This is a genomic window from Streptomyces sp. SAS_272 (assembly GCF_052543235.1).
Genome location: NZ_JBMNDR010000017.1, coordinates 1 through 57,671, shown reverse-complemented (window position 1 = coordinate 57,671; position 57,671 = coordinate 1). Strand labels below are relative to the sequence as shown.

The window sequence follows — 57,671 nt, the reverse complement described above, 5'->3', positions numbered from 1 at the left end:
TGCATCGCGGCCTCCTCCGCCGACGCGGCCGCCCCGTCGATGCCCACGTCCGTGGCGACCAGCGCGCTCTCCTCGTCCTCGTGGGCTCCTTCGTCGGGCGCCACGAGCCGGCCGGAGCGTGCGGCTCCGACCTCGTTGTCGAGGAGTTCCCCGTCGGTGCCGTCGCAGTCCCCCAGACCGTCCCCGTCGGGTACGCCGAGGTCGGGGCGCTCCTCCGCGAGCCGCTGGTCCAGAGTCTCGCCCCGGCGGCGCTCCGCGGCGGTCACCCCGTCGTGCTCCACAGCCCAGGGGCGGTCCGGTGGGGACCAGCCGCGGTCGAGCGGGTCGTCGACACCGTCGTCTTCCAGGGTGTCCTCCGCGTCGAGCAGCCCCGCGTCGTCCTGGATGTCGGAGGAGTCGGGCTGGTAGACATCGTCTCCCCATCCGTCGGCGCTGGTCACGGCTACCTCCAGGGGGTGACGGGCCCGTTCTCACCGCGGTCGGCGACGGGCTGCCGCCGCACGGGGCACCGGCCGGTCTCGTCGTGTCTTTCCGGATGGATCCCGACGGTCGCCCGCGCGGGTGCCGGTATCCAGCGTTCCACCCCTGATCGGTTCCCCGCAACGCCAGAGCGCTCGCCGCGCCACCGTTCCCGTGGCGACACGGCGGGCGCGCCGGGCCCGCGATCAGCGAGTGCTCGCGCGAAGCCCGGCGCCTTCGATGAGGGCGCAACCGCTGCCTGCGCCCGCCGCGCCGCGGGTACCACGGGCGCCCGCCGGTCCCCGTACCGCGGCGGCAGTGGTCACCCGGGCGGGACGCGTTTCGCCCTCACCCGTGCGCTCTCCCGTATGCCCTCACCCGTGCCACGAACGCCACAGGGCCGCGTAGGCCCCGTCCGCCGCGACGAGCTCCGTATGGCTGCCGAGCTCGCTGATCCGGCCGTTCTCGACGACGGCGATGACGTCGGCGTCGTGCGCGGTGTGCAGACGGTGGGCGATGGCGACCACCGTGCGGCCCTCCAGGACGCGGGCCAGGGACCGCTCGAGGTGGCGTGCGGCGCGGGGGTCGAGCAGCGAGGTCGCCTCGTCCAGGACCAGCGTGTGCGGGTCCGCCAGCACCAGCCGGGCCAGCGCGATCTGCTGGGCCTGCGCCGGTGTGAGCAGGACGCCGCCGGAGCCGACCTCGGTGTCGAGACCGTCGTCCAGGGCCCGCGCCCAGCCGTCCGCGTCGACGGCGCCCAGGGCCGTCCACAGTTCGGCGTCCTCGGCGCCGGTGCGGGCGAGCCGGAGGTTGTCGCGCAGGGAGCCGACGAAGACGTGGTGCTCCTGGTTCACGAGCGCCACATGCGAGCGGACGCGTTCGGCGGTCATCTGCGACAGCTCGGCGCCCCCCAGCGTGATCCGGCCGTCGCGGGGCGCGTAGATCCCGGCGAGCAGCCGGCCCAGGGTGGACTTGCCCGCGCCGGACGGGCCGACCAGGGCCAGCCGGGTGCCGGGGGACACCTCGAGGGACACCTTGCGCAGCACGTCGACGCCCTCCCGGTAGCCGAAGTGGACCTGGTGGGCGAGCACGTCGCGCCCGTCCGGCGTCACCTCGGTGTCCCCGGCGTCCGGCTCGATGTCGCGGACGCCGACGAGGCGCGCCAGCGACACCTGGGCCACCTGGAGCTCGTCGTACCAGCGCAGGATGAGGTTCACGGGGTCGACGAGCATCTGCGCGAGCAGCGCGCCTGTCGTCAACTGACCGACATCGATCCAGCCCTGCAGCACGAACGCCCCGCCGAGCATGAGCACCGAGCCGAGCACGGTGACGTGCACCATGTTGATCACCGGGAAGAGCACGGACCGCAGCCACAGCGTGTAGCGCTCCCAGGCGGTCCACTGTTGGATGCGCTGCTCCGAGAGAGCGATGCGGCGCTCGCCGAGACGGTGCGCCTCGACGGTGCGGCCCGCGTCCACGGTCTCGGCGAGGGCGGCGGCCACCGACGCGTACCCGGCGGCCTCGGAGCGGTAGCCCGCCGGCGCCCGCTTGAAGTACCAGCGGCATCCGGCGACCAGCAGCGGCACCGCGATCAGCACCGCCGGCGCCAGCGGCGGCGAGGTGACCACGAGCCCGCCGAGCAGCAGCAAGGCCCACATCACGCCGATCGTCAGCTGGGGCACGGCCTCCCGCATCGCGTTGGCCAGCCGGTCGATGTCCGTGGTGATGCGGGACAGCAGGTCGCCCGTCCCGGCCCGCTCCAGCACGCCGGGCGGCAGCCGGACCGACCGGACGAGGAAGTCCTCGCGCAGGTCGGCCAGCATCCGTTCGCCGAGCATCGCGCCGCGCAGCCGTACCTGCCGTACGAAGGCGGCCTGGACGGCCAGGGCGAGCACGAACAGCGTTGCGGTGAGCCCGAGGTGCAGTTCTCGTGCTCCGTCCGACAGTCGCTCCACGGTGTCGCCGAGCAGCCAGGGGCCGACCATGGAGGCGACCGTGGCGACCGTGTTGACGAGCAGGAGGAGCAGGAAGGCGCGCCGGTGCCGGCGCAGGAGTTCGGCCACGTAGGCGCGTACGGTCGCGCGGGCCCCGACGGGCAGGGTGTTCGCCGTCGTCGGTGCTGCCGGGTCGTAGGCGGGCGGCGCCACGCCGATCATGCCGTCTCCTCGATCTCTTCGAGCTCGTCGCATGCGAGCTCGTCGGCTTCCAGGTCCTTCAACACATCGCTCAGGGCGGCCTTCTCCGTGTTCGGAGCTCCGCCTGCCACGGAGACGGGGCCCGGTTCCCCGGCCGCCTCCTCGTCGGTCTCCCGGGTCACCACGGCCCGGTACCGGGGCTCGGAGAGCAGCAGTTCGCGGTGCGCACCGATCGCGACGGCCTCGCCCTCGTGCACGAGAACGACCCGGTCGGCCCGGTCCAGCAGCAGCGGAGAAGAGGTGAATACGACGGTCGTGCGGCCCTCCCGCAGGTCGCGCATGCTCTCGGCGATCCGGGCCTCGGTGTGCGAGTCGACGGCGGAGGTCGGCTCGTCGAGGACGAGGACCTCGGGGTCCGTGTACAACGAGCGGGCCAGCGCGAGGCGTTGGCGCTGCCCGCCGGACAGCGACCGGCCGCGTTCGGTGATGCGGGCGTCCATCGGGTCGTCGGCGTCGAACGAGCCCTGGACGAGCGCCTCGAGGACGTCGCCGCACTGGGCGGCGGCCAGTGCGGCCTGCGTGTCGACCGCGCCGGAGGCGGGCACGTCGAGCAGGTTGCGCAGCGAACCGGAGAGCAGCACGGGGTCCTTGTCCTGGACGAGGACTGCGCAACGCGCGGAGCCCAACGGCAGTTCGTCCAGCGGGACACCGCCGAGCAGGACCGACGGGCCGTCCTGCGGGGGGTGTCCGCCGAGGCGTTCCGCCAGTCGTCCGGCCGCGTCCGGGTCGCCGCACACCACGGCGGTCAGCTGTGAGGCCGGGGCGAGGAGACCGGTGGCCGGGTCGTACAGATCACCAGTAGGTGCCTCGTCCGGCCGCGAACCGTCGATGTCCTTGGCCCGCTCCAGGGACAGCACGCCCGCGGCCCGGGTCGCCGACGGACGGGAGAACGAGTAGGCCATCGCGATCTCCTCGAAGTGCCTGAGCGGGTAGGCCAGGACCATCACGGAGCTGTAGACGGTGACGAGTTCGCCGACGGAGATGCGGCCCTCGCGGGCCAGGTGGACGCCGTAGCAGACGACCGCGATCAGCAGCAGGCCCGGCATCAGCACCTGGATGGCGCTGATCAGCGACCACATGCGAGCGCTGCGCACAGCCGCGTGCCGGACCTCCTGCGAGGCGCTGCGGTAGCGGTCGAGGAACAGTTCCTCGCCGCCGATGCCACGCAGCACCCGCAGGCCGGCGACGGTGTCCGAGGCGAGTTCGGTGGCCCGTCCGGCCTTCTCGCGCTGGAAGTCCGCCCGTTGCGTCGCCCTGGGCAGCAGGGGCAGGGCCGCCAGGGCCAGAGCGGGCAGGCCCACGGCGACCACGATGCCGAGCGCCGGCTGGTAGACGACCAGGGCGACGCAGACCAGAAGCACCGTGATCGCCGCCGCGGTGAAGCGGGACACGGCCTCCACGAACCAGCCGATCTTCTCGACGTCGCCCGTGGAGACCGCCACGACCTCGCCGGCCGCGACGCGCCGGGTCAGCGCGGAGCCGAGGTGGGAGGCCTTGTGGGCGAGCAGCTGCTGGACCCGTGCGGCGGCGGTGATCCAGTTGGTGACGGCGGCGCGGTGCAGGAAGGTGTCGCCGATCGCGGTGGCGGCGCCGCACAGGGCCATCACCCCGCCGGTGAGGGCCAGTCGGGTTCCGGAGCGGTCGACGACGGCCTCGACGGCGAAGCCGACGCAGAACGGCTGCGCGGAGACGGCGACGAAGTGCAGCAGGCCCCAGGCCAGGGCCTTGAGCTGGCCGCCCAGTTGGTTGCGGCCGAGCCACCACAGGAAGCGGGGGCCCGAGCGCACGTCCGGCACACCTGGGTCGGGATACGGAAGGTCTTGGATCTGCATGACGTCCCAGTGGCTCGAGTCAGAGGGGGAAAGGGAGGGAGGGGCGGGGGGAGGGGGGAGGGGGAACCGGAGAAGGCGACGGACGGGTTTGCGGGGAGCGGCAGCAAACCGTGCAAGGTTGACGGCGCGCGGTGGTCAGAATCAACCGGTTTTCCGTGGCGGCGGCAGAATCCGGCAGCCGTCCGATGGAGTCACGATGTCCGTAACCTTCCAGGAAAGTCCGGAAAGTGATGCGAGCATGGCCCGATGCGACATGGCGAAGTGCGGCGCACGGGAACCGTCTCGGCGGTCTGCGCTCTCCTGCTCGCGGCGCTGGCCGCGTGCGGCGATCCGACCGGTGGCGGCCCGACCGGTGGGAACGGGGGCGACGGGAGCGGCGGCGGTGGTGACGTCCCGCCGAAGGTGATCGCCGCATCCCGGATCCCGGGCGTCGGGAGCCGGTTGCGGGGGCGGATTCCCACAGGTACGCGTCAGGTCGTGGCGGTCTACGGCGACGGGAGGGACTCCGCCGACTCCACCGTCGTCCTCTATGCCGAGCATGGCCCGAACTGGGTGCGCGTCCGAAGCTGGCCGGGGCACAACGGCAAGAAGGGGTGGACCCTGCGGCACCGGGCCGGCGACAACCGCAGCCCGGTCGGCGTGTTCACCCTCACCGACGCGGGCGGCGTCCTGGCCGACCCGGGGAGCGGACTCCCGTACACGCGTTCCGCAGCTTTCGCGGCGCCGCGCTGGTGGGCGCGTTCGCACTGGCACGACTTCGACTACGTCATCGCCATCGACTACAACCGCGTCAAGGGTGCCCCGCCGAACGATCCGAAGCGGCCCGAGGGTGAGGAGAAGGGCGGCGGCATCTGGCTGCACATGGACCACGGAAGCGGAACGTCGGCCTGCGTCAGCCTGTCCAGGGCCGCCATGGAGTACCTGTTGCGCACGCTCGACCCGGACCGGCGTCCCGTGGTGGTCATGGGGGACAGGGCCGCGTTGGAGGCGTAGCGCCCCTGAGGGCGGGCTGCCGTAGGGCTCCACGAGCTGCCACGACATTCGAACGGCGGCGCGGCAGGGGGTGTTGACGGGGATCGCCGGGGCTCCTGAACGCCGGGCATGCGATGCGTCACGGGCGACCAGATTTACAGATCGGCAACACGGTGGTCTTGTGCGCTGCCGGCATGGCCTCCAGAGTAATCGCTACGGAATCCGCTTTCCGTATCGCAGAAGTCTCCGTCCCCGCTTCTGTGTGCCGTCGCGCCCTTAGGAGTGCCCGTGCCGCCGCCCGTCCCGTCCCCGTCGCGACGCGTCGCACGCATACTGCGTACCTCTCTCTTCGCGCAGGTCGCCTGCGCACTCGTGCTCGGCGTCGTCGTCGGAAAACTCTGGCCCGGTGTGGCCACGGACCTGCAGCCGCTCGGCGACGGTTTCACGCGGCTGATCAAGACGATCATCTCGCCCCTGGTGTTCTGCGTGGTCGTCGTCGGCATCGCCAAAGCCGGTGACCTGAAGGCGTTCGGCCGTATCGGGCTCAAGGCCCTGATCTGGTTCGAGGTCGCGAGCACGCTCGCGCTGCTGATCGGGCTGCTGGCCGCCAACGTCGTCCGGCCGGGCTCGGGGATGAACGTCGACCCGGCGACACTCGACGCCTCGGCGGTGGACGCCAAGACGGGCGGCGGCTCGCTGCCGACGACCACCGAGTTCATCGTGCACTCGCTGCCCACCAGCTTCGTCGGCGCCTTCGCGGAGAACTCCCTGCTCCAAGTGCTCGTCCTGGCCTGTCTGGTGGGCGCCGCGCTGCTCCACCTCGGCCACACCAAGGTGCCCAAGGTGCTGCCGGCCATCGAGCAGGCGCAGGAGATCATCTTCGCGATCGTCGGCTTCGTCATGCGGCTCGCGCCGATCGCCGTGTTCGGCGCGATGGCCGTCCTGATCGGCAACTACGGCCTCGGTGTGATCGAGACCTACGGCAAGCTGATCATCCTGTGCTACGCGGCCGCGGCGCTGTTCGTGACGCTGCTGGCGGTCGCCCTGCGCCTGGTCACGGGGCTGAGCCTGTGGAAGTTCCTGCGCTACATCCGCGAGGAGCTGCTGCTCGCGCTCGGCACGGCCTCCACCGAGTCCGTCATGCCGCGCGTGATGCAGAAGCTGCGTAAGGCGGGCGCCCGCGAGGACGCCGTGGGCCTGGTACTGCCGACGGGGTACTCCTTCAACCTCGACGGCGCGTCGCTGTACCTGTCCATCGGCACGCTGTTCATCGCGCAGGCCGTCGGCGTGGACCTCAGTCTGAGCCAGCAGATCACCGTGATCCTGGTCCTGATGCTCACCAGCAAGGGCATGGCCGGCATCCCGGGGTCGGCCTTCCTCGCCCTGTCCGCGACCGCCTCCTCGCTGGGGGCCATCCCCGCCGGCGCCGTGGCCCTGCTGCTGGGGGTCGACCGCATCATGGACTCGATGCGTGTCGTGACCAACCTCCTCGGCAACTGTGTGGCGGTCTTCGCCGTCTCCCGTTGGGAGGGCGCGCTCGACGTGGAGCTGGCGAGGAAGGTCCTGGACGGCGAGGTCGTCGCCGAGGCCGAAGAGGAGCCGGCGGATCCGGAGGCGAGTGAGGGCGTCGCGAGCCCGGCAGGCTCGGTGAGCCCGGCGTTGTCGGTGAGTCGGGCGGGTTCCGTGAGTCCGGCGGCGTCCGGCGGCGTCCCGGTCGTGGCCGCTGCGCCGCTGCTCGGCAAGGAGCCCGCCTCCGAGAACAGTTGACGCACGGCGGCTCAGCCACGGGCCGCGGCCGTTCCTCCGAGACTGACGGAGGGACGGCCGCGGCCCGTTCGGGCGTCGTTCAGCAGGTCCGACCCGGGGTTCGCCCCGTATGGGGTGCCCCGTGCCCGGGTTCCGCGGGATCGCCCGCGCCCACCAGAGCGTCCAGCAGTCCGCTCAGGACTTGGCGCTCGAGGTCCGTCAGCGGATCCAGGATCTCCTCCGCGGCGGACCTCTTCGCGCCTTGCAGCTCCCGCAGGGCCGTGCGGCCGTCGTCGGTGAGCTCGATCCTGATGACCCGGCGGTTGGTGGGGTCGGGCGCCCGCCGCACCTTGCCGCTCGCCTCCAGCCCGTCGACCAGTGTCGTGACGGCCCGGGGCACCACCTCCAGTCGCGCGGCGAGGTCGGCCATGCGCGGTGGTGCGTCGCAGTGCGCCAGGGTGCGCAGCAACCGGGACTGGGCCGGGGTGACGCCGAGCCCGCTCTGCTGCAGATGGCGCTTTTGGATGCGGTGCACCCGACGCGTGAGCCGCAGCAGCTGCTCGGCGAGCAGGCCGTCGGAATCGGGGGTGGTCATGAGGGAACAATATCAGGACGCCGTTCATTGTGAGTATAGGTAACAATGAGCTATGCTCCGTCAGTCCTCACCGTCTCACCCTCCGTAGGAGCCATGCCCCGCGACCACATCGACTGGACCCCCTCGCCCGGCGCCGCGCCCGATCAGCCCCGGCAGGTGCGCCGCATCCTCAGACTCTTCAAGCCCTACCGTGCCCGCCTCGCGGTGGTCGGCCTCCTGGTCGCCGCCTCGTCGCTGGTGGCCGTGGCCACCCCGTTCCTGCTGAAGGAGACGCTCGACGTCGCCATCCCCGAGGGGCGCACCGGTCTGCTGAGCCTGCTCGCCCTCGGCATGATCTTCAGCGCCCTCCTCAGCGGAGTCTTCGGCGTCCTGCAGACGCTGATCTCCACGACGGTGGGTCAGCGCGTCATGCACGACCTGCGCACGGCCGTCTACGGGCGCCTGCAGCGCATGTCCCTCGCCTTCTTCACGCGCACGCGTACCGGCGAGGTGCAGTCCCGCATCGCCAACGACATCGGCGGTATGCAGGCCACCGTCACCTCGACCGCCACGTCCCTGGTCTCCAACTTCACCAGCGTGGTCGCCACGATCATCGCGATGATCGCGCTGGACTGGCGGTTGACGGTCGTCTCGCTGGTCCTGCTGCCCGTCTTCGTGTGGATCAGCCGCCGCGTCGGCAACGAACGCAAGAAGATCACCACCCAGCGTCAGAAGCAGATGGCCGCGATGGCCGCCACGGTCACCGAGTCGCTGTCGGTCAGCGGCATCCTGCTGGGCCGCACCATGGGCCGCGCGGACTCGCTCACCCGGTCCTTCGCGGCGGAGTCGGAGCAGCTCGTCGATCTCGAGGTGCGGTCGAACATGGCCGGCCGCTGGCGCATGGCCGTGATCGGTATCGTCATGTCCGCCATGCCGGCCGTCATCTACTGGTCGGCGGGCGTGACGCTCCAGGTCGGCGGCCCCGACGTGTCGCTGGGCACCGTCGTCGCCTTCGTCTCCCTCCAGCAGGGCCTGTTCCGGCCCGCGGTCAGCCTGCTGTCGACCGGCGTGCAGATCCAGACCTCCCTGGCGCTCTTCCAGCGCATCTTCGAGTACCTCGACCTGCCCGTGGACATCACCGAGCGCGAGGAGCCGGTCCACCTCGACCACGTCAAGGGCGAGATCCGCTTCGAGAACGTCACTTTCCGGTACGAGGGCAAGGGCGAGCCCGTCCTCGACGGCGTCGACGTCACCGTCCCGGCCGGCGGAAGCCTCGCCGTCGTCGGTCCGACGGGCGCCGGCAAGTCCACGCTCGGCTATCTGGTGCCGCGTCTGTACGACGTGACCGGAGGCCGGGTAACCCTCGACGGCGTCGACGTGCGCGACCTCGACTTCGACACGCTCGCCCGCGCGGTCGGCGTCGTCTCGCAGGAGACGTACCTCTTCCACGCGACGGTCGGCGACAACCTGCGCTTCGCCAAGCCGGACGCCACCGACGAGGAGCTGTACGCGGCGGCGCGAGCGGCGCAGATCCACGACCACATCGCGGCACTGCCCGACGGGTACGACACGGTCGTCGGCGAACGCGGTCACCGGTTCTCCGGAGGCGAGAAGCAGCGCCTGGCGATCGCCCGCACGATTCTGCGCGATCCGCCGGTGCTGATCCTGGACGAGGCGACCAGCGCTCTGGACACCCGCACGGAGCACGCGGTCCAGAAGGCCATCGACGCGCTCTCGGCCAACCGCACCACGCTCACCATCGCCCACCGCCTGTCCACCGTTCGGGGCGCCGACCAGATCGTCGTCCTCGACTCCGGTCAGGTGGCCGAACGGGGCACGCACGAGGAGCTGTCGGCGCTGGACGGCCGGTACGCGGCCCTGCTGCGCCGAGACACCCGACTGGAGCCGACAAGATGAAAATATGCCCGGTTATGCGAAGTTTGTGACGCTATCGGGGTTACCGTGCCCGCATGCAGATGAACACTCCGCCACGGAGCACGATTCGACTGACGCGCCGGGGCCGTCTCGTCCTCATCGCGACCGGAGCCGTCGTGGCCGGCGCCGCCGTGGCGGTGCCGCTGCTGAGCGTCGAGACGCCGCAGGAGAAGGCGGCCAAGGCGCCGCCGACCCTGGTGATCCCCGAGGGCTGGCGGGCGAGCCAGGTCTACGAGGCCGTGGACAAGGCGCTCGCCCTGCCCCCCGGCACCACCGGCAGGGCGCTGCCGGGGGCCGGTCTGAAGCTGCCGAACGACGCCGCGGGCAACCCCGAGGGCTACCTCTTCCCGGCGACCTATCCGCTGGACGGGAAGTCGACGCCGCGGACGCTGCTCACGTACATGGTCGACACCGCGAACAAGAGGTTCAACGGAGCGCCCGTCGCGGCCGGCGCCCAGCGCAACGCGCTGAACGTCTATCAGGCGGTCACCGTCGCGAGCCTCGTCCAGGCCGAGGCCGCCACCAAGGCGGACATGGGCAAGGTGGCGCGGGTCGTGTACAACCGCCTCGAGCGCGGGATGCCGTTGCAGATGGACTCGACGATCAACTACGCGCTGAACCGTTCCACCCTGAAGACGACCGAGAGCGACACCCGCATCGAGAGCCCCTACAACTCCTACCAGCGCATGGGTCTGCCGCCCACTCCGATCGACAACCCCGGCGAGGAGGCGATGCGTGCCGCCGTCAGCCCGACCCCGGGTGACTGGTTGTACTTCGTCACGGTCAGGCCCGGCGACACGCGCTTCACGTCCAGCTTCGCGGAGCACCAGCGCAACGTCGCCGAGTTCAACCGCCTGCAGAGCCCTCGGGCGACTCCGCAGACGAGCCCTGCGAAGACCCCGAGCAGCACTTCGGCGGCTGCGGGATGAGGGACGAGGGATGAGCTGACCGGAGCCGCTGCCGGGCGCCCGGCGGGCCGTCAGGCGGCGACCGGCTCGCGCGCCAGCAGCCGCCGGACGTCCCGTACGGCGGCGCGTCCGGCCCGGTTGGCGCCGATGGTGCTGGCCGACGGTCCGTAGCCGACGAGGTGGACGCGTGGATCGGCGACCGCGCGCGTGCCCTCGACACGGATCCCGCCGCCCGGCTCCCGCAGCCGCAACGGCGCGAGATGGTCGACCGCCGCCCGGAAGCCGGTCGCCCACAGGATCACGTCGGCGGCGACCCGCCGGCCGTCGTCCCACTCCACGCCGTCCGGGGTGATCCGGTCGAAGATGGGCAGCCGGTCCAGCACCCCGTCGGCCAGCCCCTGCCGGATCGCGTCGTTCAGCGGCAGCCCGGTCACCGAGACCACACTCTTCGGGGGCAGCCCCTGCCGCACCCGCTCCTCCACGAGCGCGACGGCGGCACGGCCCGCGCCCTCGTCGAACGGTCCCTCGCGGAAGACCGGAGGCCGGCGTGTCACCCACGTGGTGGCGGCCGCGTACGGTGCGATCTCCAACAGGTGCTGCGTGCCGGACGCGCCGCCGCCCACCACGACGACCCGCTGTCCGGCGAACGCCTCGGGACCCGGGTACCGAGCGGTGTGGAGCTGCCGTCCGCGGAAGGTCTCCTGAGCCGGATAGCGCGGCCAGAACGGCCGGTCCCAGGTGCCGGTAGCGTTGATCAGCGCCCGCGTGGACCAGGTGCCGTCGGAGGTCTCGACCAGCAGCCGTCCGTCGACGCCTTCCCGTACGGCCTTCACGTCCACGGGCCGCCGCACACGCAGGTCGAAGCCGCGCTCATAGGCGTCGAAGTACTCGGCTACCACCTCGGAAGACGGCCGGGACGGATCCGCGCCCGTCAGTTCCATGCCCGGCAGTGCGTGCATCCCGTGCACCTTGCCGTAGGTCAGCGACGGCCAGCGGAACTGCCAGGCGCCTCCCGGCGCGGGGGCGTGGTCGAGCACCACGAAGTCGCGCTCCGGCTCGAAACCGCTGCGCCGCAGGTGATAGGCCCCGGCCAGACCGGCCTGACCCGCCCCGATGACGACCACCTCGACCTCACGCACATCGTTCACGCTTCTACCAACGGCGCGGCAGGCGTGGATCTTCCCGGAGCGCCGGCGACCTCCGTCAGGCGCGTGCGCATCCTGCTCATGCGTCAGGATGGAGGGCATGTCAGACGCGTTCACCACCCGAGTCCTCCATGTGTCCTCCGGCTCCCGGGAGAGTGTCGTCGACCTCACCGGAGACTGCGAGGCGTTCCTGCGCGAGGCGGCCGACGGCCGCGACGGCCTCCTGAACGTCTTCGTGCCGCACGCCACGGCCGGCGTCGCGATCATGGAGACGGGCGCCGGCAGCGACGACGACCTGCTGACCGCCCTGCACACGCTCCTGCCGGCCGACGACCGCTGGCAGCACCGGCACGGAAGTCCCGGCCACGGCCGCGACCACGTGCTGCCGGCCCTGGTCCCGCCGCACGCGACCCTGCCGGTCGTGGACGGGAGGCTGGAACTCGGCACCTGGCAGTCCGTGTGCCTGGTGGACACGAACCGCGACCACGCGGACCGCCAGGTGCGTCTGAGCTTCCTCGGGCACTGAGCCGCCCCGGACGGCCTCCCGAGCCGAGGGGCCCCCGGCGCTGATGGGCCGCAGCTCCCATGGGGGCTCGTACGGCCCCTTTGATCCGTGCGGCCCTTGTGATCCGTGCAGCCTCTGCAATTCGTGCGGCCCCTGCGCAGCCCCTGCGGTCAATGGGTCCCTGCGGTCAACGGGGCAGGCGCGGCACGCGCGACGCGCGGTGAAAGGTAGTGCGTTTGTACAGGCCGTGGTAGTCTGGACCTAGTTGCAGTTGTGGTTCCCGAATCTTCAAGTGCCTCTACGGCCGTAGCCGTGGGGCGTTTTTTGTATCTCCGGTGCTTATCCGGACGGGGTTCATTTGTGGCAACACAAGAGGTTCACACGGTGTGGGCCTCTGGGCACTGCCCCGAAGGAGATGTGACATGGCTACTGGCACCGTCAAGTGGTTCAACTCGGAAAAGGGCTTCGGCTTCATCGAGCAGGACGGCGGCGGCCCCGACGTTTTCGCCCACTACTCGAACATCGCCACCCAGGGCTTCCGTGAGCTCCAGGAAGGCCAGAAGGTGAACTTCGACGTCACGCAGGGCCAGAAGGGCCCGCAGGCGGAGAACATCACCCCCGCCTGATGCCGAAGCGCGCGCGATAGCTGGGGTCCCACCGTTCGGTGGGGCCCCAGCTTCCTGCTTTCTGCGTTCCGTCTCGGAACGCTGTCATTCTTGTATTCGGCTCGTACTTGCAATTCATCCGGCTCATGCCTGTCGGGAATTCCTCGATGCGTGCCCCTCGAGGAAGGTTCTCCGTGAGCCGTTCAGCTCGCACGAACGACCGTTTCCGGCCGCAGGGCCGGGGTCGCCCCGGCGCCGCTCCGGGCGGCGGACGTCGCCCCGCCGCACCGCAGGGGGAGTTCGCGCCGCCGGACACCATCACCCCGGCCCTTCCCGCCGTCGCGACCTTCGGCGAACTGGACCTGCCCGCCGAACTGCTGAACACGCTCACCGAGCTCGGTGTGCACGAGCCGTTCCCGATCCAGGCCGCCACCTTGCCGAACTCCCTCGCGGGCCGCGACGTCCTCGGCCGTGGGCGGACCGGGTCCGGCAAGACGCTCGCCTTCGGCCTGGCGCTTCTGGTGCGCACGGCGGGACAGCGTGCCGAGGCGCGCAAGCCGCTGGCCCTGATCCTCGTCCCCACACGCGAACTGGCCCAGCAGGTCACCGACGCGCTCACCCCGTACGCCCGGTTGCTGAAGCTGAGGCTCGCCACGGTGGTCGGCGGGATGTCGATCGGCCGGCAGGCCGGTGCGCTGCGCGCCGGGGCCGAGGTCGTCGTCGCGACGCCCGGCCGCCTCGCGGACCTTGTCGAGCGCAAGGACTGCCGTCTGGACCGGGTGAAGATCACCGTCCTCGACGAGGCCGACCAGATGGCCGACATGGGGTTCATGCCCCAGGTCACCGAACTCCTGGACCAGGTGCGCCCCGACGGCCAGCGCCTGCTGTTCTCGGCCACCCTGGACCGCAACATCGACCTCCTGGTCCGTCAGTACCTCCATGACCCGGTCGTGCACTCGGTCGACCCCTCGGCGGGCGCGGTCACCACGATGGAGCACCACGTGCTGCACGTGCACGGCGCCGACAAGTACGCCGCCGCCACCGAGATCGCCGCGCGTGACGGACGTGTGCTGATGTTCCTGGACACCAAGCACGCGGTGGACCAGTTCACCAGGCACCTGCTGGGGAGCGGCGTGAAGGCCGCCGCACTGCACGGCGGCAAGTCCCAGCCCCAGCGCACCCGCACCCTGGCCCAGTTCAAGACCGGTCATGTGACCGTGCTGGTGGCCACCAACGTCGCGGCCCGGGGCATCCACATCGACGACCTCGACCTCGTCGTCAACGTGGACCCGCCCGCCGACCACAAGGACTACCTGCACCGCGGCGGACGTACCGCCCGCGCAGGCGAGTCGGGCAGCGTGGTCACTCTGGTGATGCCCAACCAGCGCCGGGACATGGCCCGCCTCATGTCCGACGCGGGCATCAGGCCGCAGATCACGCAGATCCGTTCCGGCGAGGCCGAGCTGAGCCGCATCACCGGCGCCCAGGCTCCCTCCGGTGTCCCGCTCCCCGGCAGCGGAACCTCCACCGAGCGTCCGAAGCGCGGTGGGGCCCCCTTCCGCGGCATGGGCGCCCGCCCCGGGAGGGTCGGCGGGGACTCCCGCAGGTCCGCCGAGGCGCGGCAGATCGCCGAGGCCCGCAAGGCGGCCCGGATCCGTCGCGGCGCCTAGCCCCTGCACACCCGTGGCGGCCCGGCCCGGCCGCCTTCGGCCCTCTCGCCGACGCGGAAGTCCGGCCGGACCGCTCTTCGCGGAGGCGGGGACCTGCGCGGCCCGCTCCTCGCGGACTCGGAAGTCAGGTCGGCCCGTCGTTCACCCGACGGGCCGGCCCACGGTCGTCAGCGGCGCGGACGCTCCAGGGTGAGGAGCAGGCCCTCGACCGCGCCGGGCCCGATGCGGCCCTTGACGTCGGCGGAGGTGATCGCCTTCAGGGCCCAGCCGTCCTCGGCGTGCTTGTTGAGGACCTTCTCCAGCTTGTCGCTGTCCAGTGCGTCGCCGATCAGCGACTCCCGGAAGGTGACGACCTTGTACTCGAGTGCGTGCGGATTGCTCATGGCGGGGGCCTTCCTGCGGATGGACTGGCTGCCGGAACGGGACCAGCCAATCACCGGTCGGCGTCACCGGCCACGGCGGGGTGCGGCTCCGGTCGAGGCGACCGGGTGACAGGCGGCGACCGGCGACCGCGGGCGGGTGACCGCGGGCCGGTGACTGCGGGCCGGGGCCGGTGACTGCGGGCCGGTGACAAGGCCGCCGTCGGACCCTGCGTTGTTGTGAGCACTCCCCGACAGGGCGCTCTCCGCCGCCCTACGGTCCGCCCATGAAGTCCATGAAGTCCACGACGTTCCTGAAGCCCATGACGTCGATGAAGCGCATGACGTCCATGACGTCGCCGAAGCCCGTGAGGACGCGTCCCGGCAGAGGCAGAACATGGCGCGGTGCCGCACTTGCGGCGCTCCTGACCGCCGGGGCCCTCACCGGAGCCGTCCCGAACGCCCAGGGGGCCGGCACGCGCGTCGAGACGCCAGTGGCGTCGACGCACCCGGCCGACGGCGTGACCGAGTCGACGGTGCGGGTGAAGGCGCCGTTGCCGCCGGCCTTCGGCAGACGTCCGGCGGCCTGCGACTGGCTGTCCTATCTGCGCTACCGCTCCGCGGACGGTCCGGGCGCGTCGGCGGACGCCGACCGGATCCTCGTGGCCCAGCCGGGCATCCTGGAGGGCGCCGGAGCATTCGACAGCGTCGCCCGCGGCACCGTCGCCAAGGCCGCCGCGCAGGGGCGGCACATCGAGTTCTGGGCGCTGGACCGGCGCTCCAACTGTCTGGAGGACCGCACCGGCATCGCCTCCGGCGACCAGCACGCGGCCGTCGACTACTACTACCGCGGCCGGGAGGTCGGCGGCCGGACCTTCGACGGGTTCGCCGGCAACGCCGACCTCGGATGGCTGGCGAAGCTCGGCATCGAGCAGACCGTGCGGGACCAGTACGACCTGCTCGTCGCCGAGTTGCCCGACCGCGGCCTGCGCAGGAGCAAGGTGCTGTGCGGCGGGCACTCGCTCGGCGGCGTGATCACCGGGTACTTCGCCGCCGCGGACTTCGACGGCAACCCCGCGACCACGGCCGACGCCGGACAGAACCAGTGCGCCGGCTACTTCGCCCTGGACACGACGGTCTCCACCTCCCTGGACGACCTGAGCGGCAGCATCCCCGACGACGCCGGTCTGCCGGACGTCGGGCTCGGCTATACGGCGGTGCAGGCGGGACTCGACAGCGGAGTGCTCCCGCGCTCGCTGTCCGCGCCGGTCCTGCTCAACCCGGAGACCATGACCCTGCTCGCCATCGCCGGCCTGGGAACCGTGCACGATCCCGACGCCGAGGCGGACCTGCCCGCCTACCTGCCCTCCGGCCTCAACATCGAGGCCACCAACCGGTTCCTGTTCTCGAAGGACGCCGCGGCCTTCCTCACCGGCTCCCCGGCCGTGAAGGACTTCCGGCTCACCAACGCCGCCGTACTCGGGGCGCTGATGGACGATCAGTCCGTGCCGCTGGCGTTCCTGCAGAGCAGCGTGGGCTTCTTCGACGGCGGTCCGATCGTGGACAAGGACTTCCCCGCCGCCAACGGCAGCGATCAGCCGACGCAGCTGTTCGGCGTCGAGTACAAGGCCATCCCCGCGCGCCCGCACGGGCCGCTGTACACCTGGCGGAACTACGACCGCGTCGGCGACGCCGACGACCCCGGGTACCGGTCGGCCGACGGCACACCGTTCACCGGAGCGGGCAAGGAGGTGACCGACATCCGGGAACTGGCCCGCAGTCTGGCGGAGCAGCCGTTGGACTTCACCGAGCAGTACTTCCCGACCAAGCTGGTCTCCGACATCCAGTTGGCCACCTCACCCCAGGTGAAGAGGCTTGTCGTCCATCCCGGCGGGCTGACGGCCAACCCGACGCTCACGGTGCTCGCGGGCGACGGACTGCTCGCCGGTCGCATCCCGGCCGACCTGCATCCCGTCGTGGCGACCGGCTACCAGCATCTCGACGTGCTGACCGCGGCGCCGGTGCAGAACGACGGCCGTCCCGAGCCGGTGTCCGGCAGCCTCGCCGCGTTCGCCCGCGCTCCGCGGTAGCGGTCGGTCGGCGGGGTTGCAGGTGGCTGACGCCGGCGCCGGTCGGGCCATGGCGTCGGCCGCCGTCCTCCGTACGCACGACGGGTCCGGGCGTCGGCCGCCGTCCTCCGTACGCATGACGGGGTCCGGGCGTCGGCCGCCGTCTCCCGCACGGTCGGCGGGCCCGGACGGCAGTCACCGTCCGTCGCACACGACGGGCCCGGGAGGAGAACCTCCCGGGCCCGTCCGTGCGTCCGCGTTCCGGCGGTTCAGACCCTGCTCGCGGCGAAGGCGGCCGCCGCGCCGGCGTCGGAGGTGTAGCCGAGGTGCGCCAGCACGTCGTCCCCGCCGTTCTCGCAGATGGGGTCGCCGTCGGCGCAGAAGTCGATGGTGCGGCTCTGGTAGACGCCGGTGACGCTCTTGCCGAGCGCCCGGATCGGGTTGCCGAACAGCAGGACGGCGGCGACCTTCGGCTCGACGGTCGCGGGGAGGGTCGCCACGATGGGGCTGCCCACCACCGCGCCGGCGCTGCTGATGCCGAGGGAGTTGTCGACCACGTTGGCGCCCTGCGAATAGCCGACCAGCAGGAAGCGCTGGGCGGGACAGGCCGCGGCCTGTGCTTTGACGTGGTTCACGAGATCGGCGTTTCCCCGCGCGGCGGAGGTGAGGGAAAGGTCGGCGGGATAGTTCACCGCATAGCTGGAGAGCTTCTTTCCTGTCAGTTTCTTCTGCAGGGCCGAATAGACCGGGTCGCCGACGATCAGTCCGAGCGTGCCTGGCTCGAAGGTGCCGCGAGCTGCCACGACGTCGATGTCGGAGCAGGCGGCGGCGGATGCCGAGGGTGTCGAGACGGCGGTCAGTCCGACCCCGCCGACGAGAGAGAGTGCGGCGAGGCAGAGGCGAATACGCATGGGGATCCTTTGAGGGTGCGGCGCGTTGCGCGCCTACGGAAAAGGACAGTCCCGAAGGTATTCGCGTTTCCCGGACGGGTGTTATGGACGGGAATTCAGAAATCCCGCGTTTTATTGTTCCGAAGTTAGTGTCCGGCCTGTGCCGTCGTGCGCCGCCGTGGAGCGCAGGGCGAGGATCAGGTCCAGCCTGGCGCCGGGGTCGTGCAGGGAGTCGCCGAACAGCTTCTCCAGTTGACGCAGCCGGTAGCGGACCGTCTGCGGGTGGATGTGCAGCCGGGCGGCCACGTCGGGCACGTTGCTGCCGGTCAGCAGCCAGGCCAGCAGCGTCTCGGCCAGCCTGGCCCGCTGCCCCTCGGAGACGGCGTCGAGGGGAGCGAGAGCGCGCGCCGCAAGGTGGCCGAGGAGCGGCTCGTCGCTGTGCAGAAGGAGCGTCGACAGATGGTCGGCGCAGCGCACGACACCCTGCCGGGGCAGGACGCCGCGGCCCATCAGCCCCAGCGCCCGCGTCGCCCAGTGCAGCGAGTGCGCGGCCTCGGCGACCGGGACAGTCGGACCGATCGCCGCCGGTCGTCCCCGCAGACCGAGGACGAACGACCGGCCGCCGAACCGGCCCGCGCCCTCCGGGTCCGGGACCAGCACCCGCGGCGGCCGGGACTCCATGTCGACCAGCGCTCCGGGCGCCGCCGGCGGCGGGTCCTGTGCGTACTGGTCGGCGCTCGTCGCGAGCACGACGACCGCGACCTGGGAGGGCATCTGCCAGCGTGCGGCGTGCGCCAGCTCCTGGATGGTCTCGGGGGGCACCGGTCCCTCGCTCAGCAGCTGGTCGAGCAGGCGCCGGCGCCGTCGCTCCAGCTCGTCGGCGCTGCGGGACCTGGCCTCGGCGTATCCGGCGGCGGCCGCCTCCGCGACCTCGTGCACGGTCCTGAACGCCAGTTCGCCGAGGGCGGCCACCGCCGTCGAGTCCAGCCCGACCTCCTCGGCCGTGCGGCTCAGCCGCCGCCAGGCGTGCAGTCCGCCCACGCGCAACGCGGACTGCAGCGTGTCCAGACTGCGTCCCTCGATCGCTTCACCGCGGCCGAGTTCGTAGTACGTCGCGGCGATGGCGGCGTCCTGGCCCCGCGGGTCTGCGATGTGGTCGACGAACAGGGTGAGCGCCTGGACCACGCCGGACCTGATCTGGCGACCTTGGACCCCGGCGGCCGGCCCCGAGTACTCGGGAACCTGTCTGCGGACCTCTTCCTCCACTTCGTCGGCCACGTTCTCGAGATCGGCGCGCAGCAGCTCGGCGAGGTCCGGCGGGACCGGAGCGGTTCGCGGTTCGACGGGTTCGCCGCGCGGAGCGGGGACAGCCACGACGGACGCTCCTTTCACCCGGAGACGGCTCGCCCACGCACCGGTGCCCGTGGGACGAGTGGGCCGTCCCGTGTTGGACGGACGACCTCTGCGCTCCGTTCCGTGCCCCGGCGGCACCGACATCACTCCGGCACCCCCAGCGCACGGGCGAGCATCGGCCAGGAGGCGGTGAACTCCCGCCGCCAGTAGGTCCAGCTGTGTCCTCCTCCCGCGTAGAAGTGGGTGGTGACGGCGATGCCGAGGAGTGCGAGCGCGCCGGTGAAGCCGTGCGCCGAGGGCCACAGCGTGCTCTCCAGCGCCTCGGGCAGCCAGTCGCCGGAGCCGCCGACCACCCCACTGCCGCTCGACACGTACAGGGGCGTGCCCCGCAGCCCGGCAGCGCGCGCCCGCGGATTGAAGTCGCGCCAGGTCGGTGCGTTGAGGATCGGGTTGCCCCACAGGGACGGCGGGAGCAGGTTCTCGCGGGCCACGATGGCGTCCATGAGGGTGGGCACGCCGGGGGCCGTGGTGTCGAGGATGCCGCTGTAGGAGGCCGCGGCGGCGAACGCGCCCGGGTGGCGTGCCGCGTGCGCCATCGCCCCGTAGCCCCCGGTGGAGACCCCGGCGACGACCCGCACGCCGGAGGCCCGGTAGTCGCGGGCGAGCAGCGCCGGGACCTCCCGCACCTGGAACGTCTCGTAGTCGGGGCCGCCGCGCCACGCGGACGGGATGCCGGTGGGACCCGCGTCGGGCATGGCCACGATCAGGTCGCGGCCCTCGGTGAAGGCCTCGATGTCCGTCTCCCGGGTCCAGGACGTGTAGTCGTCGTGGGCGCCGTGCAGCAGATACAGCACGGGGTAGGTCCGCTCGGGCCGGGCGTCGAAGCCGGTGGGCAGGATCAGCCGCAGCGGCGCGCGGCGGCCCAGCGCGGGGGAGGAGACGGAGACGTCGACGGTGCGTGGCCCCGGCAGGGCCGCGGCCCCGCCCGTCGCGGTGGCGGTGGCGCGGGCCGCGGCGGTGGCGTGGGCCGTCGCCGCGGCGTGGGCGCCGAACAGGGCGGCCAGTCCTGTGGCCGCGGCGGCTTTGGCGAAGGCGCGTCGGGACGTTCCGGCGGTGCGGTGCGGCATGGCGGCTCCTCAGTGCGGTTCGGCGGTTCCGCCCGGTGCGGCGAGCAGCTGCCCCAGGTGGGCGGCGATCTCGTCGACGTGCGGGGGGTCGAGCAGCGACAGGTGGTGCCCCGGGACCGGCACCACTGTCAGATCCGGGCACACGGCGTCCCAGCCGAGAGCCTCGTCGTCGCGTTCGTAGGCCGGGTCGCGCACGGTGTGCGGAGCCGGCTCGGTGGCCCGGTACAGCACCACGCGACCGGCATAACGGCTCGGGCGGTGGGCCTCGCCGATCCTCAGGTCCAGATAGGAGGCCCGCTGGTGCTCGAGCGCGGCGGACGGCACGTCGGCTGCGGCGCGCAGGGCCCGTAGGACGAGGTCGATGCGCTCGCGGTCGTCGTCCGTGGCCGCCAGCTCGTCGTAGGGCAACCGAAGACGGACCCCGTAGACGTCTGCGGCATGCCGGGCGAACCCCGAGAAGTGCGCGCGGACGCGGTCGGCCCGCGCGGGACCGGGAGGGGGGAGCAGCGGGCGCACCGAGTCGATGAGCACGACCAGCGGCACGGCCCGTCCGGCGTCCGTGAGCAGCCGTGCCGTCTCCTGGGCGAGGAAGCCGCCGAAGGACCAGCCGCCCAGCAGGAGGGGCCCGGTGGGGTGGGCGGCGGCGATCGCGGCGGCATAGCGGCGCGCCTTCTCCGGCACGGTGCCGGCCTCCTCCAGCCGGTTCACGCCCAGCACCGGACGGACGTCCCCCAGCCGGCGGGCGAGCGCCTGGTAGACGTCGGCACTGCCCCCGGCGGCGTGGAACAGGAACAGCGGCGGGCGTGGGCCGCCGGGGCGCAAGGACTGCAAGGGGTGCGGGAGGCGTGGGAGGCGCTGCGGCGAGGAGCCGTCCTCGGACGGGGGCGGGGGCTGCCCGTCCTGCGGCGCGGGGACGGCCTGCCGGACGTGTTCGGCCGCCTCGGCGACCGTGGCGGAGCCGAGCAGGTCGCGCAGCGGCAGCGTGATCCCGAACTCGCGCTCCACCGCGGTGCGGATGCGGACCGCCATCAGGGAGTCCAGACCGAGGTCGGCCAGTACGGTGGCGGGCGTGATCCGGGCCGCCGGATGCCCCGTGACGTCCGCGATGTGACGTCCGAGACGGGCGGCGACCGAGGCGGCGCCACCGGCCCCCGCGACCCGTGCCGCCTCCCCGACCGGAGCCGCGTGCCCGGCCGGTCCGGTCTCCCCGGCAGCGCCAGCGGATGCGAGAGGGGCAGCGGACGCGAGAGGGGCAGCGGCAGGTGCGGCTGCGGCATGCGCCGGAGGGTCGTTCCACCCGACGGGAGCGGCTCGCCCGGAGACCGTGGGCGCGTGGGCCGGCCCGGTGTGCCCCGCCGGGCGGCTCGCCGCCTGCTCCGAGGCGCGGGGCCGGCCGTCCGTCCACCAGTGCCGGGTGTGCCGCCAGCGCGGCGCGGGCACGTCGACGACGCGACCGTCCGGCGGCGGCAGGGGCAGCCCCGCGGTGTACAGCGAGCCCACCTGCGTGAGGAACGCGGCCCCGCCGTCGGCGCCGCGACGCAGGGAGCCCACGGCGAGGGCGCCGGGCACGGTGTCGGCGATGGGCCCCGTCAGGACCGGATGCGGTGAGATCTCCACGAACGCGGTGTGGCCGTCGGCCGCCGCCGCCGCGAGAGCGCGGTCCAGACGCACGGGCCGGCGCAGGTTGGCGGCCCAGTGAGCGGCGTCGAACGCGCAGTCGCCGCGCGGGTCGTCGAGGACGGTGGAGTAGACCGGCACCCGTGGAGGCCGCCCCCGGACCTCGGCCAGGGCGTCGGTCAGCTCCGGCAGCAGCGGATCGACCCGGGACGAGTGCCCGGCGCCGGTCACCCGCATGACCCGTGCGACGCGTCCCTCGTCCTCCAGCCGGCGAACCAGTCCGGCGACCGCCGGCTCGTCCCCGGTGACCACCTTCTGCCGGGGCGAGGAGTGGACGGCGATCTGAACGCCGGGGAATTCCCCCTGCAGGACGGCGAGTTCGGCGTCGTCCACCTCGACCACGGCCATCGCGCCGCCCCGCAGCCCGCTCAGCAGCCGGGCCCGCACGGCGATGACCCGGGCGGCCTCCGGCACTTCCAGCGCGCCCGCGCAGACGGCGGCGGCCACCTCGCCCATCGAGTGGCCGACCACCGCGGCCGGTTCCACCCCGTACGAGCGCCACAAGTCGGCGAGCGCCACCTGCACCCCGAACAGCACCGGCTGCGCGATCTCCAGGCAGTCCAGGGGGTCTTCGGAGGTCAGCCGGTCGTGGAGGGAGAATCCGCAGGCGCCGGCGAGCTGCGCGTCGAGCTTCTCCACGGCGGCGGCGAACACCGGTTCCTCGGCCAGCAGTCGGCGTCCCATGCCGGGCCACTGACTGCCGTGACCGGAGAACACCCACACCGGGCCGCGTCCGACGAGATCACGGTCACCGGTCATCGTGTGCGGGTGTGGGCGGCGGTGTGCCAACGCGTCCATGGCGTCGGCCAGTTCGCCCGCGTCATGGGCGACCACCGCGGCGCGCACGGGTCCGCGGCCGGTGCGTCCGGCGAGCGTACGCGCCACGTCAGCCGGGCGGACCGCCCGCCCCCCGGGCGTGCGGAGCCAGTCGGCCAGCCGGCCCGCGGTGTCCCGGACCCGCTCGGCGTCGACGTCGGACAGCAGATGCAGCCGGGCGGCCGGCTCCCGGGCCGGCCGCGGGAGGGCGTCGGCCCGCCATTCCTCCAGCACCGCGTGGGCGTTGGCGCCGCTGAAGCCGAAACCCGAGACGCCGGCGATGGCCGTGCCGCCGTAGCGGGGCCACGGCTCGGGCTCGGTCACCACCCGCAGCCGCGCCTCGCCCACGGCGCTTGCGCGCGCGCAGTGCAGGGAGGGCGGGATGAGGTCGTGGTGGAGGGCGAGAACCGTCTTCACCAGACCGGCGAGGCCCGCCGCGGCCTCCAGATGGCCGAGGTTGCCCTTGACCGAGCCGAGCAGCAGCGGCTGTTCGGGATCGCGCCCCGGACCCAGCACCGCGTCCAGGGCGCCCGCCTCGATCGGGTCGCCGAGCGGAGTGCCCGTGCCGTGCGCCTCGACATAGTCGACGTGTCCCGCGACCAGCCCGGCCCGCCGGTATGCGGTCGCCAACAGCGCTTGCTGCGCGGCGGGGTTGGGGGCCAGCAGTCCGTTGGAGCGTCCGTCGGAGTTGACGGCGGTGGCCCGCACGACGGCGAGGACGCGATCGCCGTCCCGCTCGGCGTCGGAGAGTCGCTTCAGGAGTACGGCGGCGCAGCCCTCGCCGCGGCCGATGCCGTCGGCCGCCGCGGAGAACGGCTTGCAGCGGCCGTCCGGCGCGAGGGCGCCCGCCTGCCCGAACGCGACGCCGACGACCGGCGACAGGAGAAGGTTGACCCCGGCGGCGATGGCCGTGTCGCTCTCGCCGGTGCGCAGGCTCACGCAGGCGTGGTGCAGGGCGACCAGAGAGGACGAGCAGGCCGTGTCGACCGCCATGCTCGGCCCGCGGGTGTCGAGCGCGTAGGCCAGCCGTCCCGCCGTCACACTGAGTGCCGCCCCGGCCGGCGCCCGGGGATCGACGTCCGCCGCGTCGGCGCCGGTCAGTTGTCCGTACTCGGCGGCGCTGACGCCGACGAAGACTCCGGTGGACGTGCCGGCCAGGGCGGCGGCCGGCATCGCGGCGTGGTCGAGCGTCTCGCGGACCACCTCCAGAAGGATCCGCTGCTGCGGGTCCATCACCGCGGCCTCGCGCGGAGTGATGCGGAAGAAGTCGGCGTCGAAGCCGGCCACGTCGTCGAGGTAGCCGCCGTGCGCCGGTGCGTCCTTCGGCGGGAACGCCGTGAAGTCACGCCAGCGGTCCGCCGGGACCCGCCCGATCGCGTCGACGCCGTCGCACAGCAGCCGCCAGTAGTCGGCCGGCCCGCGCACTCCGCCCGGCAGCCGGCACCCCACGCCGATGACCGCGAGGGGTTCGCCGAGCCCCGTCGGGGCAGCGGGCGCGGGGGCCACGGGAGCATGCCCCGCGGCGGTGTCCCGCCCCGCCGTGTGCTGCGCGGCCGTGGCGCACAGGTGCGTCACCAGCGCCTGGGCGGTGGGCGCCTCCCAGAGCAGCGTCGCCGGCAGTTCACGGCCCGTCAGCCGGGACAGCTCCCCGGCGAGCACGACCGCGTCCCGCGACGACATCCCGAGGTCGGCCAGCGGCACGTCCAGGGGTACGTCCCTCGGCGCGTCCGCCGTCACCTTCGCCTGTGCGTCCGTCGGCACGGTGTCCGCGGAGCCGCCCTGCCAGGCGGTCACCCGGTCCGTGATCAGCCGGCGCAGCGCCTCCTCGTCGGCGGCCCTCATTCCGCGCTCCGCGGCGCGTAGGCGCCCTCCAGGTAGCGGGTCCGGGTCAGCGCCCGCGACACCTTGCCGCTGGACGTGCGGGGCACGGCGCCCGGGGCGACGAGGACGACGTCGGCGAGGCGCAGCCCGTGCCGGGCGGAGACGGCCGCGCGCACGGCCCGCGTCAGAGCCGGCACGTCGATCTCGTCGAGGTGCGAGGTCCGCGCGTGCTCGGCGACGACCACCACCCGCTCGCCCTCGCTGCGCCGGACGCCCGGGACGCCGAAGGCGGCGAGCCGGTCACGCCGCACGGCCGGGTGCGCGTCCTGGGCGGTGCCCTCCACGTCCTGCGGGTAGTGGTTGCGCCCGTCGACGACGATGAGGTCCTTCAGCCGTCCGGTGACCGTCAACTGTCCCTCCAGCAGCGTCCCCAGGTCGCCGGTGCGCAGCCAGCGGCCCGGGACGCCGGCGAGCACGGCCCCGAAGACCCGCCGGCTCTGCGGCTCGTTGTTCCAGTAGCCGCGCCCCACGTTGGAGCCCTGTACCCAGATCTCCCCGACCTCCCCGTCCGACAGGGCCGTGCGGGAGACGGGATCGACGATGCGGACCTGCTGGTCCACCGGAGCGCCGCAGCCGGCCAGCAGCACGGCGTCGGCGTCGTCCGGCCGGGCAGGCAGGGCCTTCCCGGCGGCGAGGGCGTCCCGGTCGAGGGCGAACCGGCGCAGCGGCTCGCCGGGGGCGGACGCGCTGACGAAGACGGTGGCCTCGGCGAGCCCGTACGACGGGCAGTGGACGTCGGGGGCGAGCCCCTGGGAGGCGAACGCGGCGTGGAAGCGGTCGACGGTGCCGGGCCGCACCGGTTCGCTTCCGTTGACCAGCGCGGCGACGCCGTCCAGCCGGAGCTCCGCCTTCTGCGCGTCGGTGACGGCGGTCGCGCAGTACTCGTAGGCGAAGTTCGGCGCGGCGCTCACCGTGCGCGGATGCGCGGCGAGCAGCCGCAGCCAGCGGGCCGGTTCGTGCAGGAACGCTGCCGGGTCCATGAGCACCGACAGATGACCTCCGACGACCGGCGCCGCGACGCTCAGCACGAGCCCCATGTCGTGATAGAGCGGCAGCCAGCCCACGCACGTCACCGGGTGTGTGTCGGCGCCGTAGGCGGTGAGCGCCTGACGGGCGTTGGCGACCACGTTGGCGTGGGTGATCTCCACGCCCGCCGGCGCGCGGGTGGAGCCGGAGGTGTACTGCAGATAGGCCGTCGCCCCCGCGTCCCGCGCCTCGGGCGGTGCAGTGCCGGTGGAGGCGTCGGCCACCGGGTCCGCGGCGATCACCGGCGCCCGCGACGGCCCGCAGAAGGCCTCCACCTCTGCCAGGACACGGCCCGAGGTCACCACGACTTCGGGCCGCGCGTCGGCCAGGACGCCTGCGAGCCGGTCCGCGTGCCCGGCCAGGCCGGGCGGATACAGCGGTACGGCGACCATCTGCGCGCTCAGCGCCGCGAGGAACGCGGTGACGTAGTCCGTTCCCTGCGGGCACAGCAGCGCCACCCGGGACCCCGGCTCGGCCCGGTCGGCCAGCCGGGCCGCGAGCGCGCGCACCCGACGGTCCAGACCCTGCCAGGTCAGGGTGCGGTGTACGCCGCGCGAGCGGGCGGAGGGGTGGTCGACGAAGGTGAACGCCCGGCGGTCGGGGACGGTTTCGGCCCAGTGCCGCACGTACTCGGGCAGGGTCCGGTAAGCGGGTACGAGCGGGGGGCGGCGGCTCTCCATCGGGAGTGGCTCCTCACGTCACGGTTCGGCCGGCGGGTCGGGCGGGTCAGAGCGGGATGTTCCCGTGCCGGCGCTCCGGCATCGGGGCGCGTTTGCCGCGCAGCGCACGCAGCGCGCGGCACAGCTGCGCACGCGTGTCCCGGGGGGCGATGACGGCGTCGACGTATCCGCGCTCGGCGGCGGGGTACGGGGTGCCGTGGACGGACTCGTACGCGGCGACGAGACGGGCCCGCAGCGCCTCGGGGTCGTCGGCGGCGGCCAGTTCACGCCGGTGCAGCACGCCGACGGCGCCCTCCGCGCCCATGACGGCGATACGCGCCGTGGGCCAGGCCAGGTTGAGATCGGCGCCCAGGTGCTTGGAGCCCATCACCGCGTATCCGCCGCCGTACGCCTTGCGCACGACCACCGTGACCTTCGGCACCGTCGCCTCGGCGTACGCGTACAGCAGTTTGGCGCCGCGCCGGATGATGCCCGCCCGTTCCTGCTGGACGCCGGAGAGATAGCCGGGGACGTCGGCGAAGGTCACCAGCGGGATGCCGAACGCGTCGCAGAACCGTACGAACCGGGCCGCTTTCTCGGAGGCGTCGATGTCGAGGACGCCGGCGGAGTGCAGCGGCTGGTTGGCGACGACGCCGACGCTGGCGCCCTCGAGCCGCGCCAGCGCGCAGACGATGTTCGGCGCGAACAGCTCCTGCACCTCGAGCAGTTCACCGTCGTCGACGACGGCCCGCAGGATGTCGCGCATGTCGTAGGCCTGCCCTGTCCGGTCGGGCACCGCCTCGTCGAGCCCCGCCCCGCCGGGGGCGGGCGCGGGGGCGTACTCCGGGGGCCGCGCGAGGTTGTTGGACGGCAGATACGACAGCAGGTCGCGCACGATGTCGAGGGCGTCCTCGTCGTCGGCGGCGAGGAAGTGGGCGTTGCCGTTGACGGAGTTGCTGGCCCGGGCGCCGCCCAGCTCCTCCGCGGTGGTGCGCTCGCCGGTGACCGCCTCGATGACGTCGGGCCCGGTGACGAACATGTGCGAGACGCGGTCCACCATCACGGTGAAGTCGGTGATCGCCGGCGAGTACGCGGCCCCGCCCGCGCAGGGCCCCAGCACGACGGAGATCTGCGGGACGACCCCCGACGCCTTCACGTTGCGGCGCACCAGTTCGGCGTAGAGGGCGAGCGAGGCGACGCCCTCCTGGATGCGGGCGCCGCCGGAGTCGTTGAGCCCGACGACCGGACAACCGGTCTTCAGCGCGAGATCCATCAGCGCCACCGTCTTCTCGCCGAAGGCCTCGCCCATGCTGCCGCCGAAGACGGTGGAGTCCTGCGCGAACACACAGACGGGGCGTCCGTCGACCGTGCCGTACCCGGTGACCACGCCGTCGCCGTCCGGCCGGCGGGAGCCGTCCCCCGTCGACCGGGCCCGGACGAACAGGCCGGTCTCGGTGAAGGAGCCCCGGTCCACGAGCCGTTCGATCCTCTCCCGCGCGCCGAGCGCCCCGCGTCTGCGCGGCGGGACCGCCGCCGCCGCGCGCTCCTGACGGTGCGCCAGGTCCGCGATGCGTGCTGCGGTGCCGTCCGCCGAACCGGTCATGGTCGCCTGGGGCGTTGTCGCCTCTCGCGTCACAGCCACCTCCGAAATCGGATCCCGAATATGGCAGCGACGCCGCGGTGGTCCCCAGCGATCGCCGTTCCGTTTGCGTGAGATGAGTCCCGGCGGACGCGGATTCGTCCTGCCGTGACAAGCAATCGCCGACCGGCCCCCTCCCGTCACCCGTCGGCCGTGCGCTCCCCGCCGTGCGTTCCGGCCGCGCCCCGGCCGTTCCCCGGGGCCGGGGCCTGGGATAGGGTCCCTCCGGTTCCGGCTGCCGATCGACGACGCGCCGGCATGGGGAGTGTCAAGGGGGCGGCAGATCAGTGGAATCGCAGGTGGACGACGGCGGATCCGTGGACCTCGACGGCGCGCGGTTGGAGACGATGACTCTCGAACCGCTTCTGACCCGGGACTACGAGACGCGTCCCTCCCTCGTGTACGAGCGGCTGCGCCAACGCCACGGCGCGGTCGCGCCGGTCGACCTGCTCGGCGTGCCCGCCTGGCTGGTCCTCGGCTACCGCGAGTCGCTCGAGGTGCTCCAGGACGACGCCGCGTGGCCGAAGGGGCTGGAGAACTGGCGGGCCCGCTCGGAGGGCAGGGTGCCGGCCGACTGGCCGCTCGGACCGTCCCTCGAGGTCAACCACGTGCTGATCCAGGGCGGCCCCGGCTACCCGGCGCTGCGCACGGCGTGGGACGCGGCGCTCAAGCCGTTCCAGGACCCGCGGCACCCCCAGGCCAAGCGCCTGAAGACGGCCGTCACCGCCTACGCCGACGAGCTGATCGGTCTGGTGGGCCAGGCCGGCGGCACGGGCCTGGCGGATCTGTCCGCCCAGTTCGCCCGTCCGCTGCCGCTGATGGTCGCGAGCCGTCTGCTCGGGTTCCCCGGATCCCAGGGCGACGACGCGCTGATGGACATGTGGCGGGTGCTGGACGCGGGCCCGGACGCCGAACCGGCGCTGGACCGCCTGTTGGCGGCGCTCGCCGAGCTGGCGGCGGTGAAGCTGAAGACGCCGGGGGAGGACTTCCCCTCGTACCTGCTGGCGGCGCACCCCGGCCTGTCGCTCGACGAGCTCGCCCGTGAGCTGTTCATGCTGCTGGGGATGACCTCCGACCACGTCGGCATCCTCATCTCCAACACCGTGGTCGAGGTCATCTCCGGCGAGGGCGGCGGCGCGCGGGCCAGCCTGTCGGCGGGAATGGTCCGGGAGAGCATGAACCGGGTGGTCATGCGCAAGCCGCCACTGGTCAACTTCGTGCCGCGCTTCGCGGCCGAGGACACTCCCCTGGGAAACCACGTCATCCGGGCCGGCGACCCGGTGTGGGTCTCCTCCGCGGCGGCGCACGCCGACCCGCTGTTCGCCGGTCATGTGGAGCCCGGCACCACGGTCAGCACGCGGGCGCATCTCGCCTGGGGCGCCGGCCGCCGCCAGTGCCCGGCGCGCGAACTCGCCTCGACGGTCGCGGCGGTCGGCGTGGGCCGGCTCTTCGAGCGGTTCTCCCACCTGGAGCTCGCCCTTCCGGTCGACCAACTGCCGTGGCGTTCCTCGCCGTTCATGCGGGGCCTGCGCTCGCTGCCGGTACGGTACGAACTCGCCTCGACGCCGGGAGGGCAGTCGAGCCCGGTCGCGGGCACCGAGCCGTCCAAGCCGACGGCGGACTCCGTGCTGCCGGACCCGACGCTGGGGGACCCGGCCGTCCGGCAACGCTCCTCGCTCTGGCGCTACTTGACGGGCCTCATCGGCGTGGGCCGCTGAGCCGGCGGCGGTGGCGGGCACCGCGCGGCGGGGCCGGCGGGCACCGCGCGGCGGGGGCGGCGCTTCAGCCGTCCCGCCCGCGCGGGGAGCCGTCCCGCCCTCCCCCCGCGGCCCGACGAGCCCAGGCCGATGAGGACGGCCGGCCTCAGCCCATGCTCTTCGCCCCGTCGATGGCCTCGCGGATGATGTCCGCGTGCCCGGCGTGCTGGGCGGTCTCGGCGACGATGTGCAGCAGGACGCGGCGGGCCGTCTGCCGCGCGCCCGGCTCGAACCAGGGAGCCGGCGGCAGCGGCTGCTCCGCGTCCAGGTCGGGCAGGGTCGCGACCAGTTCGTCCGTGCGGTAGGCCGCCTCGGCGTACTCCTTCAGCACGCCGGACAGCGTCTCGCCGGGCAGCATGCGGAACTCGGCGGCTCGCGCGGCCCAGTCGTCCTTCGTCATCTTGGTGAAGTCGGGCATCGCCGACGGGCCTTCGAGGATGAAGCCGACCCAGTTCCGCTCGACGGCAGCGAGGTGTTTGATCAGGCCACCGAGACACAGCTCGCTCACCGTGGTCCGCTGTCCGACCTGTTCGTCGGTGAGGTCACGCGTGGTGAAGCGCAGGAAATGCCGGGCCTTGGTCAGCGCTGCCAGCAGGTCGGCGCGCTCACCGGAGAGGGACGGGTTGAGGGTGGGGGAGTCGCTCATAGTTCTGTCCTCGGTCGATCGTGTTCCGCGGTCGAGGACCACACTAGGAGCGATTGAGGTCAGATCCTGACCTAAAACGCCGGGGCGGCCGCCTCCCTGCCGGTACCCCACGCAGCCGCGCACAGTGCCCGTTCGACCTCGCCCGTGTAGAGGGCCGAGGCCAGCCACGCGCGGGCGAAACGACCCGTGTCGGCCGGGAGCAGCCGGCCGAAGGCGTCGCGGGAGCGGTCCGCGGCGGCGGCTCCCAGCTCGTCCAGGAGGTCGCCCGCGGTGCCGAGGCCGGCACCGCGCAGCCGGGAGCCGTCACCGGTCCCGCCGCCCGGGAAGGCCAGCACCCGGCGGCCCCCGGACACGGTCTGGTGCACGCGCCGGCGCAGCAGGTGCAACGGGGCCTCGTCCGCCACGGGTGCGACGGCGGGTGCGGGGACGGCCGTCCCGGTGGGCAGGTCGGCGTGGCGCAGACGGTCCAGGCCCAGGTCGACCCGGGCGTCGGAGCTGCTCGGGTGTTCGGCGGCGAGCAGCAGCGCGCGCGGAAGCGGCCCCGGGGTGAGCCGGGCGACGATCCGCAGACGGCTGCCGCGGGCGGCGGCCAGCAGCCGGAGGTTGTCGCGGAACGGCAGGGCCGGGTGGTCGTGTGCCGCGACGAGCCGCAGGGCTCGCCCCTCGCAGTCGGCCAGCAGGCAGTCGCCCGTCGCCTCCCGGACCGGCCCCGCGAGGGTCACGGTGAGGAACAGCAGGTCACGACCACCGGCCAGGGCGCCGGCGACCTGCTCGGCGACGGGGACCTTCCACAGCCGGTCGAGGGGTTCCGCGCTCCAGCCCGCGCCCGAGGCGCGCACCGCCCGCACCCGGGCCCCCGCGCCGAGCCGGCCGGTCGGGGAGACGGTCGCGCCGGACACCGCGAGGCCGGCGCGCGCCAGCTCGCGGTGGGTCAGAGCGGTGTCGCCGATCCGCACGGTCCGGTCGGCGGCGCCGGTCGCCCGGCCGGGCCCGCCGGGAGCCACGTCGGAGACCGTGTACAGGCGGCCCTCGGCGTCTGCGGTCCAGGTGACCGCGCCCGCGTGTCCGGTCGCCGTCAGGACGGGTTCGGAGAAGACCCCGTACAGGCGCAGCGAACCGTCCGGGGTGTACGGCTGCCGTACCGTTCCCCGCAGTTCGGCCAGCGCCGGGCCGCTCGCGGACGGCAGGCTGTGCGCCACGGCGAGGACGTCCCGCAGCGCGTCCGCCAGTTCGGGCAGCCGGTAGGCCGGGTCGGCGCAACGGGCCGCGCGCACCCCGGTGACCACGGAGACCGCCGCCGCGGCGGCCCGGGGCAGTCCCGCGAGTCGCGCGGTGTGCGCGGCACGCAGCAACTCCGCCTGGAGCACCGCGCCGGACCCGTCCGTCCCGGCGTCGAGCACGGCGGCGGCCGCGTCGAACACGGCTTGCACGGCGAGGAGTTGAGCGGGGGACGGCAGATCGGCGGCGGGCGGGCCGGCGGCCTGCGGGTCGCCGGCGCGGGGCGTGCCGGAGGCGCTGGTCCCGGCCGCCGCGTCCGGCCGCGGTGACCTGCCTTCTCCGGGCGCGCCCTCCCGCGCCGGCTCGGGTTCCTGCCCGGCCGGGCCCGTCGCCACGGCCGCCGGGGTCTCCTGCGCCACCGGCGCGGCGGAGGCCGCCGCCGCGCGGTGCAGGCAGTCGGGCGCCAGCAGACAACCGCAACGGATGGCGTCCGCGGAGGTCACCACGCCGTCCGTGGCGTGCAGTTCGAGGTCGGTGTCGTCGTCGACGGCGATCCGCACGATGTCGCCGTCGCGGACCGGCGGACGGGCCGTCAGCTTGGCGATGCCCGCGTCCAGACGCTTGCGCAGCCTCGGCGACAGCGCCTCGACCAGGTCGGCGGTGACGGACGGGGCGACCGGAGGCAACAGGTCCGGGCTCATGCGATCTTCTCCCCTACCCAGCGGGCGAGTTCGAGCGGACTGAGGGCGGCGACGGGCATGCCCGCGGCGACGAGCTGCCCGGCGACGCCTGTGGAGTAGCGCGGCCGGCCCGTGTCGTCGAGACTCGCGCAGCCCAGCACATGGCAGCCCGACCCGACGAGGGCCCGCACCTCGGCGAGCAGCCCGCCGAGCGGATAGCCCTCCTCGAAGTCGCTGACGACCACGACGAGGGTCCGGGACGGCACCGTGACGAGCTCGCGGGCCTGCCGCAGACCCGCCGCGATGTGCGTGCCGCCGCCCACACTGACCTCCAGCAGCAGCGACAGCGGATCCTCGACGTGGCCGGTGAGATCGATGACCTCCGTGGAGAACGCCAGGAAGTGCGTCGACAGGGTCGGCACACCGGCCAGCACCGAAGCCGTCAGCGCGGCCCACACCGTGGACGCCTCCATGGACCCGGAGACGTCCGTCACCAGGATCAGCCGCCAGTCCGCGGCCCGCCGCGCACGGCTGCGGAACACCGGGCGCTCGGGGACGACCCGCACGACGCCGTCCGGGCCGCGCCGCGCGGTCGTCAGGTTGGCGCGCAGGGTGCGCGGCAGGTCGAGGCCGCCGCCGGGCCGCCGGCTCGGGCGCGGCAGGGTCGTACCGTGCAGGGCGGGACGCAGCCGGGTGGCCAGTTCCCGGGTCAGCTCCTCGACGAGCCGTCGCACGAGCGGGCGCAGCGCGGCGAGCCGGGCCTCGGGAAGCCCGCCCGCATGCCGCAGCACCGTGTGCAGGAGTTCGACCGACGGGCGCACGCTGTCCGCGTCCAGCTCCGCGAGGACGTCCTTGCGGCCCGACGCCGCGGCCGCCGCCAGCACCTCCTCCCGGATGCCCGGACCGAACAGGGCGGCCAGTTCCTGCGACCACTCCCGTGCCCCGGGATACGGCGCCTCCCGCCCGCCGCCGGTCCCCGGGCCCGTCAGATCCCCTCTGCTGCCCTCGCCGCGCCCGCTGCCGTACAGCTCGTCCAGGGCCGTCGCCAACGAGCGGGCGGACGCGGGCAGTCGGTCGGCGCGCCGCCCCAGCACGAGCCGCCACCGGTCGTCGGCGGCGAGGCGACGGTCCTCCTCAGGGGACGCGTCCTCGTCGGGGGACGTGTCCTCGTCGCCCCCGGCCGGGCGGGGTCCGTTCCCGGCGACGGCCCCCGAAGCGGGCGACGTCCGGCTGCCGGCGCCCGGCGCCGGCAGCAGGCCCAGCGTGCGCAGGGCGTCGCGCGCGACCAGGTCAGCCTCGGTCCAGACGGCGAGCGCGGCCGGGTCGACGCCCTGGGTGTCCCCGATCTGCCGGGTGCCGAGGCGCTCCTCGACGGAGGCGAGGAGCCTGTCGCGGGCCGCGGGGCTCAGGGTCTCGAAACCGCCCCGCAGCGCCGGAAGCCGGTCCAGGAACTCCCGGTCGGGCAACGCGGCGACACGGTCGAGCAACGGCGTCAGAGCCGGTTCCGCGGCCTCCAGCAGGGGGCCCGCGGCGGTCAGCAGCCCGCTCAGCCGGGCGGTCAGGGCCGCGCGGGAGCCGGGATCGACGGCCCCGTCCACCCAGGACGCGACGCGGTCGCCGAAGGCGCGCGCGTCCTCCTGCCCGAGCAGCACCCGGACGGCTCCCGCGGCCCCCCGCATCAGGGGCGAGCCGTCGGAGGCCAGCCGGGCCAGCGCGTCGGTGAGCCGGACCCCGCCCAACAGGTCGGCCCGGTGGGCGAGTTCCAGCAGCGCGTGGGCGTCGGCCGGGTCTTCGGACCCGGTCAGCCCGTCCACCTGACGCACCGCCGCCGAGGTGAGCAGCTCGGCCACGGCGGCCGCCCGCGCCGTCCGCCCCTCGTCGGCGCCGAGCCCCGGCACGTGACCGGCGCGCAGGCGGTCCGACAGAGCGAGACCGGCGAGGAGCTCGGGCAGCGTGCCGGCCTGCGGCAGCACCTCGGCGACGTCGTCCAGCCGCTCGTCCGCGAGCACCGGCAACCCGCACTCCGCGGCCTCCCCGAGCCCCCGAAGGACCTGGGCGGCGGTCGGCCCGCCGGCCTCCCGTTCCGTGCGCACGCGCTCCCGGAGCACGCCCTCGGCGGCCTGGGCCGCGGTGACGCCCCGCACGCCGGCCGCCGTCAGCATGGCCGCCGTCGCCGGCGTCCAGCGCACCTCCCAGCGCGAGGTGAGGGCCTGCGCGCCGCCCGCGCCGACCACCTCCTTCGCCTCCCCGTACGGCACGCCGCACACCGTGAGCCGGCGCAACAGCAGTTCCCGGCGCCGGTCGAGGTCGGACCGCAACGGATCGAGCCGCAGGTCCCGGGCCGCGCCGGCGCTGTCCTGCGGGCCCGGCAGGCCCAGCGCGGCCGTCTCGGCCTCGACCGCCGGGGCCAGTCCGCAGCGCGGCGCGTCCGGTGCGGGCCGGCCGGTGCGCGACCCGACGAGCACCCGTTCCATCGCCCGTGCGACGGCCCGCCCGCGTCCATAGGGCTCGCCCTGCGTGAGGACCGTCTGCACCGCCTCGACCAGCTCGCCCCGGCCCGGCGCGGGCAGCCCGCGCAGCCGGGCGAGGTCCGAGGCCAGACGGCTGATCTCGTGCGCGTCCGCCGGCCCCGACGGATGTCCGAGCCCGCGCAGCTCCGCGCAGATCCGCACGGCGACCCGGACCAGCGCCTCCTCCAGCGCCGCCGGATCGCCCGCGGCCCGCAGCACCGTCTCCTGCCACTGCGGATCCCGGATTCCCGCCGGGTACCCCGACCGTTCGTCGAGGAGGGCGTACGTGTACGGGATGAGCGAGGTGATCCAGGCGGTCGCCCGCCCGGTCGTGTCACCGCCCTTGCGGCCGTCCGGCGAAGGGGATCCGTCGCCCCGCTCGGCCCCGGCCAGCCGCTCCCGCGCCGGCCCGTCCGTGTCCTGGCCCGCGTCGGCGAGGGCCGCTCCGGTCAGCGCCGGCGCGTGGAAGGCGCCGACGACCACGGCGGCCCGCTCGCCGTGCGCGGTGGCCTCGGCGATCCGCGACCGCATCCACCGCTCCCGCCGCAGGTCCAGCTCCGGAACCCCGCCGCCGGCGGCTGCCTCCTCGCGCAGCGCCCACCCCGTCAGCAGGGCCGCCCGGCGCAGCGCCTCGGGCGGCGAGCCCGGCGCGGCCGCCTCGACGAGCCGGTCCCACAGATCGTCCCCGGGGCGGCCGGTGAGCCCGGCCCGCAGAGCGCCGGTCAGCCCGAGGGCCTCGCCCTGAGCCGCGCCGCCGCGACTCTCGCCCCACGCCCGGTCCGCGAGCGGCAGATCGCAGGCGATCAGCGGGACGCCGTGCCGGGCGGCCCAGCGCACGGCGGCCAGCTCCGGCGAGAAGTCGGCGAACGGGTAGAACGCCGGGCCCGCGCCGCCCCGTCCGTCGCCGGGTGCGGCGGCGAGCGCGACGGGGGCCCGGGTCTCCTCGTGCCCGAGCCAGCCCAGCCACTCCTGCATCTCCGCCGGCAGCTCCACGAGCACCACGTCCGGCCGGGCCTCGTCCAGCAGGGCGGGCACGGCGGCGGCCAGCGAGGGCGCGTGGTGCCGGACGCCGATGAGACAGGGCCCGGCGGAGTGGGTGAGCACGGCGAGAGCATCGTCGGGGGAGGCGAGAACGCTGAGGGGACTGTGGGAGCCAGGAGAGTCCGGCACTGCGGAGTCCGGGAGGTCCGCGGGGTCCGGGAGGTCTGCGGGGACCGGGAGGTCCGCGGTGGGGTGGAGGGGCACGGTCGTCAGCCCTCCAGGACCGTGCGCAGGTCCCACAGGGTGCGCCAGGTGGCCGACCCCTGCTCGGCCCGGCGTCGGACGGGCCCGTCCCAGTAGCCCCGCAGCCGGGCCGCGTCGGCGGGGTCGTCCTTGCGCACCACGCCCAGCAGATGGCCCGGCAGCAGGCCCAGCACGTCGCGGTCCCCGGGGAAGTAGGCTGCGGCGAGGGCCAGCGCACCCGCGACGGAAACCGCCTCCGCGGTGCTCATCACGGTGGACGGCCGCTCCACCTCCCAGCCCTCCGCCGACCGCCCCTCCCGCAGGTCGCGGAAGGCGGTGACCAGCGCCTCCAGCACCGCGTCGTCGACCTGGAAGGGCGCGCCCGCCCGCTCCACCGAGGCTCGCGCCTGGCTGCGCACCAGCGCGGTCTCCGCGTCGAGGTCCGGAATCGGGCCGACCGTCTCGAAGTTGAAGCGGCGCTTGAGGGCCGCCGACATCTCCGACACGCCCTTGTCCCGCAGGTTGGCGGTGGCGATGAGGTTGAAGCCGGGCACGGCATGGGCCAGCGCGTCGCCGGTGCCCGCCAGTTCGGGAACGGCCATGCGCCGCTCGGACAACAGGGAGACCAGCGAGTCCTGCACCTCGGGCAGGCACCGCGTGACCTCCTCGACGCGCGCGATGGCCCCCCGGGACATGGCGGTCAGCACCGGCGACGGCACCAGCGCCTGCCTGCTCGGTCCCTGCGCCAGCAACAGGGCGTAGTTCCAGCCGTACTTGAGCTGGTCCTCCGTCGTGCCCGCCGTGCCCTGCACGACCAAACCGCTGGTGCCGCACACGGCGGAGGACAGCAGCTCGGACAGCATCGACTTGGCGGTGCCCGGCTCACCGACGAGCAGCAGCCCGCGCTCGCCGGCGAGCGTCACCACGCATCGTTCGACCAGCGCACGGTCGCCGACGAACTTGCCCTCCACCGTCATCCGGCGCGGCGCCCCGTCGGGGGTCTCCGCGTCGTCCGGGAGCTTCAGGGCACGCCCGGCGCTGCCCATGACGAACGTGACCACCGCACGCGGGGTGAGCCGCCAGGCGGGCGGCCGCGGCCCGTCGTCGTACGCGGCGAGGAAGGCCAGCTCGGCGGCGTACCGGTCCTCGGGCGGGACGACCTGGCGGACGGGGCCGGCGGACGGGGCGGGGGAGGACGGGGCGGTGACGGTCATCGGCTCGCGCTCTTCCAGGGGGGACGGGACGGTGGTCATCGGCGGCGGCCCTTGCGGGTGGCGCGGGTGGTGAGCTCCTCGTAGGCCGGGGCGTCGCCGGAGCGGACGCGTTCCCACGCGCGAGCGAACAGCTCGGGCACCGGCGCCAGCGGTACGGCCCGCCCGTAGGCGGGAATCGGGTAGAGACCCTTCTTCCACAGCTCCACCGGCAGCGCGGGGGACTTGAGGTCCAGCCAGCCGCAGGGCAGGAACAACGTGCGCCCGGCGCGCGCCCGCTTGGCCTCGACGACCAGGCCGCTCGCCGCGAGTTCGGCGCGGGCCCTCTTCGTCCGGGCCGGCTTCCAGCCGGTCCAGCGGACGCAGTTGCGATCCGTGGGGTCCGGCAGTGCCAGCAGCTGGAGGTAGAGCGCCGCCGCGTCCTCGCCCAGCCCGTGGTGTGTCGCGACCTCGGCGACCAGCCCGGGCACGACGAGGATCGGATCCTGGGCGTACCCGGCAGCCCCCGCGGGGTCGGCGCCGGCCGTGACCGCGCGGGTGAGCTCCTCGTCGAGGAGGGTCCGCAGCGCCCGCATGCCGTGCCCCCGGCCCTCGCCGACGAGCCCCTCCATCAGGCCGAACACCGGGTCCTCGGGGGTGCGCAGCGCGCCCGACCTGACCAGCACGGTCTCCCTCTCGCCGTACCACGGGCGCAGCACCAGCGCCTCGCTCGCGTGCGTCAGACCGTGCGCGTCGGCGCCGCCCACGGCGGGCAGCCCGTACGCCTTGCGCAGTTCGGCGGCGGCCGAGGAGCCCGTGTCCGTCCATGCGACGTCCAGGTCGAGCAGCAGCTCCGGATCGGCGAAGCGGCGGCGCAGCGCGGCGAGAGCCCCCGGCAGGAGCGCCCGCAGCGGATGCCCGTAGGGCAGCGAGTAGGCGAGGCCGGCCAGCGCGGCCACGGCGCGGGTCAGCTCGCCGCGGCCGGGCAGCGCCGCCGGGTCCTCCGCGACGAGGTTGCCGTCCTTGTCCGGCCGCTGGACGGTGGTGCGGCTGATCCAGGGGGTGCGCCCCGGGTTGAGGACCTCCTCGACGGAGCCGGTGGGCAGTCCGGCGAGCGAGAGCTCCCCGGCGAGGTCCTCCGGCAGCCGGACGACTCCGCCGAGCCGCTCGGCCCACTCCCGGCCGGCCGCCTGGGTGTCCGGTCCGGCCGTCCACAGGTCGCCGGGGTTCACCGGCAGCAGCGCGCCGACCAGCGTCAGCCGGTCAGTGGCCCCGACCGAGGACAACAGGGCGTCGCCGAGCTCCTTCTGACGCGGCTTCAGGCCGGTCGCGGCGATCACCTCCGCCGTCAGCTGCGCCGGCCGGGCGGCGATCAGCAGAGCCGCCTGCATCGGCCCCAGCCCCCCGCCCGTCGCATCGGCGAGCGCGTCGGGCGCCCCGGGCTGCCAGGGCGCCGGGCCCTTGTCCCGGACGAGTGCGGTGACCGCGCTCAACGCCCCGGCGGGGAACGCCGCCGGGTGCGCGTTCTCCTGCGTCAGGGTGAAGTGGGCGATGGCGCCGAAGGCGCCGGCCGGGTCGTGGTCCAGGGCGAGCCAGTGCACCCGTCCGGCCTGCCGGTCGATGCTCTGACAGCCGAGCACGACGACGGTGCGGCCGTCCCGGCGCAGCACCTGCCCGACCCGCTCCTGCTTCTCGTGCGGCTCGCTCAGCACGACCTCGCGCAGGGACCCGACCGTGGTGGCGAGCGGCCCGTCCGCCACCGCCTCGCAGAGCAGGAGCAGCGCCTCGCGGTGCGGCTCGGTCACCGTCGGCGAGGCGGCACGGTAGGCGAGCGGGCGCAGCACGTCCAGCAACGGCGTCCAGATCAGGCCGATGCCGGGAACGGTGAACTCGTCGCTGCGCCACCCGTCGGCGGCGCCCGTGGACCGGGCGGACTCGCGCAGCGGTGTGCCGTCGGCGGGGTTCCCGGACAGCACGTGGTTGAGGGAGCGGATCTGGCGCAGAGCGCTCCAGCGCACCTCGCTGCCCCACCAGCCGTGCGTGTGGGCGAGGCCCGCCGCGGCCTCGCGCAGTGTGTGGTCGTCGCCGTGCTCGGGCGCCAGGTCGGCGTACATGCCGAGGACGCGTCGGCTCTGCGCCTTCGGCCGGTCGGCCGGCGGCGCCGTGCACGAGGCGGTCGACTCCGCGAGTCGCAGCACCGCGCGTACCAGCGCGGCGACGCCCGTGACGATCCCGGGGTCGTCGAGCGAGGGCAGGCCGGCCGACACGACCTGCCGAAGGACCTCGTCGGCGGACGGGACGACGGCCCGGGCGTCCGTGGTTCCGTCGACCGCCCCGGCCGCCGCCAGCGTCTCCCGCCGTTGCGCCAGCGCCTCGGTCGCGGCCCGTACCAGGCCGGCCGCCTGCTCGTCGGTCAGCGCGCGCAGCACGGCCGACGCGGCCTCGTCGCGCGGACGCAGCGCGTGCCAGAAGTCGACCGGCGGGACGAACCGGGTGCCGGCGGCGAACTCGCTGCCGCGCTCCATCGGCGTCACCCGGCCGAGTTCGCCTGCCGCCGACGCATCGGCACCCGCGTACAGGGCGATCTGCCGGTGCAGGCCGACGGCCACCGGCTCGGCGCCGCCCGGCAGGCGCAGCGCGCCGAGCAGCTCGCCGGGCGCCCGGCCGTCGGCCCAGGGGAGGGTGACGGTCCGGCCGTCCGGCGTGCCGGCGACCGTGCGCGCCTCGGCGCCCTCGCCCTCGGTGCGCACCCAGCGTCCGAGCACCGTGCCGTCCGTGCCGAACGGGCTCTGCTCCAGGCCCGGTCGGAGCGGCAGGACCTGGCACTGCTCCTGACGCAGGGTCGCGTCGTCCCGGATGCCGGACTGCAGGAACGCGGGCAGCGAGGCACGCCCGTGCGTGCCGGTGGCCGGGTCGTACTCGAGCCACACCTGCCGGCGGCCCTCCCTGCCCTGGCGCCACAGGGAGACACCGTCGCCGAGGACACGCCGGCCCGCCGGCAGGACCGTGTCGCCCGCGTGCAGGGTGCGCCCGCCGGTGGCCCGGCCGCCGCCCGGCAGCGGGATCGACGGGGCGCCCGCGTCGGAGCCGCCGTACCAGTAGTGGGGGATCTGTTCGCCGCCGAGCGGGAACACGTCGGCCGGGCGGGCGGACCAGTACCCGAACTGCTTGCCGTCCTGCCGCCACATCACCAGCAGTTCGCCGTCCGTGTAGCGGAACGCCGGGCGCTGCCAGCGGTCGGGCTCCACCGGCAACCGCAGGTCGTGCTCCAGCAGGATCTCCTGCGGGCCGACGACGAACACCTTGTGCTCGCGGGAGACGATCAGCGCGGGCCACGCCTCGTGGACGGTCATCGGGTTTTCCTGGTTGCGGCCGGGCCTTGTCTCGGCGTCGAGCCGGCGCAGCGCCTCGTCGAGCGCGGGCCAGCCCAGTTCGTCGAGGATGCCGGCGCGCAGCGTGTGCCCGAGCAGCGGGGCGACCTTGTGGGCGGCGACCGCGGCCACCGCCGCCGGGCTCACCCGGGCGGCCACCGCCCGGAAGGGGCGCAGGCGTTCCAGGGCGGCCCGCGCGGCGGGCAGGCCGACCGCGGCCGTCAGTTCCCCGGCGGCGTCCTCCAGCCACTCGCGCAGGACGTCGCCGAGCACGGGGTGCGCGGCCAGACCGTCCAGCACTCCGTCGGCGAGCCGGTGGTCCTTGACGGTGCCGATGTCGGCGTACAGCAGACGCCGCAAGCGGGGGTCGGCCGCCATCGCCGTCAGGTCGCGCCGCCCGGGACCGGGCCTGCCGATCCAGCCGTCCAGGGAGAGGAAGACGACCTCGTCCGGGCCGGGCAGCGTCAGCGGCACGCCGTGCGCCGCGCACAGGTCCAGCAGGTCCACGTCGGCGCCGGACCGCCAGCGCCCCGTGCACAGGTCCACGGGACGGCCCTGCTCGCGCAGGTGCGGCGCCATCCGCTCGACGAGGGCGAGGGTCGCCGGGGAGCGGTCGCCGACGTTCCCGCCGTGCTTGCGGTGCAGCGCCCACCGGCCGAGCCAGTCCGCGGCGTCCACTGCGGCCGCCTCCTCGCCGGTGAGGAGCCGGTCGGCCCCGCACTCCACGAGCAGCGCCAGCCAGAACTCGTCGTCCTCGACCGAGCGGCCAAGACCGGCCGGCATGATCTCCAGCAGGCGCCCGCGCACCTCGGGCCGCTGCCCGGCGAGGACGGCGAGCGTCGGGCGGTAGGCGTTCCAGAAGGACGCGGGGGCGCGGACCGCCGCGGGCGACGCGAGCAGGTCGGCGACCAGGGCGCACTCCTCGCCCACCCGGTCGTGACCTGCGGCCTTGATCAGTTGGCGCGCGTCCTGCGGCAGCGAGGCGTAGGGCGGCATGCCGGCCGCGCAGCGCTCCACGGTCAACTGCCGGAACTGCGCCCAGGCCGTGGCCGGATCGAGTCGTGCGGCGAGCGCCTTGACGTGCTCCTTGAGCGCTTTGACGGTCAGCGCCCCGGCGAAGGCGAACTCGAGGAACACGGCCCGCTGCCGCTCCTCGTCGACCGTCAGCGCGTGTACCCGCTCCGCCTCGCGGGCCTTGCCGAAGAACGCGGAGGCGTACGTCGTGTTCTCGTACTGCAGGAAGACGCGGGCCGCCTGCTCGTAGAAGGTGGGCAGGAAGTGCGGCACGGCCCGGCCGAGCCGGCCGCCGAGCTCCTCGAAGCCGTCCTTGGCGGTCCCGGGACGGGACTTGGCCTGCCGGGCGAGCCGCTCGACGTCCTTGACCAGCGCCAGTGCGTGGTGACCGTTCGCGGGGTCGTTGACCAGCGCCCAGGCGGGGAAGCCGAGCGTCTCCCGGCGCACCTGACCGACCTCGGGCGTCTCCGCCCGGCGGATCAGCCCGAGGAAGTCCAGAGCCAGATCCTCGGCGTCGCCGAGGGTGTCCGGCACGAGCCGCACGACCGTGCGGTCTTCCAGAGCGGGATGGGTGTACGAGCGGACCGTGAGGGTGTCGGCGTCCTCCCGGCCCGTGCTGCCCGGGGGCAGTACGGCGCCGGCGTCGAGCAGCGCGGCCGCGGTGGCCTCGTCGTAGGTCGTCATGCCGCCCGCTCCTCGTCCTCGACGTCGCGGCCCGCGTACAGCGCGGCCGCCATCCGCATGCCCTCCGACCAGGCCACCGGCCCGACCTGACCGAGTTTCAGCACCCGGCCGGCGGAGTCGGTGAACACGAGCGGGCCGGTCTCCGCCTCCTCGTAGCCCTCGTAGTCGCCGACCCACACCCGGGCCTCGACGGTCCGGCCGTCCTCCAGCACGGAACAGACGGCGTGACCGCCGCGCACGCGGTAGCCGAGCTGGGTGACCCGGCCGTGCAGGAACCGCTGCTCCTTGAAGGCGCCACCCGCGTACTCCTCGACGGCCGTGTCCTGCGCGTCGAGCGCGGCGGGCCGCTTCCACACCTCGCGGAAGAGTTGCTGGGCGCGCTGCTCGACGCCGAGTTCGACGGCGAACTCCCGCAGCTCCTCGAGGTCGTCGAGGAGCACGGGGTGGGGGAGCCGGACCAGGTCGGGGACGATGCGCACGGTGTCGCCGTCGAGGTCGACCAGGCCGAGGCCGCGCTCCATGTCGGCGTCCCGCAGGAACCCGGCGACCTCGCCGTCGGCCCCGGTGACGACCAGGTCGCGCAGGGCGGACTGCCAGGCGGGGTCGGGCCACACCCGCGCGACGACCGCGAACGGCACCGGGAGCGAACGCACCATCCACCGCTCGACGTCGGTCAGGCACCGGCGTTCGTGCCGTTCCAGCCACTCGGTGAGCTGGCGCAGCCCCACCACCGCCGGATCGTCGGCGATCTTCGGCGGCACGGACTTCAAGCGCCGTCCGGCCGCGTTGCGGCACACCACCTTGCCGTCCTCGAGGGCGACTTCGTAGTCGCCGGCCGACACCCACCCCATGTGTGCCTCCCGCACCCGCTGTGATCAAGTGACGGGAACTGTAGAGGAGGCCACTGACAACGGGCCGGGACGGGCGTCGGCCTGGCGAAAGAGCCCGCGAGGGTGCGTGCGGGCGGTCGGGTCAGCCCTCGACCCAGCCGTGGTTCTTGGCGAACTGCGCCAGCCCGGTCCGCACCTGCACGATCTGCTCGCCGGTGAGCGAGGGCGCCGCCGTGAGCAGGGCCTCGGTCACGTCCCGCACGAACTCCTCCGTGCTGAGGACATCGCACAGGACGTCGTCGTCGGCGGTGAGGGGCTTGCCGTCCTCGCCCCGCGCGAGCCGCACCCCGGACGCCTTGGGGCCGCGTTCGCCCTCCTCGATCTCGAACTCCACCACGATGCCCCGGCGCACCTGGGACTCGGGCATCAGCATGTCGTTGACGTGCAGGAAGACATCCTCACCGCCGTCATCGGGAGCGATGAACCCGTAACCCCGCTGGCTGTCGAAGCGCACCACACGACCAGCAACCATCCCAACCCCCAGCAACCTCGAACACCCACGTCGGTGAACCTGCCCGCATGGTAGTCAAAGCGACGGCGCGGGGGCGAGGCCCGGTGACGAGAAGAGCGGCGTCAGTCCTCGGCCCGCTCGGCGTCACGCTGCTTGAGGCGCGCGGTCTCCTTGCGGACCTCGGCCTGCGTGGCGCGCTCCTTCTCCAGCCACTCCGGCTTCGCTTCCTTCAGCGCGTCGATCTGCTCGGAGGTCAGTGCCTCCGTCACCCCGCCCCGGGCCAGGCCCGCGATGGACACGCCCAGCTTGGCCGCGACAACCGGACGCGGGTGCGGACCGCTCTCGCGCAGCTTCACCAGCCACTCGGGCGGGTTCGCCTGCAGCTCGTTCAGCTCGGTGCGCGAGACATCGCCCTCCTGGAACTCGGCGGGCGTGGCGGGGAGGTACACACCCAGTTTCTTCGCCGCGGTGGCGGCCTTCATCGTCTGGGTGCTCTGCTGCGACTTCATGCGGTCCAGGGTATCGGCCGCCGACGAGAGCGCCGACCACGGCCGGTGACCACAGCCGGTAGCCTGGCGGGATGACCGACTCGGCGGACTCCCCCTCATTCCAGCTCGCGTACGTCCCCGGAGTGACGCCCGCCAAGTGGGTGCGGATCTGGCAGGAACGCCTGCCCGACGTCCCTCTCACCCTCCTCCAGGTCGCCGCAGCCGAGGCCTCCGACGCCCTGCGCGAGGGCGTCGCCGACGCGGCCCTGGTGCGCCTTCCCGTCGACCGGACGGTGCTCAGCGCGATCCCCCTCTACACGGAGACGACCGTCGTCGTGGTCCCCAAGGACCATGTGATCACCGCCGCCGAGGAGATCACCCTCGACGACCTCGCCGACGAGGTGGTCGTGCATCCCCTCGACGACGTCCTCGGCTGGGACCGGCCGCCCGGCGAGCCGGCGTTCGAACGCCCCGCGACCACCGAGGACGCGATCGAGCTGGTCGCGGCCGACATCGGCGTCCTGGTCGTGCCGCAGTCCCTGGCCCGCCTGCACCACCGCCGTGACCTGACCTACCGCACGGTCGTCGACGCCCCGGGGTCGGAGGTCGCGCTCGCCTGGCCCGAGGACGCCACCACCGACCTGGTCGAGGACTTCATCGGGATCGTCCGCGGCCGCACGGTCAACAGCACCCGCGGGCGCGCCCAGCCGACCCCGGCACAGGAGCGGCAGCCGCGCAAGCCGCAGCCGGGGGGCGCACCCCGCAAGACCGGCGGCGGAGCCGGCGGAGCCCGGGGCCGCAGCGGCGGCGCGAAGGCCGGAGGCGGCGCCAGGAGCGGCGGCGGCACGAAGGGCGGCAGCACCAAGGGCGGCGCGGGCCGGCGCGGCGCCGGCAAGCCCCGCCGCCGGTCCTAGAGCGCCCGGGCCCGGCCGGCGCAGCAGGGTCGCACCACGCGCCGTCCGGATCGCGGCGTCGCGTCGGGGCGGCGGGCAGGAAGCGTGCGGTCGCGTCGGTGACCGCACGGGCACGGCGGAGACGGGCTACCGCGCGGCCGTCCGCCCGATCGACTGCACCAACGGCAGAAGCCGGTGCGGCACGCGTTCGCGGAGTGCCACCTCGGTACGGGTGCGGACCACCCCGGGCAGGCTGATCAGCTTCTGGATCACGTCCTCGAGGTGCGCGTTGTCCCGCGCGACGACCCGGGTGATCAGGTCGCCGCCGCCGGTGATCGAGAAGGCCTCGACGATCTCGGGCACGGCGGCCAGCGCGTCGCCCACGTCGTCGAGGTGGCCCTGGGTGACCTCGATGTGCACGAACGCGAGGACCGGGTGGCCCAGTGCGGCGGCGGAGAGGGTCGGTCCCGTGCCGGTGATCACGCCGTCCCGCTCCAGCCGGTCGAGGCGGGCCTGCAGCGTGCCGCGGGCGACGCCGAGCAGGCGGGCGTACTCCCGCACGCTGGTCCGCGGCTGTTCGATGAGCAGCCGCAGTATGCGGGTGTCCAGCTCGTCCACGGCCATGTGGTCGCCCGGTCCCTTCGTGCGCACACCGATCAGCGACGACAGTACCAACGGCCCGGCGGACCGCGACCCGGCGGCTCGGGACGGCCGTGCCGTACCCGGCGGCCGGGGCGGGCGGCTGAACCGTGTGGCCTGACGAGTGGACCGTTGGCCCGGTCGGCGGCCACGGCGGAGTCGGCACGACTGTGCCATTGGCGCAGTGCCCCGGTCGCCGGTTGAACCAGTCGGCCCTCCGGTGTTGAGATGACCCCGTCGATGGCGCTGCGGACTCCCGCGGCGCCTTTTCCGTGCGTCGGTTTCGGCGTGTTTGGGTGGGGAAAGGGCGGGGCAGCTTGCTGAAGAGGGCATTCGCGGCGCCGGATCCGGGGCGGGTACGACTGCGGTTCGCCTCCCGGGCCGTGCTCGGCGTCGGACTCGCCGTCGCCCTGTGCGGAGCGGCCGGGCACACGCTGACGGCGGCCGTCACGGGAGGGCTGGCCGCGCTGCTGGCCCTGTTCACGGTGACCGACCCGACCGTGCGCGGTCAGGCCGTGACGACGGCCCTGCTGCCCGTCGTGGGACTGCCGGTGCTCACCCTCGCGGCTTTCCTGCACGACCTCCCAGTCGCCCGTGACCTGGCCTTCCTCGCCGTCGTGGGCGCCGGGGCCTACGCGCGCCGGTGGGGCCCGCGCGGACACGCGCTCGGGGTGTTCGCCTTCATGACCTACTTCGCCGCGCAGTTCCTCCACACGGTCCCCGCCCGGCTGCCGGAGCTCTGCGCGGCCGTGCTGCTGTCACTGGCCGCGTCGTCCGCGGTGCGGTTCGGGGCGTGGTGCTACGAGCGGCGCTCGCCCGCTCCGCCGGCCGTCGCTCCGTCGGCCGGCGGCCGCGGGCTCGCGCGCGTCACGACCCGGCAGGCCGTCCAGGCGACCGTGGGCGCCGCGCTCGCCCTGTTCGTCGGGCAGGCGCTCTCCGACCAGCGGTGGTACTGGGCCGTGGGCGCGACCTGGTGGGTGTTCGTGAACACCGCCTCGCGCGGGGAGACGCTGGTGCGGGGGTTCCGGCGGTTCCTCGGGACCGTCCTCGGGATCGCTCTGGGACTCGTGGTGGCCGTACCGCTGCACGGGGAGCCCGTGGCGTCGGCCCTGGTCGTCGGCGTCGGCGTCTTCGGGATCTTCTACACGGCCGCCGTCTCCTACACGTGGATGATGCTGTCCGTCACGGTCATGGCCAGTGCGCTGTACGGGCTGCTGGGCCTGCTCGACCCGGCGCTGCTCGCCCTGCGGGCGGCCGAGACGGCGGTGGGCGCGCTGGGCGCCGTCCTGGCCGTACTGCTGGTGCTCCCGGTGACCACGCACTCCGTCACCGAGGCGTGGGTGGAGCGCGCGCTGCGCTGCGTGCACGCCTGCACGGCCGAGGCGGCCGCGCGGCTCGCGGGTGCGGCGACCGCGGACCCGTCCCGGCGCGTGGCCGAACTCGAACAGATCCTGGCCCGCGTCCGGATGTCGCTGGCGCCGCTCGTGCATCCGCTCAGCCCCCTGCGCGGCCGCAAGGCCCGGGCCCGGCACGTGCTCGCGCTCCTCGACGACTGCGCCCGCGAGGTGCGCGGGCTCGCCGCGGTCGCCGCGGACCCGCAGGCCTCGCACGACGCCCGGCTCGTCGCCGCGTGCCGGCGGGTAGGGGCCGCGGTCGAGGCGCTCACCGTCCCGGCTGCCGCCGGCCGTCGCCCCGCGGCGACCGGCGGCGCCCCGTCCGCAGCGCCGGCCGAGCCGGTCCTGGCCCACCTGCACGCCCTGGAACGCGCGCTCCTCGAACTCGCCGTGCCCCTGCGGCGCACCGACCACGTCCCGGCCGGCGCCTGACACGCGCGAGCTCACGGCGTCTGCGGTGCACGCCGGCGCAGCACCGGAGGCTGCGACGGGCGGGCCCCGCGACGGCGGACGGTGGGCCGTGCCGAGCAATCCTGGTCTAGACCGCTGGTGATCGACTGCTACCGTCGCCTCCGAGCGGCAGCGTCAGCAGCGACAGCGACAGCGGCGACCCGGGAGGCGGCAGCGGTGGCAGACCTCGGCGGAAGACGACGGCGGGCGTTCATCGGCTCGTTCACTGCGGCGGGAGGGTCCGGCATCGTGGTCGCCGACGTGGACCGGACGAGCGGCGCCCTGACCCTGGTGAGCAGCGTGAACGGCGTCCCGGACCCCTCCTACCTGGCCCTGTCGCCCACCGGGGAGACGCTGTACGCGGTCAGCGAGACGGCGGACGGCGCGGTGGCCGCGTACCGCGTGACGGGCGACGTGCCCGAACAGGCCGGGCCGCCGGTGCCGGTCGGCGGCAGCGGACCCACCCACCTCAGCGTGTTCGACGGGCACGTCCTGACCGCCAACTACGGCTCCGGGAGCGTCACCGCCGTCCCGGTCCGGGCCGACGGCACTCTCGCCCGCGTCGCCTCCGGCATCCTGCGCCACACCGGCTCGGGGCCGCACACGCGGCGCCAGAAGGGCCCGCACGCCCATCATGTCCAGCCCGACCCGAGCGGCCGGTGGGCGGTCAGCGTGGACCTCGGCACGGACTCGCTGCGGGTCTGCACGCTGCGGGACGGCGCGCCCGTACTGCACCGGGAGCACGCCCTGCGCCCCGGGTCGGGGCCACGCCACCTCGCCTTCCACCCGGCGGGCCGGCACGCCTACGTCGTCAACGAACTCACGCCGACGATCACCGTATGCCGCTGGGACGCGGCGGACGGCTCCCTCAAGCCGCTGGCCGAGGCTGCCGTGCTGCCCGGCGCGCCGGCCGGCGACGCCTACCCCTCGGGACTCGTCGTCTCGCCCGACGGCCGCTTCGTGTGGGCCGCCACCCGCGGTGAGGACGTGCTCTCGGTGTTCGCCGTCGAAGACGAGGGCGAGGTGCTGCGCCTCGTCGGGACGGTGCCCTGTCACGGGCGGTGGCCGCGGGCCGTCGCCCTCGCGGACGCCGGAGACTTCCTCTACGTCGCCAACGAGCGCTCCGGCGACGTCACCTGGTTCACCCTGGACCCGACGACCGGCCTGCCCCGCCGCGCGGGCTCCGTCGCGGTCCCCGCCGCGTCCTGCGTGGTCCTCGGCTGACCGGCCCTCCAGTGCCCGGTCCTCCAGTGCCCCGGTCCTGCGCTGCCCCGGTCGGCGCAGGTGAGTGGGGCAGCTGCCCAGAGCCTTCTTCAGCCGGGGCCGCTGGTAAGCCCCGCCTGCCCGGGACCGGTCGTCCGGTCCGCCCGCGGAGCGTGACGCGAAGGGCCCCCTCCCGGATGGGAGAGGGCCCTTCGTCGGCGTCCTGAGGTGGTGCCGGTCGGCTCAGCGGACGGGCGCACCCTGCTGCTGCGGCTGTGCGATGCCGAGAGCCGTCGTGTACTTGGCCAGCGCGAGCTTGCCGATGGCCGGGTAGGGGCCGAGCGCGTCGGCGGCGGGGCAGCCCGCCTCCTTGGCCGCCTCCTCGATCAGCGTGCCGTCGATCTCCGGACCGATCAGGTACGGCGCCAGCGCCAGCTGCTGGGAGCCGGAGGAGCGCAGCTGCTCGGCGACGGACGCGATGGAACCCTCCTGGTCGAGCGCGGCGGCCATCACCGGGACGGCCAGACGCGCGGCGAGCAGCATGCCGGTGATGCCGGCGGCCTGCACGGCCTCCTCGCCGCCCACAGAGGCGAGGATGATGCCGTCCGCGGCCGTCGCCACGGTGAACAGCCGGGCGCGGTCGGCGCGGGCCAGGCCCGCCTCGGACAGCCGCACGTGCAGCGCCTCGGCGAGCAGCGGGTGCGGGCCGAGCACATCGGTCAGCTCGGCCGCGATCCGGCTCTCCATGACGGCCTGGCGGACCTGGCGCAGCAGGGCGCTGTCCGGACCGGCCAGCAGCGGGACGACCACCGCGACCGGGCCGTCGGGCTCCTTGACGTCCAGACCGGCGGCACGGGCCTGCTCGAAGCGGGCGGTGCGCTCCTCGGCCGCGTACGTCAGCACGGACTGCACGGTGGGGAACTCGGCGTTGTCCCCGTCGAGGTAGCCGATGCGCGCGTCGAGGCCGGGGAGCTCGGAGCGGGCGATGCTCACGACCTCCTCGGCGAGACCGCGGGTGGCGACGCTCGGCGTGCCCGGCACCGCGAGGACGAGCGCGGGCGCGCCCTCGGGAGCCGCCAGCGGCTCGGGTCGGCGGTGCCGCCCGGGCTGGCGAGGTCGCGGCATTCGTACTGGCAGGCCGGACGCGGGCCCAGTGGGGGAGCTCATGGCGACGCATGTTACTGGCTTCCTGGGCTCCCCTGTTCGGGGAGGGTGCACGTGAGCGGTATCCGTCCGGTTTTGTCTGATGAGTTACGTACGGATCAGAAGTGATCAGCGTGTTTTCCAGGCGACTTGCCCTCGAAGGGTGTAATCCCCCTTTTGGGGCATGACGTACGTTCCCTACGCGCAATGCATTACACGGGCGGCAACACCGAGAGCAGTGTCTCCTCATGCGGCAACCCCGGGGCCCCCGTCGCCAGGTCGACGGCGATACGCACGGCGCCGTCCAGCGGATCGCCCTCGGCCGGCGTTCGCAGGGCGTGCGGCAGCCGTGTCGCCAGTTCGTCCTCCAGAGGGACGAGGAGGGGGTCGCCCAGGGCGAACAGGCCCCCGGTGAGTGCGATTCGGGGCGCACCCCCCGACGGGCAGACGGCGGCGGCCGATTCCGCGATGTGCCGGGCCGCCGCGTGCAGGATGCCGCCCGCCACCGGGTCGTCCTGCGCACACTCGGCCACCGACGGCGCGAACGAGGCGAGGACTGCAGGCCGGTCCGGGCGCGGGTACAACTGCCCGGGCAGCCCGGCCGTCGGGCCGAACCGTTCCTCGGCGCGCGCCAGCAGGGCCGAGGAACCGCCGGGGCGTCCGTCGCGGGCACGCAGCGCGGCCTCCAGACCGGCCCGGCCGATCCAGGCGCCGCTCCCGCAGTCGCCCAGCAGATGCCCCCAGCCGTCCGCCCGCCGCCAGGCCGTCAGATCCATGCCGACCGCGATCAGACCGGTGCCCGCGGCCACCACCGCTCCCGGGCGCGTCCCGAGCGCCCCGGCGTAGGCGGTGACGGCGTCGGCGGCCAGCGCGGTCGTGCGGACGCCGAACTCCCTCGCCAGGGCGGACGGGAGCTCGGCGCGCAGCGCGTCGCCCAGGGTGGCGAGGCCCGCCGCGCCGATGGCCGCCGTCGTCGGCGGCGGGGCACCGGTCTCCGCCGCCAACGCCCTGACCAGCGGCACCAGTTGTTCCATCAGATGCACCGCATCGATGCCCCGCGCCCCGGTGCGCACGGGCACCGGGGACGAACGCCGGCCCAGAGCGCCGCGGCCCGCAGAGCCCAGAGCGACCCGCAGTCCCGAACCGCCCGAATCCACGGCGAGGATGCCCGTACCGGCGGCTCCGGCGTCGGCGGCGTCCGAGCGGAAGGCCGCGGTCGCCCGGCCGGCGTAGGTCACGGCAGACCCCGGACCGAGGGCTGCCCCTCGGGCCGGACCGGCACGGTCGTCGGCATGCTCTCGGTCGATGTCGATGCTCCTTCCCGGGAGAGCGGCCGCGCGATCTGCTGGAGGGGCTGGAGGGGCTGGAGGGGCTGGAGGGGCTGGAGGGGCTGGAGCGGCTGGAGGGCTGGACGGCCTCGGCGAGGGGAGGGCCGGCGCCGGGGGCGGCGTCCGCGGGTGAGGGGTTCTGTGTCCGTGCGGGGGCGGGTCGTGTGCCAGTAGGGTGACGCATTGTGGCACCACGACCTCTGCATGAACTTGTTGAAGCGGGCTGGGCGAAGGCTCTTGAACCCGCGGCCGAACGCATCGCGGCCATGGGGGACTTCCTGCGGGCCGAGATAGCGGCCGGGCGCACCTATCTGCCGTCCGGGGCGAACGTCCTGCGGGCCTTCCAGCAGCCTTTCGACGACGTCCGCGTCCTGATCGTCGGCCAGGATCCCTACCCGACGCCGGGGATGGCGATCGGGTTGAGCTTCGCGGTCTCGCCGGAAGTGCGGTCGTTGCCGGGGAGCCTCGAGAACATCTTCCGCGAACTGCACTCCGACCTCGAGCTGCCCAGGCCGTCGAACGGCGATTTGACACCCTGGACCGAGCAGGGTGTGCTGCTGCTCAACCGGGCGTTGACGACAGCTCCACGCAAACCGGCGGCGCACCGCGGCAAGGGCTGGGAAGAGGTCACCGAGCAGGCGATCAGGGCGTTGGCCGGGCGCGGAAAGCCGCTGGTGTCCATCCTGTGGGGGCGCGACGCCCGCAATCTGCGACCACTGCTGGGCGATCTTCCGGCGATCGAGTCCGCTCACCCCTCCCCGATGTCCGCGGACCGCGGCTTCTTCGGCTCTCGACCGTTCAGCAGGGCCAACGACCTGCTGCTGCGGCAGGGTGCCCAGCCCGTGGACTGGAGACTGCCGTAGGCCGCCTGCCACCGGGGTGAAGGTCGATTGGGAGCGCTCCCGAATCGCCGGCGCCCCGGTGCGGCCTTCGGGCGCCCCGTGCCGGGGCGCGCGGGCGTGTGCAGGGACTCGGGCCTGCGGGCCGTACGCCGTCGGCGGGCGGCCGCTTCGGGCCTCGTCAGGCTGAATCGCGGACCACCAGCTCCGTCCGCAGGATGACATGGCGGTAGGCCACCGACGGCTCCTCCATGTCCTCCAGCAGGAGCCGGATCATGGCCCGGCCCATCTCCTCCAGCGGCTGACGCACCGTGGTCAGGCGTGGCGTGGTGCGCTCAGCCAGCGGAAAGTCGTCGAAACCGATCACCGCGACGTCCTCCGGTACGCGCCGCCCCGCGTCTCGGAGCGCTCTCAGCGCGCCGGCGGCCGTGGTGTCCGACGCGGCGAGGACGCCGTCGATCTCCGGATGCTGTTCGAGCAGGCGGGCCATGGCGCGACGCCCGCTGTCCTCCGTGAAGTCGCTCTCGGCGACCAGGGAAGGGTCGCTGCTCAGGCCGGCCAGCGCCAGAGCATCCCGGTAGCCGCGCAGTCGGCACTGGGCGACGTACATGTCCAGCGGGCCCGTCACGGTGGCGATCGCCGTGCGGCCCTGTGACAGCAGGTGGGAGACGGCACTGCGCGCACCGCCCACGTTGTCCGCGTCCACGTAGCTGACGTACTCGTCGCCCGAGCGGCGTCCCAGCATCACGGTCGGCAGCCGTGCCTCGGCGAGCATGTCCGGCAGCCGGTCTCCCGCGTGCACGGACATCAGCAGGACCCCGTCGACCCGGCCGCCGCGCGCGTACTCCAGGAAGCGCTGCCGCTCGTCGTCCGATCGGACCAGGGTCAGCATCAGCTGCATGCCGGTGTCCGTCAGCGCGTCGCCGAGCGAACGGACGATCTCCGAGAAGAAGGGCTCTGCGAACACCCGCCAGTCGGGCTCCGTCAGAACGAGAGCGACGGCGTCGGTTCGCCGCCCGGCCAGAGAGCGGGCCGCGAGATTGGGGACGTACCCCAGTTCCGCGATGGCCTGCTGTACGGAGCGGCGCGTCGAGTCCTTGACGCCGGCCGCGTTGTTGATGACGCGGGAGACCGTGCCCCGCCCCACCCCGGCGTGAGCGGCCACCTCTTCCAGCGTCGGCGTGTCGGGCCGTCGCCTGCCCATGACCACCTCCCCCAAGAGATCACCGATCTTACGGGCCGACGGAACCGGGCACACGGCTTCCGTGTATGCCCCGTGCATTGTCGGCCATGACGGCGTCTGGTTCGGGTGGTTCGTGAGCGATTGCGTTGCGGGCTCGTCGCCGGCTCGGGGCTTTCAAGGCTCCGGCGTCCGGCGTCCGGCGTCCGGGGGAGGGGGAGAGGGGAGAGGGCGGGACCCGCACCGTCGGCGCGGAGGCCGGACGGGCGGGTCCCGGGTGGGCGGACACCGAGGCGTCATGTCTCGGGTCCGGTGCGTGGTCGGAGGTCTGAGGCCGGCGGTTGATCGGCCGACCGCGGACCGCCGACCGCCGACCTTCGACCTTCGACAGAGGTCGGGCGAGCCGTTGCGAAGGCGTCAGGCGATGGCGCAGGCAGTCCCGTTGAGACTGAAGGCAGCCGGCTTGACGAAGCCGCCGCCGTAGGAGGCCTGGAAACCGAACGACACCTGGCCGCCCGGCGCGATGTTCGCGTTGTGCGCCACGTTGGTGGCCGTCACCGCTCCCGAGGACGGCGAGATGCCGGCGTTCCACGCGTTGCTGATCTGTTGTCCGCTGGGCAGCGTGAAGGCGAGATTCCAGCCGTTCACCGGGGAGGAACCCGTGTTGGCCACGGTGACGTCGGCGGTGAAGCCGCCCTGCCACACACTCGTGCTGTAGGCGACCCTGCACGCCGCGGGACCGCTGGGACCGCCCGGGCCGCCGGGGGTGCCGCCGCCGAGGTTGACGGTCGAGGAGAACGACGTGACCGCCAGCCCCGCGCCGTTCTGCCAGGGCTCGAAGCCGGCCTGAATGCTCGTCAGATACCAGTCGTTCTGGGCGAGTCCGCGGGAGACGGCGTTCCGGGCGAAGTCCATCACGTCGAAGCTCCAGCTGTCGATCGCCGACGGCGCGACGAAGGACAGGACGTCGTTGGTGCCGTTGTTGCCGGACCACACCTGCCACTGGCGTCCGGCGACCGTGGCGGAGCCCACCGGAGATCCCACCGGCTGCACCGCCCCCACGCGGTTGAACCAGATCATGATCTCGGTACGGCTCACGCCGTCGGTGCGGGGTGTCGGGTCCAGCCAGATGTCGTAGGCGGCGTCATAGGCCGCACCGCTCACATAGCTGTAGGAGATGCCGGTGGGAGCGTCGGAGATGGAGTTGAGCCGGGCGGGGAGGTTCGTGCCGGGCGAACAGTTGGTGTAGTGGCAGCCGTTGTACACGGACGGGTAGGACTTCGGGGCGCCGTTCGTGGGGACGGAGCCGTCGGCCTGGGCGATCCTGAAGCCCGAGTCCGTGACCGTGATGCACTGCGGCGCACTCGTGCCCCAGCGGTTGTTCTGTACGACGTATCGGCCCTTGATGGTGGTGGAGCCGAAGGTCTCGCAGATCGTCGTGTCGGCGTGGGCCGCCGAAGCGCCGGTGAGAAGTGCGGCCAGCGCGGCGAGCGAGGTGAGCAGCGCACCGAACAGGGCGCGCACCCTGCGGGCTTGGAGCGGTGACGGTTGCATGAGGGTCCTCCGCGACGGGTGTGGGGGCCGGACCAGGAGTGCCCCCACGATTGGGAGCGCTCCCATCCGTACTCCGCTGGGACTGTAGGAGAGGATCATGCCCCTGACAAGTGGCGGGGCATGGGTGTTGTCTCGGGTGATCAGGGGGCGGGGGCCGCCGAGCGGTCCGTGTGACTGGCTGCGTGGCGCGTGTGTCAGGGGCTCGGAGTGGGCGGTGTGCGCGACGGTCGTGCCGGCGTCGTCGCTGTGATGCGGTCACCGCTGCGGGCCACACCCCGCCGGCGGTTCTGGGTTGCGTCCGGGATCCATGAACTGGTTCCTCTTGCGGCTTGCGGCTTGCGGCTTGCGGCTTGCGGCTTGCGGCTTGCGGCTTGCGGCTTGCGGCTCAGGGAAGGGACAAGTCCTGTTCAGTGGGAGCGCTCCCATAATGGGGATGCGGGTAGCGGAGGTCAAGAAGCTTGAAGAAGTGAATGGACAAAACGGTTCCGTTCAAAGAAAGTTGAACGCACCCCTGTTGCAACCGCGCCGTTCGGCGCTAACTTCCATCGCACCAGTGGGAGCGGTTCCAAACAGTCACGCGCCGATCACGGCGCGCCGAGCTGCGAGGAGTCGCTCATGCGACACCCCCCACCATCACGCCACTCAGCCGCCGCAGGCGCAGACGCGCTCGTCGTCATGCCGGCTGTCCCGATGACTCCGCCGCAGGGAACCACACGCCCTTGCGCGGCGGAGCACATCGTCGCCGGTCAGGGGCCCGACGGCTGCCAAGGACCGGCGGGCGACACCAACCGTTCTGCTGAGCAGAACACTCGGCGGATCACGTCCCGACTGGTCGTCGACGACCGCGACCGGCCCCGTCCGGGCCGGCACTGAAACGCCGGACGCTCCATGACCCGTTCCCGGTCTCCGCCCATGGCGCTGCGCCTACGTCGTGGGGCACGAAGCCGCGTGATCGCCTGCGCGCGCTCATCCAGTGGAGAAATCCCCGAAGCAGAAGGAACCCATTCTCATGAGTCGCACCAACATCTCGTTGCTCGCCGCTTTGGCGCTGTTGACCGGAGCCTCAGGGGTTGCGCTCCTCACGGCGCCGGCCGGGGCCGCCGCCTCAGTACCCTGCACGGTGGACTACAAGGTGCAGAACCAGTGGGACACCGGCTTCACCGCCGCCGTCACGATCACCAACAACGGTGCCGCCAAGTCGGGTTGGTCGGTGAAGTGGTCGTATGCCGGCAACCAGAGGATCAGTAACGGCTGGAACGCGAAGGTCACCCAGAACGGGACCGGCGTCACCGCCGCCAACGAGAGTTACAACGGAGCGCTCGGCACCGGCGGTTCCGTCAGCTTCGGCTTCCAGGCCGCCTACAGCGGCACCAACGCCATTCCGGCCACCTTCAGTCTCGACGGCGTGACCTGCAACGTCGACGACGGAAGCGGACCGGGTGGAGGCACCGGAGGCGACACGGGCGGAGGCACGGGCGGCGGTACCGGAGGCGGTGACACCGGCGGAGGCACCGGAGGCGACGACGGCGGTGGCACGGACGGCCGCGTCGCCAATCCCTATGTCGGGGCGAAGGGTTATGTGAATCCCGAGTGGTCGGCCAAGGCCGCCGCCGAGCCGGGCGGCAGCCGCATCGCCGACCAGCCCACCGCCGTCTGGCTCGACCGCATGGCCGCGATCAACGGTGTCGCCGGCGGCATGGGCCTGCGCGCCCACCTGGACGAGGCGCTGAAGCAGAAGGGCTCCGGCGAAATCGTCGTCCAGCTGGTCATCTACGACCTGCCGGGCCGTGACTGTGCCGCTCTCGCCTCCAACGGCGAACTCGGACCGAACGACCTCGCCACGTACAAGAGTCAGTACATCGACCCGATCGCCGCGATTCTGGCCGACCCGAAGTACACGGGCCTGCGGATCGCCACGGTCATCGAACCCGACTCGCTGCCCAACCTGGTCACCAACGCCGGCGGAACCCCCACCACCACCGACGCCTGCGTGACCATGAAGGGCAACGGCAACTACGAGAAGGGCGTCTCCTACGCCCTCGACAAGCTCGGCGCCCTCGCGAACGTCTACAACTACATCGACGCCGGCCACCACGGCTGGCTCGGGTGGGACAGCAACCTCGCCCCGTCGGTGCAGGAGTTCGCCAGGGTCGCCACGACCAACGGCGCGAGCGTGCACGACGTGGCCGGGTTCATCGTCAACACCGCCAACTACAGCCCGGTCAAGGAGCCCAACCTCAAGGTCACCGACACGGTGAACGGTCAGACCGTGCGCCAGTCGAAGTGGGTCGACTGGAACCAGTACGTGGACGAACAGTCGTTTGCGCTGGGACTGCGGGACAAGCTGGTCGCCGCCGGGTTCGACTCCGGCCTCGGCATGCTGATCGATACCTCGCGCAACGGCTGGGGCGGCTCCGCCCGGCCCACCGGCCCCGGCCCGATGACCTCCGTGGACGACTTCGTCGACGGCAGCCGGATCGACCGGCGCCTGCACGCCGGCAACTGGTGCAACCAGAGCGGCGCGGGACTCGGGCAGCGGCCCACCGCGGCTCCGGCAGCCGGCGTCGACGCCTACGTGTGGGTGAAGCCGCCGGGGGAGTCCGACGGCAACAGCGCGGCCGTCCCCAACGACGAGGGCAAGGGCTTCGACCGCATGTGCGACCCGACCTACGGCGGTAACGCGCGCAACGGCAACAACCCCACGGGGGCGCTGCCGAACTCGCCGCTCGCCGGACACTGGTTCTCCGCGCAGTTCCGGCAGCTGATGCAGAACGCCTACCCGCCGCTGCCGTAACCCTCCGACCCCCTGCCCTCTGCCCCCTACCCCCTGACCCCCTGACGCGGTGAGCGTCCGCCGGGCCCGGCCTCGCTGAGGGGCCGGGC

At 73.7% G+C, this 57,671-nt stretch carries 39 protein-coding genes (1 of these 39 running past the window's edge); 14 read left to right on the top strand and 25 right to left on the bottom strand.

The features are described 5' to 3' along the window. The 3 genes from ACN6LD_RS13185 to ACN6LD_RS13175 form a co-directional block, all read right to left on the bottom strand. Nucleotides 1-440: the 5' portion of a DUF5709 domain-containing protein gene (locus tag ACN6LD_RS13185; RefSeq protein WP_057582612.1), read on the bottom strand. Its footprint begins 31 nt before the window's first position; the window shows 440 of its 471 coding nt (coding positions 1-440); it begins with the start codon at nucleotides 438-440; the stop codon falls past the left edge of the window. 393 nt (nucleotides 441-833) lie between these two features. Beyond that, a complete protein-coding gene (locus ACN6LD_RS13180) occupies nucleotides 834-2,615 on the bottom strand; it encodes an ABC transporter ATP-binding protein (protein ID WP_445043241.1) in 1,782 nt (593 codons plus the stop codon). After that, nucleotides 2,612-4,486 (bottom strand): ABC transporter transmembrane domain-containing protein, encoded by a 1,875-nt coding sequence (locus tag ACN6LD_RS13175; protein ID WP_445043240.1) that lies wholly within the window; start codon nucleotides 4,484-4,486, stop codon nucleotides 2,612-2,614. The genes ACN6LD_RS13180 and ACN6LD_RS13175 overlap by 4 nt, the downstream gene beginning before the upstream one ends. Nucleotides 4,487-4,732: 246 nt before the next feature. Here ACN6LD_RS13175 and ACN6LD_RS13170 point away from each other — a divergent pair, with 246 nt between their 5' ends. Together ACN6LD_RS13170 and ACN6LD_RS13165 are read left to right on the top strand one after the other, a co-directional pair. After that, nucleotides 4,733-5,479: a L,D-transpeptidase family protein gene (locus ACN6LD_RS13170; protein ID WP_319196497.1), complete on the top strand. Its 747-nt coding sequence runs from the start codon at nucleotides 4,733-4,735 to the stop codon at nucleotides 5,477-5,479. A gap of 267 nt (nucleotides 5,480-5,746) precedes the next feature. Continuing rightward, on the top strand, nucleotides 5,747-7,225 hold the full coding sequence (locus ACN6LD_RS13165; RefSeq protein ID WP_445043239.1) for a cation:dicarboxylate symporter family transporter: 1,479 nt from the start codon (nucleotides 5,747-5,749) through the stop codon (nucleotides 7,223-7,225). A 79-nt stretch (nucleotides 7,226-7,304) separates the two neighbouring features. Here ACN6LD_RS13165 and ACN6LD_RS13160 read toward each other — a convergent pair whose 3' ends face one another. Further along, on the bottom strand, nucleotides 7,305-7,799 hold the full coding sequence (locus tag ACN6LD_RS13160; protein ID WP_445043238.1) for a MarR family winged helix-turn-helix transcriptional regulator: 495 nt from the start codon (nucleotides 7,797-7,799) through the stop codon (nucleotides 7,305-7,307). 93 nt (nucleotides 7,800-7,892) lie between these two features. Between ACN6LD_RS13160 and ACN6LD_RS13155 the strand changes: the two genes are divergently transcribed. Further along, nucleotides 7,893-9,695: an ABC transporter ATP-binding protein gene (locus ACN6LD_RS13155; protein WP_319196491.1), complete on the top strand. Its 1,803-nt coding sequence runs from the start codon at nucleotides 7,893-7,895 to the stop codon at nucleotides 9,693-9,695. 53 nt (nucleotides 9,696-9,748) lie between these two features. After that, nucleotides 9,749-10,642, top strand: coding sequence for an endolytic transglycosylase MltG (mltG, locus tag ACN6LD_RS13150; protein WP_319196489.1), 894 nt, complete (start codon nucleotides 9,749-9,751; stop codon nucleotides 10,640-10,642). 50 nt (nucleotides 10,643-10,692) lie between these two features. Here mltG and ACN6LD_RS13145 read toward each other — a convergent pair whose 3' ends face one another. After that, nucleotides 10,693-11,769 carry an NAD(P)-binding domain-containing protein gene (locus ACN6LD_RS13145; RefSeq protein ID WP_445043237.1) on the bottom strand — a complete coding sequence of 359 codons (1,077 nt, stop codon included), beginning with the start codon at nucleotides 11,767-11,769 and terminating at the stop codon, nucleotides 10,693-10,695. 97 nt (nucleotides 11,770-11,866) lie between these two features. Between ACN6LD_RS13145 and ACN6LD_RS13140 the strand changes: the two genes are divergently transcribed. From ACN6LD_RS13140 to ACN6LD_RS13130, 3 genes are all read left to right on the top strand, one after another. Further along, complete coding sequence (locus ACN6LD_RS13140; protein WP_445043236.1) at nucleotides 11,867-12,292, top strand: secondary thiamine-phosphate synthase enzyme YjbQ; 426 nt, start codon at nucleotides 11,867-11,869, stop codon at nucleotides 12,290-12,292. 401 nt (nucleotides 12,293-12,693) lie between these two features. Next, on the top strand, nucleotides 12,694-12,897 hold the full coding sequence (locus ACN6LD_RS13135; protein WP_020125862.1) for a cold-shock protein: 204 nt from the start codon (nucleotides 12,694-12,696) through the stop codon (nucleotides 12,895-12,897). 146 nt (nucleotides 12,898-13,043) lie between these two features. Beyond that, a complete protein-coding gene (locus ACN6LD_RS13130) occupies nucleotides 13,044-14,546 on the top strand; it encodes a DEAD/DEAH box helicase (RefSeq protein WP_319196484.1) in 1,503 nt (500 codons plus the stop codon). A 167-nt stretch (nucleotides 14,547-14,713) separates the two neighbouring features. Here the strand turns inward: ACN6LD_RS13130 and ACN6LD_RS13125 are convergent, their stop codons facing one another. Then, nucleotides 14,714-14,929: a DUF4177 domain-containing protein gene (locus tag ACN6LD_RS13125; RefSeq protein ID WP_057582602.1), complete on the bottom strand. Its 216-nt coding sequence runs from the start codon at nucleotides 14,927-14,929 to the stop codon at nucleotides 14,714-14,716. A gap of 326 nt (nucleotides 14,930-15,255) precedes the next feature. Here ACN6LD_RS13125 and ACN6LD_RS13120 point away from each other — a divergent pair, with 326 nt between their 5' ends. Then, complete coding sequence (locus tag ACN6LD_RS13120; RefSeq protein WP_445043268.1) at nucleotides 15,256-16,995, top strand: hypothetical protein; 1,740 nt, start codon at nucleotides 15,256-15,258, stop codon at nucleotides 16,993-16,995. Nucleotides 16,996-17,243: 248 nt separating this feature from the next. Here ACN6LD_RS13120 and ACN6LD_RS13115 read toward each other — a convergent pair whose 3' ends face one another. The 6 genes from ACN6LD_RS13115 to ACN6LD_RS13090 form a co-directional block, all read right to left on the bottom strand. Beyond that, nucleotides 17,244-17,885, bottom strand: coding sequence for a cutinase family protein (locus ACN6LD_RS13115; RefSeq protein ID WP_445043235.1), 642 nt, complete (start codon nucleotides 17,883-17,885; stop codon nucleotides 17,244-17,246). A 111-nt stretch (nucleotides 17,886-17,996) separates the two neighbouring features. Next, complete coding sequence (locus ACN6LD_RS13110; protein ID WP_319194961.1) at nucleotides 17,997-19,238, bottom strand: PucR family transcriptional regulator; 1,242 nt, start codon at nucleotides 19,236-19,238, stop codon at nucleotides 17,997-17,999. A gap of 122 nt (nucleotides 19,239-19,360) precedes the next feature. Next, nucleotides 19,361-20,344: an alpha/beta hydrolase gene (locus ACN6LD_RS13105; protein WP_445043234.1), complete on the bottom strand. Its 984-nt coding sequence runs from the start codon at nucleotides 20,342-20,344 to the stop codon at nucleotides 19,361-19,363. 9 nt (nucleotides 20,345-20,353) lie between these two features. Continuing rightward, nucleotides 20,354-24,679: a beta-ketoacyl synthase N-terminal-like domain-containing protein gene (locus ACN6LD_RS13100; protein WP_445043233.1), complete on the bottom strand. Its 4,326-nt coding sequence runs from the start codon at nucleotides 24,677-24,679 to the stop codon at nucleotides 20,354-20,356. Then, nucleotides 24,676-26,424 carry a fatty acyl-AMP ligase gene (locus ACN6LD_RS13095; RefSeq protein ID WP_445043232.1) on the bottom strand — a complete coding sequence of 583 codons (1,749 nt, stop codon included), beginning with the start codon at nucleotides 26,422-26,424 and terminating at the stop codon, nucleotides 24,676-24,678. Before ACN6LD_RS13095 ends, ACN6LD_RS13100 begins: the two co-directional genes overlap by 4 nt. 46 nt (nucleotides 26,425-26,470) lie before the next feature. Continuing rightward, entirely contained in the window at nucleotides 26,471-28,006 is a 1,536-nt protein-coding gene (locus tag ACN6LD_RS13090; protein WP_319194966.1) for an acyl-CoA carboxylase subunit beta, read from the bottom strand. Nucleotides 28,007-28,329: 323 nt separating this feature from the next. On the opposite strand from ACN6LD_RS13090, the gene ACN6LD_RS13085 reads away from it, so the two are divergent. Next, nucleotides 28,330-29,760 carry a cytochrome P450 gene (locus tag ACN6LD_RS13085; protein WP_319194954.1) on the top strand — a complete coding sequence of 477 codons (1,431 nt, stop codon included), beginning with the start codon at nucleotides 28,330-28,332 and terminating at the stop codon, nucleotides 29,758-29,760. A gap of 145 nt (nucleotides 29,761-29,905) precedes the next feature. On the opposite strand, the gene ACN6LD_RS13080 is transcribed toward ACN6LD_RS13085, so the two are convergent. The 8 genes from ACN6LD_RS13080 to ACN6LD_RS13045 all read right to left on the bottom strand — a co-directional run bounded on the left by ACN6LD_RS13080 (nucleotide 29,906) and on the right by ACN6LD_RS13045 (nucleotide 44,186). Next, nucleotides 29,906-30,445 carry a DinB family protein gene (locus ACN6LD_RS13080; RefSeq protein ID WP_319197208.1) on the bottom strand — a complete coding sequence of 180 codons (540 nt, stop codon included), beginning with the start codon at nucleotides 30,443-30,445 and terminating at the stop codon, nucleotides 29,906-29,908. A gap of 71 nt (nucleotides 30,446-30,516) precedes the next feature. Beyond that, nucleotides 30,517-32,364 carry a hypothetical protein gene (locus ACN6LD_RS13075; protein WP_445043231.1) on the bottom strand — a complete coding sequence of 616 codons (1,848 nt, stop codon included), beginning with the start codon at nucleotides 32,362-32,364 and terminating at the stop codon, nucleotides 30,517-30,519. Next, nucleotides 32,361-36,023 carry a DUF5682 family protein gene (locus ACN6LD_RS13070; protein WP_445043267.1) on the bottom strand — a complete coding sequence of 1,221 codons (3,663 nt, stop codon included), beginning with the start codon at nucleotides 36,021-36,023 and terminating at the stop codon, nucleotides 32,361-32,363. The genes ACN6LD_RS13075 and ACN6LD_RS13070 overlap by 4 nt, the downstream gene beginning before the upstream one ends. Before the next feature lie 80 nt (nucleotides 36,024-36,103). Continuing rightward, nucleotides 36,104-37,291: an AAA family ATPase gene (locus ACN6LD_RS13065; RefSeq protein ID WP_445043266.1), complete on the bottom strand. Its 1,188-nt coding sequence runs from the start codon at nucleotides 37,289-37,291 to the stop codon at nucleotides 36,104-36,106. A 35-nt stretch (nucleotides 37,292-37,326) separates the two neighbouring features. After that, on the bottom strand, nucleotides 37,327-42,336 hold the full coding sequence (locus ACN6LD_RS13060; protein WP_445043230.1) for a hypothetical protein: 5,010 nt from the start codon (nucleotides 42,334-42,336) through the stop codon (nucleotides 37,327-37,329). Continuing rightward, the gene (locus ACN6LD_RS13055) at nucleotides 42,333-43,187 is read right to left on the bottom strand and encodes a DUF4132 domain-containing protein (protein ID WP_319196222.1); all 855 of its coding nucleotides are present in this window, start codon (nucleotides 43,185-43,187) and stop codon (nucleotides 42,333-42,335) included. Before ACN6LD_RS13055 ends, ACN6LD_RS13060 begins: the two co-directional genes overlap by 4 nt. A 121-nt stretch (nucleotides 43,188-43,308) precedes the next feature. After that, nucleotides 43,309-43,698 (bottom strand): cold-shock protein, encoded by a 390-nt coding sequence (locus ACN6LD_RS13050; protein WP_319196224.1) that lies wholly within the window; start codon nucleotides 43,696-43,698, stop codon nucleotides 43,309-43,311. A gap of 101 nt (nucleotides 43,699-43,799) precedes the next feature. Continuing rightward, nucleotides 43,800-44,186: a DUF5997 family protein gene (locus ACN6LD_RS13045; RefSeq protein ID WP_319196226.1), complete on the bottom strand. Its 387-nt coding sequence runs from the start codon at nucleotides 44,184-44,186 to the stop codon at nucleotides 43,800-43,802. Nucleotides 44,187-44,257: 71 nt separating this feature from the next. On the opposite strand from ACN6LD_RS13045, the gene ACN6LD_RS13040 reads away from it, so the two are divergent. Next, a complete protein-coding gene (locus ACN6LD_RS13040) occupies nucleotides 44,258-45,079 on the top strand; it encodes a LysR family substrate-binding domain-containing protein (protein WP_445043229.1) in 822 nt (273 codons plus the stop codon). A 126-nt stretch (nucleotides 45,080-45,205) separates the two neighbouring features. Here ACN6LD_RS13040 and ACN6LD_RS13035 read toward each other — a convergent pair whose 3' ends face one another. Continuing rightward, entirely contained in the window at nucleotides 45,206-45,682 is a 477-nt protein-coding gene (locus ACN6LD_RS13035; protein WP_057582582.1) for an Lrp/AsnC family transcriptional regulator, read from the bottom strand. A gap of 332 nt (nucleotides 45,683-46,014) precedes the next feature. On the opposite strand from ACN6LD_RS13035, the gene ACN6LD_RS13030 reads away from it, so the two are divergent. Continuing rightward, on the top strand, nucleotides 46,015-47,523 hold the full coding sequence (locus ACN6LD_RS13030; RefSeq protein ID WP_319196230.1) for an FUSC family protein: 1,509 nt from the start codon (nucleotides 46,015-46,017) through the stop codon (nucleotides 47,521-47,523). Between the two features lie 195 nt (nucleotides 47,524-47,718). Then, nucleotides 47,719-48,765 carry a lactonase family protein gene (locus tag ACN6LD_RS13025; protein WP_445043228.1) on the top strand — a complete coding sequence of 349 codons (1,047 nt, stop codon included), beginning with the start codon at nucleotides 47,719-47,721 and terminating at the stop codon, nucleotides 48,763-48,765. Nucleotides 48,766-48,987: 222 nt separating this feature from the next. Here ACN6LD_RS13025 and ACN6LD_RS13020 read toward each other — a convergent pair whose 3' ends face one another. After that, nucleotides 48,988-49,911: a sirohydrochlorin chelatase gene (locus ACN6LD_RS13020; protein ID WP_319194931.1), complete on the bottom strand. Its 924-nt coding sequence runs from the start codon at nucleotides 49,909-49,911 to the stop codon at nucleotides 48,988-48,990. Nucleotides 49,912-50,099: 188 nt separating this feature from the next. Then, entirely contained in the window at nucleotides 50,100-51,125 is a 1,026-nt protein-coding gene (locus ACN6LD_RS13015) for an N-acetylglucosamine kinase (RefSeq protein WP_445043227.1), read from the bottom strand. Between the two features lie 275 nt (nucleotides 51,126-51,400). Between ACN6LD_RS13015 and ACN6LD_RS13010 the strand changes: the two genes are divergently transcribed. Continuing rightward, on the top strand, nucleotides 51,401-52,078 hold the full coding sequence (locus ACN6LD_RS13010; RefSeq protein ID WP_319198395.1) for a uracil-DNA glycosylase: 678 nt from the start codon (nucleotides 51,401-51,403) through the stop codon (nucleotides 52,076-52,078). A gap of 157 nt (nucleotides 52,079-52,235) precedes the next feature. On the opposite strand, the gene ACN6LD_RS13005 is transcribed toward ACN6LD_RS13010, so the two are convergent. Next, on the bottom strand, nucleotides 52,236-53,258 hold the full coding sequence (locus tag ACN6LD_RS13005; protein WP_319198393.1) for a LacI family DNA-binding transcriptional regulator: 1,023 nt from the start codon (nucleotides 53,256-53,258) through the stop codon (nucleotides 52,236-52,238). A 393-nt stretch (nucleotides 53,259-53,651) separates the two neighbouring features. Continuing rightward, nucleotides 53,652-54,788: a GH12 family glycosyl hydrolase domain-containing protein gene (locus tag ACN6LD_RS13000; RefSeq protein WP_445043226.1), complete on the bottom strand. Its 1,137-nt coding sequence runs from the start codon at nucleotides 54,786-54,788 to the stop codon at nucleotides 53,652-53,654. Between the two features lie 1,009 nt (nucleotides 54,789-55,797). Here ACN6LD_RS13000 and ACN6LD_RS12995 point away from each other — a divergent pair. After that, nucleotides 55,798-57,582 carry a glycoside hydrolase family 6 protein gene (locus ACN6LD_RS12995; protein WP_445043225.1) on the top strand — a complete coding sequence of 595 codons (1,785 nt, stop codon included), beginning with the start codon at nucleotides 55,798-55,800 and terminating at the stop codon, nucleotides 57,580-57,582. Nucleotides 57,583-57,671: the final 89 nt, after the last annotated feature.

Bases quoted from the DNA above. Each gene is read 5' to 3' on its own strand.
- ACN6LD_RS13040 (WP_445043229.1), top strand. From the start codon at position 44,258: ATGACCGACTCGGCGGACTCCCCCTCATTCCAGCTCGCGTACGTCCCC.
- ACN6LD_RS13020 (WP_319194931.1), bottom strand. From the start codon at position 49,911: ATGAGCTCCCCCACTGGGCCCGCGTCCGGCCTGCCAGTACGAATGCCG.
- mltG (WP_319196489.1), top strand. From the start codon at position 9,749: ATGCAGATGAACACTCCGCCACGGAGCACGATTCGACTGACGCGCCGG.
- ACN6LD_RS13000 (WP_445043226.1), bottom strand. From the start codon at position 54,788: ATGCAACCGTCACCGCTCCAAGCCCGCAGGGTGCGCGCCCTGTTCGGT.
- ACN6LD_RS13095 (WP_445043232.1), bottom strand. From the start codon at position 26,424: ATGGAGAGCCGCCGCCCCCCGCTCGTACCCGCTTACCGGACCCTGCCC.
- ACN6LD_RS13115 (WP_445043235.1), bottom strand. From the start codon at position 17,885: ATGCGTATTCGCCTCTGCCTCGCCGCACTCTCTCTCGTCGGCGGGGTC.
- ACN6LD_RS13005 (WP_319198393.1), bottom strand. From the start codon at position 53,258: ATGGGCAGGCGACGGCCCGACACGCCGACGCTGGAAGAGGTGGCCGCT.
- ACN6LD_RS13160 (WP_445043238.1), bottom strand. From the start codon at position 7,799: ATGACCACCCCCGATTCCGACGGCCTGCTCGCCGAGCAGCTGCTGCGG.
- ACN6LD_RS13045 (WP_319196226.1), bottom strand. From the start codon at position 44,186: ATGAAGTCGCAGCAGAGCACCCAGACGATGAAGGCCGCCACCGCGGCG.
- ACN6LD_RS13140 (WP_445043236.1), top strand. From the start codon at position 11,867: ATGTCAGACGCGTTCACCACCCGAGTCCTCCATGTGTCCTCCGGCTCC.
- ACN6LD_RS13060 (WP_445043230.1), bottom strand. From the start codon at position 42,336: ATGACGACCTACGACGAGGCCACCGCGGCCGCGCTGCTCGACGCCGGC.
- ACN6LD_RS13175 (WP_445043240.1), bottom strand. From the start codon at position 4,486: ATGCAGATCCAAGACCTTCCGTATCCCGACCCAGGTGTGCCGGACGTG.
- ACN6LD_RS13055 (WP_319196222.1), bottom strand. From the start codon at position 43,187: ATGGGGTGGGTGTCGGCCGGCGACTACGAAGTCGCCCTCGAGGACGGC.
- ACN6LD_RS13050 (WP_319196224.1), bottom strand. From the start codon at position 43,698: ATGGTTGCTGGTCGTGTGGTGCGCTTCGACAGCCAGCGGGGTTACGGG.
- ACN6LD_RS13090 (WP_319194966.1), bottom strand. From the start codon at position 28,006: ATGACCGGTTCGGCGGACGGCACCGCAGCACGCATCGCGGACCTGGCG.
- ACN6LD_RS13105 (WP_445043234.1), bottom strand. From the start codon at position 20,344: ATGCCGCACCGCACCGCCGGAACGTCCCGACGCGCCTTCGCCAAAGCC.
- ACN6LD_RS13180 (WP_445043241.1), bottom strand. From the start codon at position 2,615: ATGATCGGCGTGGCGCCGCCCGCCTACGACCCGGCAGCACCGACGACG.
- ACN6LD_RS13100 (WP_445043233.1), bottom strand. From the start codon at position 24,679: ATGAGGGCCGCCGACGAGGAGGCGCTGCGCCGGCTGATCACGGACCGG.
- ACN6LD_RS13125 (WP_057582602.1), bottom strand. From the start codon at position 14,929: ATGAGCAATCCGCACGCACTCGAGTACAAGGTCGTCACCTTCCGGGAG.
- ACN6LD_RS13135 (WP_020125862.1), top strand. From the start codon at position 12,694: ATGGCTACTGGCACCGTCAAGTGGTTCAACTCGGAAAAGGGCTTCGGC.
- ACN6LD_RS13170 (WP_319196497.1), top strand. From the start codon at position 4,733: ATGCGACATGGCGAAGTGCGGCGCACGGGAACCGTCTCGGCGGTCTGC.
- ACN6LD_RS13035 (WP_057582582.1), bottom strand. From the start codon at position 45,682: ATGGCCGTGGACGAGCTGGACACCCGCATACTGCGGCTGCTCATCGAA.
- ACN6LD_RS12995 (WP_445043225.1), top strand. From the start codon at position 55,798: ATGAGTCGCACCAACATCTCGTTGCTCGCCGCTTTGGCGCTGTTGACC.
- ACN6LD_RS13075 (WP_445043231.1), bottom strand. From the start codon at position 32,364: ATGAGCCCGGACCTGTTGCCTCCGGTCGCCCCGTCCGTCACCGCCGAC.
- ACN6LD_RS13155 (WP_319196491.1), top strand. From the start codon at position 7,893: ATGCCCCGCGACCACATCGACTGGACCCCCTCGCCCGGCGCCGCGCCC.
- ACN6LD_RS13120 (WP_445043268.1), top strand. From the start codon at position 15,256: ATGACGTCGCCGAAGCCCGTGAGGACGCGTCCCGGCAGAGGCAGAACA.
- ACN6LD_RS13130 (WP_319196484.1), top strand. From the start codon at position 13,044: ATGCGTGCCCCTCGAGGAAGGTTCTCCGTGAGCCGTTCAGCTCGCACG.
- ACN6LD_RS13080 (WP_319197208.1), bottom strand. From the start codon at position 30,445: ATGAGCGACTCCCCCACCCTCAACCCGTCCCTCTCCGGTGAGCGCGCC.
- ACN6LD_RS13065 (WP_445043266.1), bottom strand. From the start codon at position 37,291: ATGACCGTCACCGCCCCGTCCTCCCCCGCCCCGTCCGCCGGCCCCGTC.